The organism is Streptomyces sp. NPDC040410 (assembly GCF_055595715.1).
Genome location: NZ_JBVIVK010000029.1, coordinates 1 through 56378, shown reverse-complemented (window position 1 = coordinate 56378; position 56378 = coordinate 1). Strand labels below are relative to the sequence as shown.

The 56378-nt window shown below is 68.5% G+C and carries 54 protein-coding genes and 7 pseudogenes (1 of these 61 running past the window's edge); 37 read left to right on the top strand and 24 right to left on the bottom strand.

The window, feature by feature from the left end; translation table 11 throughout:
- Together ACZ562_RS34770 and ACZ562_RS34765 are read right to left on the bottom strand one after the other, a co-directional pair.
- A pseudogene (locus ACZ562_RS34770) lies at positions 1–391 on the bottom strand (IS110 family RNA-guided transposase); it reaches 876 nt to the left of the window's first position.
- A gap of 581 nt (positions 392–972) precedes the next feature.
- A pseudogene (locus ACZ562_RS34765) lies at positions 973–1347 on the bottom strand (transposase); the annotation flags it as partial.
- Positions 1348–1407: 60 nt separating this feature from the next.
- On the opposite strand from ACZ562_RS34765, the gene ACZ562_RS34760 reads away from it, so the two are divergent.
- Positions 1408–2255, top strand: a protein-coding gene (locus ACZ562_RS34760) for an IS5 family transposase (protein ID WP_471187804.1) whose coding sequence is annotated in 2 segments (ribosomal slippage) — positions 1408–1744 and positions 1744–2255 — 849 coding nt in all. Because the reading frame shifts where the segments join, the coding sequence is not laid out codon by codon here.
- Here the strand turns inward: ACZ562_RS34760 and ACZ562_RS34755 are convergent.
- Positions 2252–2563: a hypothetical protein gene (locus ACZ562_RS34755; protein WP_471187767.1), complete on the bottom strand. Its 312-nt coding sequence runs from the start codon at positions 2561–2563 to the stop codon at positions 2252–2254. The two genes, ACZ562_RS34760 and ACZ562_RS34755, sit on opposite strands and share 4 nt — an antisense overlap.
- A gap of 795 nt (positions 2564–3358) precedes the next feature.
- On the opposite strand from ACZ562_RS34755, the gene ACZ562_RS34750 reads away from it, so the two are divergent.
- From ACZ562_RS34750 to ACZ562_RS34740, 3 genes are read left to right on the top strand one after another with little or no spacing between them, the layout of a single operon-like run.
- Entirely contained in the window at positions 3359–3550 is a 192-nt protein-coding gene (locus ACZ562_RS34750; protein WP_471187765.1) for a hypothetical protein, read from the top strand.
- Entirely contained in the window at positions 3534–4184 is a 651-nt protein-coding gene (locus tag ACZ562_RS34745; RefSeq protein WP_471187763.1) for a hypothetical protein, read from the top strand. Before ACZ562_RS34750 ends, ACZ562_RS34745 begins: the two co-directional genes overlap by 17 nt.
- Positions 4072–4512, top strand: a complete 441-nt coding sequence (locus ACZ562_RS34740; protein ID WP_471187760.1) for a DUF4238 domain-containing protein — start codon at positions 4072–4074, stop codon at positions 4510–4512. The genes ACZ562_RS34745 and ACZ562_RS34740 overlap by 113 nt, the downstream gene beginning before the upstream one ends.
- Positions 4513–4746: 234 nt before the next feature.
- On the opposite strand, the gene ACZ562_RS34735 is transcribed toward ACZ562_RS34740, so the two are convergent.
- Together ACZ562_RS34735 and ACZ562_RS34730 are read right to left on the bottom strand one after the other, a co-directional pair.
- Complete coding sequence (locus tag ACZ562_RS34735) at positions 4747–5865, bottom strand: fatty acid desaturase family protein (RefSeq protein WP_471187757.1); 1119 nt, start codon at positions 5863–5865, stop codon at positions 4747–4749.
- 7 nt (positions 5866–5872) lie between these two features.
- Positions 5873–6928, bottom strand: coding sequence for a ferredoxin reductase (locus ACZ562_RS34730; RefSeq protein WP_471187754.1), 1056 nt, complete (start codon positions 6926–6928; stop codon positions 5873–5875).
- Between the two features lie 86 nt (positions 6929–7014).
- On the opposite strand from ACZ562_RS34730, the gene ACZ562_RS34725 reads away from it, so the two are divergent.
- A complete protein-coding gene (locus tag ACZ562_RS34725) occupies positions 7015–8154 on the top strand; it encodes a PucR family transcriptional regulator (protein ID WP_471187751.1) in 1140 nt (379 codons plus the stop codon).
- Positions 8155–8704: 550 nt separating this feature from the next.
- Here the strand turns inward: ACZ562_RS34725 and ACZ562_RS34720 are convergent.
- Both ACZ562_RS34720 and ACZ562_RS34715 read right to left on the bottom strand, forming a co-directional pair.
- A complete protein-coding gene (locus ACZ562_RS34720; RefSeq protein WP_471187748.1) occupies positions 8705–8911 on the bottom strand; it encodes a DUF397 domain-containing protein in 207 nt (68 codons plus the stop codon).
- A 139-nt stretch (positions 8912–9050) separates the two neighbouring features.
- Entirely contained in the window at positions 9051–9572 is a 522-nt protein-coding gene (locus ACZ562_RS34715) for an Lrp/AsnC family transcriptional regulator (RefSeq protein WP_471187745.1), read from the bottom strand.
- Positions 9573–9766: 194 nt separating this feature from the next.
- Here ACZ562_RS34715 and hppD point away from each other — a divergent pair, with 194 nt between their 5' ends.
- From hppD to ACZ562_RS34675, 8 genes and pseudogenes are all read left to right on the top strand, one after another.
- Positions 9767–10972: a 4-hydroxyphenylpyruvate dioxygenase gene (hppD, locus tag ACZ562_RS34710; protein ID WP_471187742.1), complete on the top strand. Its 1206-nt coding sequence runs from the start codon at positions 9767–9769 to the stop codon at positions 10970–10972.
- Positions 10973–11014: 42 nt separating this feature from the next.
- Complete coding sequence (locus ACZ562_RS34705; protein ID WP_471187739.1) at positions 11015–12220, top strand: cupin domain-containing protein; 1206 nt, start codon at positions 11015–11017, stop codon at positions 12218–12220.
- A 108-nt stretch (positions 12221–12328) separates the two neighbouring features.
- Entirely contained in the window at positions 12329–13096 is a 768-nt protein-coding gene (locus tag ACZ562_RS34700; protein WP_471187736.1) for a hypothetical protein, read from the top strand.
- A gap of 1 nt (position 13097) precedes the next feature.
- On the top strand, positions 13098–14381 hold the full coding sequence (gene fahA, locus ACZ562_RS34695) for a fumarylacetoacetase (protein WP_471187733.1): 1284 nt from the start codon (positions 13098–13100) through the stop codon (positions 14379–14381).
- Positions 14381–15217, top strand: coding sequence for a CoA transferase subunit A (locus ACZ562_RS34690; protein ID WP_471187731.1), 837 nt, complete (start codon positions 14381–14383; stop codon positions 15215–15217). The genes fahA and ACZ562_RS34690 overlap by 1 nt, the downstream gene beginning before the upstream one ends.
- Positions 15208–15846 (top strand): CoA transferase subunit B, encoded by a 639-nt coding sequence (locus ACZ562_RS34685; protein WP_471187728.1) that lies wholly within the window; start codon positions 15208–15210, stop codon positions 15844–15846. The genes ACZ562_RS34690 and ACZ562_RS34685 overlap by 10 nt, the downstream gene beginning before the upstream one ends.
- 160 nt (positions 15847–16006) lie before the next feature.
- Positions 16007–17417: pseudogene (locus ACZ562_RS34680) on the top strand (IS701 family transposase).
- Positions 17418–17812: 395 nt separating this feature from the next.
- Positions 17813–19069 carry an IS110 family RNA-guided transposase gene (locus tag ACZ562_RS34675; RefSeq protein WP_471187801.1) on the top strand — a complete coding sequence of 419 codons (1257 nt, stop codon included), beginning with the start codon at positions 17813–17815 and terminating at the stop codon, positions 19067–19069.
- A 558-nt stretch (positions 19070–19627) separates the two neighbouring features.
- Here ACZ562_RS34675 and ACZ562_RS34670 read toward each other — a convergent pair.
- A complete protein-coding gene (locus ACZ562_RS34670; RefSeq protein WP_471187725.1) occupies positions 19628–20326 on the bottom strand; it encodes a helix-turn-helix transcriptional regulator in 699 nt (232 codons plus the stop codon).
- A 64-nt stretch (positions 20327–20390) separates the two neighbouring features.
- Between ACZ562_RS34670 and ACZ562_RS34665 the strand changes: the two genes are divergently transcribed.
- The 9 genes and pseudogenes from ACZ562_RS34665 (at position 20391) to ACZ562_RS34625 (ending at position 27931) form a co-directional block, all read left to right on the top strand.
- Positions 20391–20825 carry a DoxX family membrane protein gene (locus ACZ562_RS34665; protein ID WP_471187722.1) on the top strand — a complete coding sequence of 145 codons (435 nt, stop codon included), beginning with the start codon at positions 20391–20393 and terminating at the stop codon, positions 20823–20825.
- Positions 20826–21112: 287 nt separating this feature from the next.
- Positions 21113–22228, top strand: coding sequence for a transaldolase (gene tal, locus ACZ562_RS34660; RefSeq protein WP_471187719.1), 1116 nt, complete (start codon positions 21113–21115; stop codon positions 22226–22228).
- Between the two features lie 186 nt (positions 22229–22414).
- Positions 22415–23666, top strand: a pseudogene (locus ACZ562_RS34655) (NAD(P)/FAD-dependent oxidoreductase).
- 25 nt (positions 23667–23691) lie between these two features.
- Positions 23692–24465, top strand: coding sequence for a trehalase-like domain-containing protein (locus ACZ562_RS34650; RefSeq protein ID WP_471187716.1), 774 nt, complete (start codon positions 23692–23694; stop codon positions 24463–24465).
- Positions 24466–24473: 8 nt separating this feature from the next.
- On the top strand, positions 24474–24650 hold the full coding sequence (locus ACZ562_RS34645) for a glycoside hydrolase family 15 protein (RefSeq protein ID WP_471187713.1): 177 nt from the start codon (positions 24474–24476) through the stop codon (positions 24648–24650).
- A gap of 402 nt (positions 24651–25052) precedes the next feature.
- Positions 25053–25262 (top strand): phosphatase PAP2 family protein, encoded by a 210-nt coding sequence (locus ACZ562_RS34640; RefSeq protein ID WP_471187710.1) that lies wholly within the window; start codon positions 25053–25055, stop codon positions 25260–25262.
- A gap of 171 nt (positions 25263–25433) precedes the next feature.
- Positions 25434–25574: a hypothetical protein gene (locus ACZ562_RS34635; RefSeq protein WP_471187813.1), complete on the top strand. Its 141-nt coding sequence runs from the start codon at positions 25434–25436 to the stop codon at positions 25572–25574.
- Positions 25575–25771: 197 nt separating this feature from the next.
- A complete protein-coding gene (locus ACZ562_RS34630) occupies positions 25772–26944 on the top strand; it encodes a N(5)-(carboxyethyl)ornithine synthase (RefSeq protein WP_471187707.1) in 1173 nt (390 codons plus the stop codon).
- A gap of 55 nt (positions 26945–26999) precedes the next feature.
- A protein-coding gene (locus ACZ562_RS34625; RefSeq protein WP_471187704.1) for an IS5 family transposase occupies positions 27000–27931 on the top strand; the annotation gives its coding sequence in 2 pieces (ribosomal slippage) (positions 27000–27398 and positions 27401–27931; 930 coding nt in all).
- Positions 27932–28655: 724 nt separating this feature from the next.
- On the opposite strand, the gene ACZ562_RS34620 is transcribed toward ACZ562_RS34625, so the two are convergent.
- The 4 genes from ACZ562_RS34620 to ACZ562_RS34605 are packed head-to-tail and all read right to left on the bottom strand — an operon-like array spanning position 28656 to position 32235.
- A complete protein-coding gene (locus tag ACZ562_RS34620; RefSeq protein ID WP_471187798.1) occupies positions 28656–29159 on the bottom strand; it encodes a DinB/UmuC family translesion DNA polymerase in 504 nt (167 codons plus the stop codon).
- Entirely contained in the window at positions 29093–29683 is a 591-nt protein-coding gene (locus ACZ562_RS34615; protein ID WP_471187701.1) for a DNA polymerase thumb domain-containing protein, read from the bottom strand. Before ACZ562_RS34615 ends, ACZ562_RS34620 begins: the two co-directional genes overlap by 67 nt.
- A 25-nt stretch (positions 29684–29708) precedes the next feature.
- A complete protein-coding gene (locus ACZ562_RS34610; protein WP_471187698.1) occupies positions 29709–30950 on the bottom strand; it encodes an MFS transporter in 1242 nt (413 codons plus the stop codon).
- Position 30951: 1 nt separating this feature from the next.
- Positions 30952–32235, bottom strand: coding sequence for an FAD-dependent oxidoreductase (locus ACZ562_RS34605; protein WP_471187695.1), 1284 nt, complete (start codon positions 32233–32235; stop codon positions 30952–30954).
- 418 nt (positions 32236–32653) lie between these two features.
- Here ACZ562_RS34605 and ACZ562_RS34600 point away from each other — a divergent pair.
- The 6 genes and pseudogenes from ACZ562_RS34600 to ACZ562_RS34575 all read left to right on the top strand — a co-directional run.
- Positions 32654–32698, top strand: a pseudogene (locus ACZ562_RS34600) (hypothetical protein); the annotation flags it as partial.
- A 32-nt stretch (positions 32699–32730) separates the two neighbouring features.
- Complete coding sequence (locus ACZ562_RS34595; RefSeq protein WP_471187692.1) at positions 32731–33222, top strand: NAD(P)-binding domain-containing protein; 492 nt, start codon at positions 32731–32733, stop codon at positions 33220–33222.
- Positions 33223–33343: 121 nt separating this feature from the next.
- Entirely contained in the window at positions 33344–33643 is a 300-nt protein-coding gene (locus ACZ562_RS34590; RefSeq protein ID WP_471187690.1) for a hypothetical protein, read from the top strand.
- A 44-nt stretch (positions 33644–33687) separates the two neighbouring features.
- On the top strand, positions 33688–34053 hold the full coding sequence (locus ACZ562_RS34585) for an ArsR/SmtB family transcription factor (protein WP_471187687.1): 366 nt from the start codon (positions 33688–33690) through the stop codon (positions 34051–34053).
- An 85-nt stretch (positions 34054–34138) separates the two neighbouring features.
- A complete protein-coding gene (locus ACZ562_RS34580; protein WP_471187684.1) occupies positions 34139–34450 on the top strand; it encodes an ArsR/SmtB family transcription factor in 312 nt (103 codons plus the stop codon).
- Positions 34440–34940, top strand: a complete 501-nt coding sequence (locus ACZ562_RS34575; RefSeq protein WP_471187681.1) for a GNAT family N-acetyltransferase — start codon at positions 34440–34442, stop codon at positions 34938–34940. Before ACZ562_RS34580 ends, ACZ562_RS34575 begins: the two co-directional genes overlap by 11 nt.
- Here the strand turns inward: ACZ562_RS34575 and ACZ562_RS34570 are convergent.
- The 4 genes from ACZ562_RS34570 to ACZ562_RS34555 form a co-directional block, all read right to left on the bottom strand.
- Entirely contained in the window at positions 34933–35457 is a 525-nt protein-coding gene (locus ACZ562_RS34570) for a DinB family protein (protein WP_471187678.1), read from the bottom strand. The genes ACZ562_RS34575 and ACZ562_RS34570 overlap by 8 nt on opposite strands.
- Positions 35458–35518: 61 nt before the next feature.
- Positions 35519–36559: an ArsO family NAD(P)H-dependent flavin-containing monooxygenase gene (locus ACZ562_RS34565; RefSeq protein ID WP_471187675.1), complete on the bottom strand. Its 1041-nt coding sequence runs from the start codon at positions 36557–36559 to the stop codon at positions 35519–35521.
- Positions 36556–37335, bottom strand: coding sequence for an aquaporin (locus tag ACZ562_RS34560; RefSeq protein WP_471187672.1), 780 nt, complete (start codon positions 37333–37335; stop codon positions 36556–36558). Before ACZ562_RS34560 ends, ACZ562_RS34565 begins: the two co-directional genes overlap by 4 nt.
- 44 nt (positions 37336–37379) lie before the next feature.
- The gene (locus ACZ562_RS34555; protein WP_471187669.1) at positions 37380–37694 is read right to left on the bottom strand and encodes an ArsR/SmtB family transcription factor; all 315 of its coding nucleotides are present in this window, start codon (positions 37692–37694) and stop codon (positions 37380–37382) included.
- A gap of 71 nt (positions 37695–37765) precedes the next feature.
- Here ACZ562_RS34555 and ACZ562_RS34550 point away from each other — a divergent pair, with 71 nt between their 5' ends.
- Positions 37766–38185 carry an arsenate reductase ArsC gene (locus ACZ562_RS34550; protein WP_471187666.1) on the top strand — a complete coding sequence of 140 codons (420 nt, stop codon included), beginning with the start codon at positions 37766–37768 and terminating at the stop codon, positions 38183–38185.
- 13 nt (positions 38186–38198) lie between these two features.
- Positions 38199–39176 carry a thioredoxin-disulfide reductase gene (gene trxB / locus ACZ562_RS34545; protein WP_471187795.1) on the top strand — a complete coding sequence of 326 codons (978 nt, stop codon included), beginning with the start codon at positions 38199–38201 and terminating at the stop codon, positions 39174–39176.
- Between the two features lie 279 nt (positions 39177–39455).
- Here the strand turns inward: trxB and ACZ562_RS34540 are convergent, their stop codons facing one another.
- The 3 genes from ACZ562_RS34540 to ACZ562_RS34530 all read right to left on the bottom strand — a co-directional run bounded on the left by ACZ562_RS34540 (position 39456) and on the right by ACZ562_RS34530 (position 42867).
- Positions 39456–39965 carry a hypothetical protein gene (locus ACZ562_RS34540; protein WP_471187663.1) on the bottom strand — a complete coding sequence of 170 codons (510 nt, stop codon included), beginning with the start codon at positions 39963–39965 and terminating at the stop codon, positions 39456–39458.
- Positions 39966–40228: 263 nt separating this feature from the next.
- On the bottom strand, positions 40229–42364 hold the full coding sequence (locus ACZ562_RS34535) for a hypothetical protein (RefSeq protein WP_471187660.1): 2136 nt from the start codon (positions 42362–42364) through the stop codon (positions 40229–40231).
- 158 nt (positions 42365–42522) lie between these two features.
- Positions 42523–42867 carry a trypco2 family protein gene (locus tag ACZ562_RS34530; protein ID WP_471187658.1) on the bottom strand — a complete coding sequence of 115 codons (345 nt, stop codon included), beginning with the start codon at positions 42865–42867 and terminating at the stop codon, positions 42523–42525.
- Positions 42868–43032: 165 nt separating this feature from the next.
- On the opposite strand from ACZ562_RS34530, the pseudogene ACZ562_RS34525 reads away from it, so the two are divergent.
- A pseudogene (locus ACZ562_RS34525) lies at positions 43033–43140 on the top strand (IS5/IS1182 family transposase); the annotation flags it as partial.
- Between the two features lie 214 nt (positions 43141–43354).
- Here ACZ562_RS34525 and ACZ562_RS34520 read toward each other — a convergent pair.
- The 4 genes and pseudogenes from ACZ562_RS34520 to ACZ562_RS34505 form a co-directional block, all read right to left on the bottom strand.
- The gene (locus ACZ562_RS34520; RefSeq protein WP_471187656.1) at positions 43355–44275 is read right to left on the bottom strand and encodes a hypothetical protein; all 921 of its coding nucleotides are present in this window, start codon (positions 44273–44275) and stop codon (positions 43355–43357) included.
- A 921-nt stretch (positions 44276–45196) separates the two neighbouring features.
- Positions 45197–45424 (bottom strand): annotated as a pseudogene (locus ACZ562_RS34515) (ATP-binding protein); the annotation flags it as partial.
- Positions 45421–46497, bottom strand: a complete 1077-nt coding sequence (istA, locus tag ACZ562_RS34510; RefSeq protein ID WP_471187792.1) for an IS21 family transposase — start codon at positions 46495–46497, stop codon at positions 45421–45423. The pseudogene ACZ562_RS34515 and the gene istA, both read right to left, overlap by 4 nt.
- 450 nt (positions 46498–46947) lie before the next feature.
- Positions 46948–47469 carry a 4-hydroxythreonine-4-phosphate dehydrogenase PdxA gene (locus tag ACZ562_RS34505; RefSeq protein ID WP_471187654.1) on the bottom strand — a complete coding sequence of 174 codons (522 nt, stop codon included), beginning with the start codon at positions 47467–47469 and terminating at the stop codon, positions 46948–46950.
- A gap of 425 nt (positions 47470–47894) precedes the next feature.
- Between ACZ562_RS34505 and ACZ562_RS34500 the strand changes: the two genes are divergently transcribed.
- From ACZ562_RS34500 to ACZ562_RS34480, 5 genes are read left to right on the top strand one after another with little or no spacing between them, the layout of a single operon-like run.
- Positions 47895–48665, top strand: coding sequence for a hypothetical protein (locus tag ACZ562_RS34500; protein WP_471187652.1), 771 nt, complete (start codon positions 47895–47897; stop codon positions 48663–48665).
- A 56-nt stretch (positions 48666–48721) separates the two neighbouring features.
- Positions 48722–50479: a fatty acyl-AMP ligase gene (locus tag ACZ562_RS34495; RefSeq protein ID WP_471187649.1), complete on the top strand. Its 1758-nt coding sequence runs from the start codon at positions 48722–48724 to the stop codon at positions 50477–50479.
- 3 nt (positions 50480–50482) lie between these two features.
- Positions 50483–50785, top strand: coding sequence for an acyl carrier protein (locus ACZ562_RS34490; RefSeq protein ID WP_471187646.1), 303 nt, complete (start codon positions 50483–50485; stop codon positions 50783–50785).
- On the top strand, positions 50785–52551 hold the full coding sequence (locus ACZ562_RS34485; RefSeq protein ID WP_471187643.1) for an acyl-CoA dehydrogenase family protein: 1767 nt from the start codon (positions 50785–50787) through the stop codon (positions 52549–52551). The genes ACZ562_RS34490 and ACZ562_RS34485 overlap by 1 nt, the downstream gene beginning before the upstream one ends.
- Before the next feature lie 57 nt (positions 52552–52608).
- Entirely contained in the window at positions 52609–52908 is a 300-nt protein-coding gene (locus ACZ562_RS34480; RefSeq protein WP_471187640.1) for a transposase, read from the top strand.
- Between the two features lie 29 nt (positions 52909–52937).
- Here the strand turns inward: ACZ562_RS34480 and ACZ562_RS34475 are convergent, their stop codons facing one another.
- The gene (locus ACZ562_RS34475; protein WP_471187637.1) at positions 52938–53150 is read right to left on the bottom strand and encodes a helix-turn-helix domain-containing protein; all 213 of its coding nucleotides are present in this window, start codon (positions 53148–53150) and stop codon (positions 52938–52940) included.
- A gap of 645 nt (positions 53151–53795) precedes the next feature.
- Between ACZ562_RS34475 and ACZ562_RS34470 the strand changes: the two genes are divergently transcribed.
- On the top strand, positions 53796–56225 hold the full coding sequence (locus ACZ562_RS34470; RefSeq protein WP_471187634.1) for a SpoIIE family protein phosphatase: 2430 nt from the start codon (positions 53796–53798) through the stop codon (positions 56223–56225).
- Positions 56226–56378 lie beyond the last annotated feature (153 nt).

Genomic DNA, 56378 nt, shown 5'->3' with positions numbered 1-56378 from the left:
TCGGCAGAGGTCGGTGGGCGGCCATGTCGGTCCGCAAGATGTTCGCCAGGGCAGCAGCGTCGATGGCGTCCGACTTCTTCCTCGCGACGGAGTGCCGATCTCGATAGCGGGCCACCGCCAGCGGATTGATCGCGAACACTGAACGTCCCGTCGCGCGCAGGCAGGCGACCAGTAGCCCCCGGGACGTCTCGATTGCGACCGGAATCGGGTGATCTTTGCTGTCGCCGTGTTCGCTCAGCAGGGCTGTGAGCTGGGTAAATCCGGCAGTATCGTCGCTGATTCGTAGCTTGGCCAGCCGTGTTCCACCGGCGTCGACCAACGCGACATCGTGGTGGTCTTCCGCCCAGTCCACCCCGCAAAACACTGGCACCGGTAGTCCTGCGAGCTCCATCGTGTTCTCCCTCGTTCCGGTGTTTCCGCAGGCCAGAGCCTGTGCAGGGTGCGCGTGCTCCCTAATGGAAGTGCTCAAGGCACAACATCCCACCAGCCGTTCGCAACCCCAGCGAGCTGCACGGTCCTTCGTCTACGTGAGAGCTCTCGGGCTCGCGACGCGATGAAAGGTGTTCCCTGCAGTTGGCTCAGGCCACGACCATCGAAGCCCTTGGTTCGTACCGCCGGGTGGCGCGATCTGAACTGGGTCTGTTGAGACCACCGCGAGGCGTTTGTGTCTTCGTGAGGTGGAGTTGTGCTCACCAGTCGGACGCAGAACGGTTCCCCCCTGACCAGATCGCTCTCAGTAGAGGACTTCCCGCCCTGGTGGCGGATGAGATCTCCGTTCTGGCCGAAACCGCTGCCGGACACCGGACACCGGACACCGGACACCGGACGCAGGGCAGGCCCGTCTGCATCCAGAGCTCGAAGGCTCGGACGCGCACAAGGACTCAGCCCTGCGTCCGGTGTTGAAGCGAGCCCCGCGGTCTGTCGAAAGAGCTCCCACTCGGGATTCGGATAGCGATGACCTGCTTCGCTGCCCATTAGGATTCGGGCCTGTCAGGTCCCCCTTTTCAGGGCACGCATGTTCACCGAGTCGATCGCGCAACGGGACCAGTCCAGCTCACCGCGGGCGCCGAGGTCGTCGAGGACCAGGCGGTGCAGCTTGGCCCAGACCCTGGCCTTCGTCCACTCGGCGAAGCGCCTGTGAGCCGTCGCTCCCGACGGCCCGAACGACGCGGACGGCAGCTGCTGCCACGTGCAGCCCGACGTGGCCACGAACACGATCGCAGCCAGCACCTCCCGGTCACCGTGCCGGCGCCGGCCGCCTCCCTGAGGCCGGGTAGGCGCTTCCGGCACCACTCGCTGGAACAGCTCCCACAATTCGTCCGGCACCAGCCGCTCAACGATTCCCACGGCAGCAGGCTATCGAACACGGCCAAATGAGATGGTGTCTTAGTGGATCATGGTCTGGTGATTCGTCGCCATGAACTGTCCGATGCAGAGTGGGAGTTCGTCCGACCGCTGCTGCCCGCGTCCCTACGGGGCCGGAAGCGGTTGGACGACCGAAGGGTCCTCAACGGAATGGTGTGGAAGTTCCGCACCGGTACGGCCTGGCGGGATGTGCCCGAGCGGTACGGGCCGTGGCAGACACTGCACACCCGCTTCCGTCGGTGGGCCCTGGATGGAACTTTCGAGCGGATGCTGAGGGCCGCGCAGGCCAGGGCGGATGCGGCCGGGGACGTCGACTGGCTGGTGTCGGTCGACTCCACCGTCGTGCGAGCCCACCAGCATGCGGCGGGGGCCCGAAAAGGGGGCCGCGCAGCCCGGCTCTCGGACGCTCGCGGGGCGGTCCGCCCAGCAAGATCCACCTGGCCTGCGATGCCTTCGGGCGCCCGCTGGCCTTCGTGGTCACGGGCGGGAACACCAACGACTGCACGCAGTTCACCGCCGTGATGGAGGCGATCCGGGTGCCCCGCATGGGAGTGGGGCGGCCCCGGGTGCGGCCCGCGCACGTTCTGGGCGACAAGGGCTACAGCTCCCGCGCCATACGGGCCTGGCTGCGGCACCGGGGCATCCCACATACCATTCCCGAGCGGGCCGACCAGGTCCGCAACCGGCTCCGCCGCGGCAGCCGCGGCGGGCGTCCGCCGGCCTTCGACAAGCAGCTCTACAAGCGGCGCAACGTCGTGGAACGGTGTTTCAACCGCCTCAAGCAGTGGCGCGGCATCGCGACCCGCTACGAGAAGACCGCCGAGTCCTACCAGGGAGCCGTCCCCCTTGCCTCGCTCCTGATGTGGGCGTCATTTGAAGACAACTCCTAGGCCGCCCTTGAGGGCCTGGACGAGGAGCGCCGGTCGAGGAGGTCGCCCGGCGCCTGGGCGGCGAGGTCTCCCCGGCCGTTCTTGCCCTGATGAAGGCCCTGCTGGTGCAGGCCGGCGGGCTCGGCGCGGTCACGAAGATTGTGGAGGGCTTCGGCGGGTTCGCCCAGCAGTACGAGCAGATCGAGAAGGTCTCCGCCCACCACGGCAACTTCTGGGAGGTTCCTGTACGGGCAGATCGGCCGGGACAGGGCGCTGATGTTCGACCTGCCCGAGAGACTGGAGTTCACCGCCACCTCGGAGGCCTCCACCTCGCGCTCCAGGCGCGCGGCGAGATCCGGGCGGGCTACGTTGGTCCTGGATCAGAGCCGACTGCGGGACCTGCGTGAGACCGCGGCTGCCCAGCGTTTCTTCGGGGCTCTGAAACCCACCTGCTGCCCGCGCTGCTCCACCGCACTGGACCAGCTGCCCCACGCGGACCTCGACGAGGCACATTGCCGCATCTGCGGCTCCGCCCCCACGGAAGTCCCCGTCGATCCGTCGGCAGCCGATGAACTCGCCGCCTCCATCCAGCCCCTCAAAGAGGCCCACACCGCAGCGAAGAAATCAGCCCGACAGGCCGCCCAAACCGTCACCGCATCCGAGGCCGGCCTGGCCCAGGCCCGCACCGATCTCGCCGCAGCCCAGGCAGCCATGCCCAGCGAGTCTTCTCTGCGCGCCCATCTTGAGGTCGCCCGTGTCGAGGGTGCCCTCGCAGAGCGCCAAGCCGCCGAACGCCGCGCCGAGCAGCCTGATCGGAAGTCACCGGAAGAAAGCGTCCTGGAGGCAGCTGCCAAGGAAGCCGACAAACGCGCGAAGAAGGCCTCAGACCAGCTCTTGGGCACCCTGAGTGCGGAGATCTGTCAACTGGCGATCCGGCTGGGCATGAAAGAGCTCCAAGCCGTCAAACTACTGGGCAACGGCACGCTTCAGATCGCCAAGGGCGACAGCAAGACCACCTTCACCGCCGTCACCCCGGTGAGCATGTACGGCTACGCATCGCCACTCTCCTCGCCCTCCTGCGCGTCGGCAAGGAAACCGGCGTCGGCCGCCACCCGGGACTGCTCTTGCTCGACTCCGCCGGCGCACAGGAAACCATCGACGTCGACCTGGCCGAAGTCCTCAGCCAGCTCAAGGACATCTGCGAGGAGACCTCCGGCCTCCAAGTCATCACCGCCATCGCCAAACGCGACCTGGCCACCACGGGCATCCCCGCCGACCGCCTGAAAGCCGCAGGCCCGGGTGAGCCCGTATGGTGACCGGCCCGTTACCCGCGCTCTCACCACAACCACCAGCCCTGCGGCTGCTGACGACCTCCTCGACCAGCTCCTCGAACACCCCGGCTACCTCCAGCGCGCGAGCTCCCAGCTCAACACCCTCGCCCTCGAACGCAGCCGCCACCACACCACCCCCATGGAAGCCGAACTGGCCGGCCTCTTCCTCGAAGCTGCTCTCCGCCTTGCCCTGCCGGGAACCACCCGCCGCTACGGACTCCTCGACCGCCTCGTCGACCCCGGCGCCACCAGGGCCCCTGCCGCCTACGCCCGCCGCGTCGTCCGCGCCCTGGGCACCGCCTACGAACACTGGCGGGACAGCGACCTGATCGCCGCGCTGCAGCACTTCACCCAGACCGCGGTCCACGGCGACGCCGCCTACGAGCTCGCCATGTGCCACCTTGCCGACGCCGCCAACGCCCCCGACCGCCCTACCCTCCTTGCAGCCTTCACCACCGCCCGCAGCTTCCTGCAACAGGCCATCGACGCCGACGAAGACCGTCCGGGTGTGCATCCCGCAGTACCGTGCTCGGAACTGGCGACGCGAGACCAGCCGCAAGCCGATCTTCCTCACCTCCGATGCGCCCCTCGTACTCTGGCGCCCGGAAACTTCGGATGACGCCTACCGGGGGTTCGGCCTGGAAGGTGCTCACGAGATCAGGTTCCCGGTCAGCCCCACGGCCCAGCTCGTGCTCATCCCCGGCCAAGGAACATCCGCCGAAGAGGTCAAGCTCAGCCGAGTGATCAGCTGCAACCAGGACCTCGCGGACAGCTGCGAACAGGTCGTCGTCGGCCACCCGGACCGGCCCACAGCACTCGACAGGGTTCAGCTCACCAAGCGCGGGCCCACGCTGCGCTTCAACACGGCCCCCGGCATCCGGAAGAACCCGGACGGCACGGAAGAGCCCATGGGCGACATCCTGCACATGTACACGACCCGCCGCTGAGCCTGCCCGCTACGACCAGCGCATCCCGATGCGGACAGCTGCTCGATCCGCTCCGGCGTCAGCGTCGCGGCCCTGCTCCGCTGATGCCCGATTCATTCGCATGTGGGCCTTGCTGGTATGCCCCGGATCCCGTGTCGTACGGTCTGATGTCGCGGCCGCCCACCGTCCGCAACGGATCTCACCGAACCCGGCGGTGCCGCCGGTACGGCCGAAAGATCTGAACCAATACCGGGATCAGGCCGCGACGAGCTCCTGCTCGCGGTCCGGTGTCTTGACCTTGGGCTTCTTGTTCGGCAGCGAGAGCCGGAAGACCTTGTGCCACGCGGAGAACACCTGCTTGGGCAGCGGCCCGGTGACGTACTCCAGCTCGTACTTCTCGAACAGCGCGCGCACCTTCACCGCGACCTCGGCGTACCGGTTGCTCGGCAGGTCCGGGAACAGGTGGTGCTCGATCTGGTGCGACAGGTTGCCGGTCATGAAGTGCATGGCCCTGCTGCCGCTGATGTTCGCCGAGCCCATCATCTGGCGCAGGTACCACTGGCCGCGCGTCTCGCCCTTGATCGACCGGCGCTCGAAGACCTGCACGCCCTCGGGGAAGTGCCCGCACATGATCACCGAGTGGGACCAGATGTTGCGGACCAGGTTCGCGGTGAACGTGGCGGCGAGCGTGGTGAGGAACGACGGGCCCGACAGCAGCGGGTGGATCACGTAGTCCTTGAGCACCTGCTTGCGGATCTTGCGGCCCACGGCCTTGGCCCGCGCGCGGAACTCCGGGTTCTTGCGGCGGCGCTTGCGCAGGTTCTTGCCGAGTTCCAGGTCGTACGCTGCGATGCCGTACTCGAAGAAGCAGGCGTTGAGGAAGTTCCACAGCGGCTGGCCGAGGTGGAACGGGTGCCACCTCTGGTCCTCGTCGACGCGCATGATGCCGTAGCCGAGGTCGTTGTCCTTGCCGATCACGTTGGTGTACGTGTGGTGCAGCTCGTTGTGCGAGTGCTTCCACTGCTCGGACGGCGAGACGTGATCCCACTCCCAGGTGGTGGAGTGAATCTTCGGGTCCCGCATCCAGTCCCACTGGCCGTGCAGGACGTTGTGGCCGATCTCCATGTTGTCCATGATCTTCGCCACGGACAGACCGGCGGTGCCGAGCAGCCACGCGGGCGGGAAGATCGAGAACAGCAGCACGCCCCTGCTGACCAGCTCGAGCTTGCGCTGCGCCGAGATGACCTTACGGATGTAGGCGGCGTCTTTCTCGCCGCGGTCGGCGATCACCTCGTCGCGGATCGCGTCCAGCTCGCGGCCGAGCTCCTCGATCTGCTCCGCGGTCAGGTGCGCGGTGGGGTCGGTGGCGGTCAAGGTGCTCCTACCGTTCGATGTCGCAGGGGCCCGCCGCGGCGGACACGCAGGTCTGGATGAGGACGCCCGGCTCGGCCTCGGTGATCTCGCCGGTGCGCAGGTCGCGGACGGCGCCCGCCTTGAGCGGCGTGACGCAGCCGAAGCAGATGCCCATGCGGCACCCGGAGGGCATGAGCACGCCGGCCTCCTCGCCGATGTCCAGCAACGGCGTGGCGCCGTCCGCGTCGACGGTCTTGCCGGTGACGCTGAACGTGACCTCGCCGCCGTCGCCGGCGACGACGATGCTGGGGCGGAAGCGTTCGGTGTGCAGGCGCTCTTGGACGCCGTGCTCGGTCCAGTGCTCTTCGGCGGCGTCGAGCAGGCCCGCGGGCCCGCAAGCCCAGGTCTCGCGCTCGGCCCAGTCGGGCACGAGTTCGTCGAGACGGGCGATGTCGAGCATGCCGTCTGTGTCGGTGTGCACCTCGGTGAGCCGCAGCTTCTTGTCCGCGACCAGGTCGTGGAGTTCGTTGCGGAAGATCACGCCTTGCGGCTGTGGCGCGCAGTGGACCATGACGACGTCGTCGAACTCGATGTCGCGCAGCATGCCCATCACGGGCGTGATGCCGCTGCCGGCCGTCAGGTAGAACACCTTGGCGGGCTTGGCCTGCGGCAGCACGAAGTCACCGGTCGGCTGGTCGAGCTGTATCAGCGTGCCCGGTTTCGCCCTGCGGACCAGGTGGTTGCTGACCTTGCCGTCCGGGATCGCCTTCACGGTGATCGTGACGCGGCCGTCCTGGCGGTTTGTCGGCGAGGTGATGGAGTAGGCACGCCACAGGCGTACCCCGTCGACGTCGACCCCGATCCGCACGTACTGACCGGCTGTGTGGCCGCGCCAGCCCCGTCCCGGCCTGATCACGATAGTCGCGGCGTCACTCGTCTCGGGGTGCACGGCCTCGATGCGCCCACGCAGGTCAGCGCCCGCACGCAGCGGGCTGACCAGGTCGAGGTAGTCCGACGGCAGCAGCGGCGTCGTGACCATCTCCAGCAGTTTCCACGCCCTGCTGCGGAGGGCTGCACTCGTCATGACTCCAGCTTGCTGCGCGTCAAGGCGTAAAGTCCTGACCGCAGGACGTAAATCTGGTCGGCTGAATTGTTCGCAGGGAACAAAACGTGAGCCATGCAATCCGGAGGGCCAGCGAACTGGCCCTGGATGAGACGACGGTCACCGCACTTCGGGCCGCGCTGAAGACCACCGCCGACGAGGTCGTCCAGGCGATCATCGACGAGGTCCCTCCCTACGCCAACGCCCTTTCGGGCCACATGGGCGCCACCATCCGCCGAGCCGTCCGCACCGCCCTGGGGCACTACCTGGACCTCGCGAGCGGGAACGCCACAGGCGGCGACGCCGGTGACGCAGCCTACGAGCTGGGCCGCGGCGAGGTGCGCGACGGCCGTTCGATGGACGCCCTACTCAGCGCCTACCGCGTCGGCGCCCGCGTGGCCTGGCGATGCCTGGCAGCGGGTGCCGTACCCGCAGGTCTGCCCGCCGCCGAGGTCGCCAAGTTCGCCGAGCTGACCTTCGCCTACATCGACGAGCTCTCCGCCGCGAGCGCCGCGGGCCACGCCGACGAACTGGCCGCCCGGGGCAGGGCCCACGAGCGCCACCTGGAACACCTGGCCCGCGACCTCCTCGCCGGCGCGAGCCCGGACGTGCTGCTGGCCTCTGTTCAACGGGCCGGATGGCAGCCTCCGGTTTCGCTGACCGCGGTCCTGCTGCCCGCCGCCCAGGCCCGGCCTGCCTACCGCGCGCTCGACCCGAGCACCCTCGTCCTCGACGATCTGCCGGACGCCACCGGTGTGCTGCTCGTCCCCGACGCCGACCGATCACACCTCTTGCGGCAGCTAACCGACCGCACCGCCGTGGTCGGCCCGGCCCGGCCATGGACTCGAGCGTCCGCCTCGTACGCACGAGCCGTACGCGCCCGCTCCCTCTCCTCTGATATTCGCGACACCGAGGACCACCTGCCCGAGCTGGTGCTGAGCGCCGACGTGGACGCGTTCGCAGACCTGCGTGCCCGAGCCCTCGCACCGTTGCGGACCTTGCCTGTCGCGACCGCACGGCGGCTGGAGGAGACGTTGCGGGCGTGGCTGCTGCACCAGGGCAGACGGGACGAGGTGGCGGCGGCGTTGTTCGTCCATCCCCAGACAGTCCGGTACCGGATGTCGCAGCTGCGGGAGCTGTTTCCGGATCTCGCATCGCCACACCGGGTCCTTGAACTGACGCTGGCGGTCGGTCTTCGGGTCAGCTGACGCGTACTTCGACCGTCCACGACGGCGTCCGCGAGCTGTCCAGGAATCGTGCCTCGTTCTCGGTGCCATCAGCTGGCTCATGCGGCCCAGGGAAGAGCGGTATTAGCCAGCTGAGACCGGGGGGTGATGCGAAGACCAGACAAGGCCTCGGGAAGCCCGTCGGGGGCGCTGTCTCTGAGAAGCGCGGTGGCGGATACAGCTCGACTGGATCCGGTGGACGATGCGCACCGCCCCGCTCGTCGACGCGCTCATCGAGCATCTGGTCGGTGATCTGGGCCGCTATGCCCACGCCAAGTGGAGGCAGAGCGTGCCTCCGGCCTCGCCCGGAGAGGTGAAGGGCGTGCCGAAGCAGGAGCGGCCAGCCTCGTGTAGCTGAGAGGTCCACAGCCCGGCCAGGAGCGATGCGGAGCCGCCACCGCACTTCACGTGCAGTGGCCAGCGGAAATTGGTTCAGACACAGTTCCTGACGTGCGAACGGGCCTGCCGCTCCCAAAACGGAGTGGCAGGCCCGTGGCGGATGTGCTCGCTATGCCTGGCGCGATCAGCTGCCTTACCCGGGGGTCCTCACATGGCCGACGAACGCTGCCCAGGCCGAGGGCGTAATCGCCAGGGCAGGCCCTTGGGGGTTCTTGCTGTCCCGTACGGGCACCACACCCGGGACCTTCGCCACTTCTACGCAGCTCTGGTCACCGCTGGAGTACGACGACTTGATCCAGTCGAAACCGGTGGCGGCGGCGTTGGGGTAGTGCTTGGTCACGGGTGTCAGTCCATTTCCTGTATGGCAGCTGGAAATGGAGGTTCTCGTTGCACAACCGTTCTGGCATGGCCGGCCTGTCCGCACAGCTGCCCAGTGCTCTGGCTCGTCGGCGCGGCCCGTGCCGGGCAGACGCGGGCTGTCAGCCTTGCCGCCCGGTGGGCTTCTTGTCGCGGTACGCCGGGGCCCTGCCACCGCCCCGCGCGTGTGTCGCCAGCAGCGGCAGCGTGCGGGGCTCCACCACCGTGGAAAGGACCACGACGCTGGTTGAGCGTGCGATGTGCGGGGAGCGGTTGACTGCCAGGAGAGCCTGCTGCAGTTCGTCCTGGTTCCGGGCGGCCATGCGGCAGAGCACATCACCGGTTCCGGTGGTCGCGAAGGCGTCCATCACGGCTGGATGGCGCTCGAGTGCTTCGCTGACCTCGTGCAGCGCGCCCTGTGCGATCTCGAGCGTCACGAAGGCCTGGACGGCGTAGCCCGCGGCACGCAGATCGATGTCGGGCCCGTATCCAGTGATCACGCCGGCGGATTCCATCTTCTCGATTCGGGACTGCACCGTCGCTCGCGCTACGCCGGTCAGTCTGGACAGTTCCAGGTGTCCCGCGCGGGGGTGTTCGTGGAGGGCGTTCAGCAAGGCGACGTCCAGTTCGTCGAGGCCGCTCATGGCAGTACCTTTCGCCAGTGCCGGGATCATGCGCCGTAAGTAGGCGCAGCGTATAGCAAGCACGGCATACTTCCCGGCTGGCTTAGCAGATCGACTAGCGAATGCTGGGTCTGTTGCGCAGTTGCATGGCCGCCAGCTCATACTCCCGCTGCCCATCCGTGTCGCCCGGCGACATCGAGCCAGCGGAGATAGCCATGAGCCTCGAGCAGACCCTCACCGACCAGGAGCGACTGGCCGACCTCGGCCTCGACCAGCTGAAGCAACTGGTCGGTCTGGTCTCCTACGACGACACCGCAGACCCCTTTCCGGTGACCGGATGGGATGCTGTCGAGTGGGTGGTCGGCAATGCCAAGCAGACGGCGCACTTCTTCCAGTCCGCCCTGGGAATGGAGCTTGTGGCCTACTCCGGCCCCGAGCACGGCAATCGCGATCACCACGCCTACGTCCTCACGAGCGGCGCCGTCCGGTTCGTCGTCAAGGGCGGCGTGGACCCCGACAGCGCTCTGCACGACCACCATCGCAGGCATGGTGACGGCGTCATCGACATCGCTCTGGCGGTGCCGGATGTGGACCGCTGCGTCGAGCACGCCCGCAGCCAGGGTGCGACGGTCCTGGAGGAGCCCCACGACATCGCAGACGAGCACGGGGTGCTTCGCGTCGCGGCCATCGCCACCTATGGCGAGACCCGTCACAGCCTGGTGGACCGCTCGCGCTACGAAGGCGTTTACCGGCCCGGCTATGTCGACCTGACCTCGTCGTATGTCAAGCGCCCGGGCGCACCGAAGCGCCTGTTCCAGGCCCTGGACCACATCGTGGGCAACGTGGAACTCGGCCGCATGGACGAATGGGTGGACTTCTACAACCGCGTCATGGGCTTCACGAACATGGCGGAGTTCATCGGCGACGACATCGCGACCGATTACTCGGCCCTCATGTCGAAGGTGGTGGCCAACGGCAACCACCGAGTGAAGTTCCCGCTCAACGAGCCGGCCATCGCCAAGAAGAAGTCGCAGATCGACGAGTACCTCGAGTTCTATCAGGGCCCGGGGGCACAGCACCTGGCCCTGGCGACGAACGACATCCTCCGCACCGTGGACTGCCTCCGGCAGGAGGGCATCGAGTTTCTCGCCACCCCGGACTCCTACTACGAGGATCCGGAGCTGCGCGCCCGCATCGGTGAGGTCCGTGTCCCCATCGAGGAGCTGCACAAGCGCGGCATCCTGGTCGACCGTGACGAGGACGGCTACCTCCTGCAGATCTTCACCAAGCCGATCGGGGACCGCCCCACCGTCTTCTTCGAGTTCATCGAGCGTCATGGCTCCCTCGGCTTCGGCAAGGGCAACTTCCAGGCCCTCTTCGAGGCACTGGAGCGCGAGCAGGAGCGGCGGGGGAACTTCTAGCGGCCGACTGCGCCCGGGCCACCATCATCGAAGGAGCGACAGATGGCTCACTACCTCAGTGTCGGGCAGGTCCCGCCCAAGCGTCATACTCAGCACCGTGCTCCCACGGGCGGGCTGTACTACGAGGAGTTGATGGGCGAAGAGGGGTTCTCCTCGGATTCCTCCCTGCTGTACCACGCCGGTATCCCGTCGGCCGTCCTGGACGCGCGGAGCTGGGAGCTTCCGGACCAGAGCACCGTGGCGAACCACCCCCTCAAGCCCCGTCACCTCCGACTCCACGACCTGTTCCCCGGCCAGGACTGGACGACCACCGATGCGGTGACCGGGCGGCGTCTGGTGCTGGGAAACGCGGATGTGCGGCTCGGCTACGCCGCGGTCGGCCGGCCCTCACCGCTCTACCGGAACGCCACCGGCGACGAGTGCGTCTATGTCGAGTCCGGCTCAGGGGTGGTGGAGACGGTTTTCGGTGACCTGGCGGTGGGGCAGGGCGACTACGTCATCCTCCCCCGGGCCACCACCCACCGATGGGTGCCCCTCGGCAAAACGCCGCTGCGGCTGTACTTCATCGAGGCGAACAGCCACATCACCCCGCCCCGGCGCTTCCTGTCACGCTACGGGCAGTTCCTGGAACACGCCCCCTACTGTGAGCGTGACCTGCGCGTGCCGACAGCACCTCGGGTGGTCGACGAGGAGGAAGTCGAGGTCTACATCAAGCACCGTGGCCACGGTGCCGGTGGGCTCGCGGGTACGGTCCATGTCCTGCCGCATCACCCCTTCGACGTGGTGGCATGGGACGGGTGCCTGTATCCGTACGTCTTCAACATCTCCGACTACGAACCGATCACCGGGCGTATCCACCAGCCGCCCCCGGCGCACCAGGTGTTCGAGGCCAACAACTTCGTCATCTGCAACTTCGTGCCTCGCAAAGTGGATTACCACCCATTGGCCGTACCGGTCCCGTACTACCACGCCAATGTGGACTCCGACGAGGTCATGTTCTACGTAGGCGGTGACTACGAGGCGCGCAAGGGCTCCGGGATCGGTCAGGGCTCGGTCTCTCTCCACCCTGGCGGTCATGCGCACGGCCCGCAGCCAGGCGCTGTCGAAAGCAGTCTGGGGGCGGAGTTCTTCGATGAGCTGGCGGTGATGGTGGACACCTTCCGGCCGCTGGAACTGGGCGAGGGCGGCCAGGCCGTCGACGACGGCAAGTACGCCTGGTCGTGGGCCGGGCGGGAGGCCGCGTCATGACCGTGTTGCCGTCCGGCACAGACGCCGGCGGGCTGAGGACGCCGTGGGCGGAGGAGTTCGGCGGATTCTTCGACGACGCCGCGCTCTTCCCCCCCGGGCAACGCCCCCATGACCACGGCGGTGGCCCGTCACTGGCAGCATCGCGCCGCCCGGTACGGGCCAGCAGTGGGGACCTTCGTCTGCTCCGACCGGCGCTGGGACGAGCTCATCGGCCAACTGGACGGTGAGGGGCCCGTGCTCGATCTGTCGCTCGCCGTCGGCGGTGGTCCGCAGTCCCTTGCCGCGAGCGTGGCCCGTGCACAGGCCCACCCACGTGTCCGCCTCCGGGCGGTGGAACTGCCTGGCGCAGTCGGCGCGCCCGGTGAACCGACGGCGCTGCTGCGGTCGGTCGCCGCGGCGGTTCCCCGGACGGTGACCGTCTACGCCGAGGTGGGACTCGGCCCCGGTGTGCAGATGGCCGTACGGGCAGTGGCCCGGGCCGGTTTCCGTGTCAAGTTCCGGACGGGAGGAACCAGGGCGGCCGCCTTCCCCGACGAGATGCGGCTCGCCGGGGGACTGGTCTGCGCCGTGCGGCTCCGTGCCCCGTTCAAGCTCACCGCCGGTCTGCACCACGCCGTCCGCCACACCGCGCCCGGCACGAGGTTCGAGCACCACGGTTTCCTGAACGTGATGGCCGCCGTGGCCGCGGCTCACGAGGGAGCGGGAGAGGAGACCCTCGCCTCCCTGCTGGCCGACAGGGATCCGCAGAGCGTCGCCCGCAGGTGCACGCCACACCAACGGGCCGCAGCCCGGGCCTGGTTCACCTCTTTCGGAACCTGCAGTATCGACGAACCCCTGGCCGACCTCAGCTCGCTGCGGTTGGTGGGAAGGAACTGACATGCCACCTCGCTCCACTCCGCGACCCACACGGTCCTGGGTGCCGATGCGCCAGGACCACCCCTTCGGCATCCAGACCCTGCCCTACGGGTCCTTCACGCGATCGGACGGCCGCGCCCGGGTCGGCGTTGCGATCGGAGACCACGTCCTCGACCTGTCGGCGGCCTGGCCGGTGCTGGCCCCGGCCGAGGAAGACCTCTTCTCCACCGGATCGCTGGACCGGTTCCTTGCCGCTGGGCCCGCGGTGTGGGACCGCGTCCGAACCGCCGTCACCAGGTGGCTCAGCGACGAGCGGGAACGTGAGCACGTCCACGCTTTCCTGCTGCCCGCGGCGCAAGCGGCGATGCTCCTGCCCTTCACGGTCGCCGACTACGTCGACTTCTACGCCTCCGAGCACCATGCCGCGAACCTGGGGAGGATGTTCCGGCCCGGCACCGATCCCCTGACGGCGAACTGGAAGCACATGCCGATCGGTTACCACGGCCGTGCGGGGACCGTCGTCGTATCCGGGACCCCCGTGCCGCGCCCCCGGGGCCAGCGGCGCACCGCCGAAGGCGCCGTCACGGTGGGTCCCAGCCTGCGGCTCGACATCGAGGCCGAGCTCGGCTTCGTCGTGGGAGTGCCCACGGACATGGGCGAGCAGGTCCCACTCAGCGCCTTCGACCAGCACGTTTTCGGTGTATGCCTGGTCAACGACTGGTCCGCGCGCGACATCCAGGCATGGGAGTACGTCCCGCTCGGGCCGTTCCTGGGCAAGTCCTTCGCAACCTCCATCTCGCCGTGGATCGTGCCTCTCGCTGCCCTGGAGGAGGCGCGCACCGCACCCCCGCCGCGCGCCCCGCGACCGGTCACCTATCTCGACGACAGCGATGAGGCCCCCTGGGGGCTGGATGTACGGCTCCAGGTCAGCGTCAACGGCACCAAGGTCAGCGAGCCGTGCTTCGCGGACATGTACTGGACCGCCGCCCAGCAACTGGCCCACATGACCTTCAACGGCGCGCGCCTGCGGGCAGGGGATCTCTTCGCCTCGGGAACGATCAGCGGCCCCACCGAGCGGAGCCGGGGATCGCTCATCGAACTCACGTGGAACGGCCAGGAACCGCTGGAGATCAAGGGCGGTCGGCGCACCTTCCTCGAAGACGGCGACGAAGTGGTCATCACGGCGACCGCGCCGGGCCCGGCCGGAACCGTCGTCGGTCTGGGCGAAGTAAGAGGCAGGGTGGCGCCGGGCGGTGGCCGGGCCGCCGCGCCGCGGGGACCACGACACAGTGAAAGGCACGGGTAGTGGACAAGGTTGTCTCCTCCGCGTCCGAAGCAATCGCCGGTATCGGCGACGGGGCCTGCCTGGCGGTCGGCGGATTCGGGCTCTGCGGCATCCCCAGTGCGCTGATCGCCGCGCTCCACCAGAAGGGGGTGAACGATCTGGAAATCATCTCCAACAACTGCGGCGTGGACGACTGGGGCCTTGGCATCCTGCTGTGCGACCGGCGGATCCGCCGGATCGTCTCCTCGTACGTGGGTGAGAACAGGGAGTTCGCGCGGCAGTACCTGGCGGGCGAACTGGAGGTCGAGCTCACCCCACAGGGAACCCTCGCCGAGCGGCTGCGGGCCGGCGGGGCCGGCATCCCGGGCTTCTACACCCTCACGGGCACCGGCACACAGGTCGCCGAAGGCGGCCTGCTGTGGCGCTACCAGCCGGACGGCAGCGTCGCCGTGGCCTCGCCTCCGAAAAAGACCGGAGACTTCCACCTCGACGGGGCTACTCGCACCTACATCCTCGAGGAAGCGATCACTGCTGACTTCGGCTTGGTCCGGGCCTGGAAAGGCGACCGGCACGGCAACCTGGTCTTCCGCCGGAGCTCGCGGAACTTCAACCCGCTGTGTGCCATGGCCGGGCGGGTCACGGTCGCCGAGGTCGAGCACCTGGTCGAGCCCGGCGACCTCGACCCGGACGCGGTCCACGTGCCCGGGATCTACGTCCATCGCGTGCTGCCCCTGATGCCCGATCAGGCATCCGCCAAGCGCATCGAGCGCCGCACCACCCGACCCGACGCGGTCACCTCCGATGGCCGGGGGATCCCCGCGACCACTGAGACCAGGAGGCCTGAACCATGTCCCTGACGCGCGATCAGATGGCCGCCCGCGCCGCGGCGGAACTGCGCGACGGCGACTACGTCAACCTCGGCATCGGACTGCCCACCCTGGTGCCGAACCACGTTCCCGACGACGTCGAGATCGTGCTGCAGTCCGAAAACGGCATCCTCGGCATCGGCGCATATCCCCGAGCGGGAGACGAGGACCCGGACCTGATCAACGCCGGCAAAGAGACCGTGACCGTGCGCACGGGTGCATCCTTCTTCGACTCCGCGACGTCCTTCGGGATGATCCGCGGCGGGAAGATCGACACGGCGATTCTCGGCGCAATGCAGGTGTCCGCCGATGGCGACCTCGCCAACTGGATGATCCCCGGCTCGATGGTCAAGGGAATGGGCGGGGCGATGGACCTCGTCCATGGAGCCAAGAAGGTCATCGTGCTCATGGAGCACAACGCCAAGGACGGCGCCTGCAAGATCGTGCGGAAGTGCTCTCTGCCCTACACCGGACGCCGGGTGGTCCAGCGGATCATCACCGACCTCGCGGTCCTCGACATCACCGAATCCGGCCTGGTCCTGCGCGAACTCGCAGCAGACGTGACGTTGGAGCAGGTGCGGGCGAGGACGGAACCGGATTTCGCGGTCGACCTCGCCTGACGGCCGCCCGGCCCTCCCTACCTCTTTCCGGCACCGAAACCCCTTTCAAGGATCGTCATGTAACGGTAGTTCGTTAAATCCGGTGGTGGCGTGGGTTGACGGCAGGTCGGGTTGGTCATAGGCCGGTGGTAGGAGTCAACTGCCTTGCTGGGGGCTGAAGATGACCGCTCGCCGTCCGTGTCCGCCCGCGCCGGGACCGCTGGAGGACTACGCGGCCCGGTTCGACGACCTCTTCTTCAGCCTGGCCCAGCGGCGGGGGTTTCGCGAGTATCTGACCGGGCTGCTGGCGCCGCGGGAGCGGAACAAGACGATCACCTGCCTGGCGGGGGCGGAGCCGGTGGCAGGTGCGGGGATGCCGGGGGTGCAGCGACTGCAGTTCTTCCTGTCCGAGTCGCCCTGGGAGGCCGAGCGGGTCAACGACCGGCGGCTTGAGCTGTTGCGCGAGGAGCCGGCGACGGCTTCACACGAGGGCGGGGTGATCGTGATAGATGATTCCGGGGACCGCAAGGACGGCACCGCGACCGCACATGTGGGCCGGCAGTGGCTGGGCCGGTTGGGCAAGACGGACAACGGCATCGTCACGGTGACCACGGTGTGGACCGACGGCCGCGTCTACTACCCGCTGCACGCAACTCCCTACACCCCCGCCCACCACTTCGCCCGCGGCCGGTCCGATCCGGCCTTCCGCACGAAACCGCAGCTGGCCGCTGCCCTCGCGGCCCGGGGCAAGGAGGCGGGCTTCGGCTGCCGGGCGGTGGTCGCCGACTGCGCCTACTCCGCCAGCGACGACTGGTATCTCGCACTGCGCGAGGCCGGCCTGGCCTACGTGGTCGCGCTCAAGCCGCACCGCGGCACTTGGGCCCCGGCCGACCAGCCACACACCCCCATCGAAGCGGCCCACGCCCTGACCTGGCACGACGCCAAGCGTCCCGGCGACTGGACACCCGTGGAGCGTCACTTCCGCGACGGGCACACCGAGACCTGGTGGGCCGCCGACGCCCGCCTGGGCGGCTACGGCCCCGACTCACCCTGCCGGCTGGTCGTGGCCACCACCGACCCAGCCAGCCTGCCGGAGAAGGCCACCTGGTACCTGGCCACCAGCCTGCCCCACCCCGACGCACCCCACGCCGCCACCAGCCCGCACCCGCCCGCCGACCTCGCCGAGATCGTCCGCCTCTACGGACTGCGGCCGTGGATCGAGCAGAGCTACAAGCAGATCAAGGACGAACTGGGCTGGGCCGACTTCCAGGTCCGCTCCGACCGCGCGATCCGCCGCCACCAGACCCTCGTCAACTGCGCTTTCTCCTTCTGCTGGAACCAATGGTTCACCCCACCCGGACCCCTGGATGCCACCGCGCCGGACCCCTGCCCCGACGAAGGGCCAGAGAGGGGGACCAGCCCTGTGCCCACCAGCCCCAACAGCCCTGCTGGCCCAGGGCCTTACGCGCCATCCGCTCCTGGCTCACTCCCGCCGTCACCCTCCACCGGTGGTGGCAAGCCTGGACGGACAAGGACCCACCCCCCGACCTCCAGGCCCTGATCGACGCGGTCACCACCGGACACGGCATTGACCTCTACCGCCGGATTTAACGAACTACCGGTAAAGCGGCGTCCGGCGTCTCCGCACCGCCACGAACCCCACGCCCGCCGTCACGCTGATGACGCGGGCGCCGGGCTGATGCCTCCGTTTCCCCGGGCCCTTGAGGCCTCTGTCAAGAGCGGCGCAGCCCGGCGTCTCCGTGATCACCGTGAAACTCGCGGCGACCGGTCGGACGTTGATCGTCACGGCGCGAGCCCGCTCCAGGGTCGACCTCTTGTTCATCCGCGAGCCCGTGAGCTCTGCAGACAGATCGAGCCCCTGGAGTGCGCTGGTGTCGCGAACGGCTACTGAGATGGCGGACCAACGAGTCCTTGGATTAGGGCGCCGCGTGACCCGCATGTGCTCGTGACCTGCTCAAATGAACGGATCTGGGAGGACAGCTTGACCGTGTTCTGTGGTATCGACTGGGCGGAGCGCCACCACGACGTCGCCCTCGTCGAGGAAGGCGGCGCCCTGCTCGCCAAAGCCCGCATCACCGACGACGCGGCCGGCTACCACAAGCTCCTAGCCCTTCTCGCCGAACACGGCGACAGCCCCGAAGATCCGATACCGGTGGCCATCGAGACCAGCCACGGCCTCCTGGTCGCGACCCTGCGCACCGGCAGCCGCCGTGTCTTCGCAATCAACCCGCTCGCCGCCGCCCGCTACCGCGACCGGCACGGCGTCAGCCGCAAGAAGTCCGACCCGGGCGACGCCCTGGTTCTGGCGAACATCCTGCGCACCGACCTGCACGCTCATCGTCCCCTGCCAGCCGACTCCGAGCTTGCCCAGGCCATCACGGTCCTGGCCCGAGCCCAGCAGGATGCCGTCTGGACTCGGCAGCAGGTCGCCAACCAGGTCCGCTCGCTCCTGCGCGAGTACTACCCTGCTGCTCTGCTGGCCTTCCAGGGCAAACAAGGCGGTCTGACCAGGGCTGACGCCCGCGTCATCCTCACCCTGGCCCCGACCCCGGCGAAGGCTGCGAAGCTCACCCTCGCCCAGTTGCGGGCCGCCCTCAAACGCAGCGGCCGCCTCCGCGGCGGCGACACCGAAGCCGAGCGGCTGCGGGACGTCTTCCGCGCCGAGTACGCCCACCAGCTCCCCGGCGTCGAGGACGCCTTCGGCTACCAGCTCCTGGCCCTGCTCACGCAGCTGGACGCCGTCTGCCAGGCCGCGGACGACCTTGCGGAGGCGGCGACAGCTGCCTTTCACCAGCATGCCGACAGCGAGATCCTGCTCAGCTTCCCCGGCCTGGGGCCCATGCTCGGTGCCCGCGTGCTCGCCGAGCTGGGCGATGACCGGGCACGATTCGCCGACGCCAGGGCGCTGAAGTCGTACGCCGGATCCGCGCCCATCACGCGGGCCTCCGGCAAGAAGCGATTCGTCGGCCGCCGCTTCGTCAAGAACAACCGCCTCATCAATGCCGGCTTCCTCTGGTCCTTCGCCGCCCTCACCGCCTCACCGGGAGCCAACGCGCACTACCGGCGCCGACGCGAACAGGGGGACTGGCACGCAGCCGCACAACGGCACTTGCTGAACCGCTTCCTCGGCCAGCTCCATCACTGTCTCAAGACCCGGCAGCTCTTCGACGAACAGCACGCCTTCGCACCGCTCCTGTCACCCCCGACCGAGCAGGCGGCTTGACTTCCTAACCCCCTGAGATGTCTTGAGCGTGGACACCCTGATCATTGGATCGTGAGGATCCATAGGACAGGAGTTCCCGTTGGGGACGTCGAAGTACTCGCCTGAGTTCCGGGCCGATGCCGTCGCGCTGTACCACTCCAGCCTTGGCTGCGCTCCTTCGCCATTCGGATGCGCAACATCTACCGACTGGACCGACTGGGCAATGCGCCGGGGCCCGGCGCGTCCCCCCATGAGCCCGGTCAACACCTCGGGAGTTGCCCATCCAGTCGCCGGCCCGGGCACCGAGTCGTACCTCCAGCAGTACGGCACGGGAGCGTGGGCGTGCCTCTTGGTCGCCCACGCCCGCGCCCACGCACGCAGACAGTCCCCATACCCGAGAACGCCCGCAAGCTCGTTGTCCCGTCCCGCAAGAACAAGGGCGAGCACCCTTCGGTGCCACCCTGGGCACATCCTCGCCCAGGACGACAGTTTCCCGAACCCACTGTCTGTGCGTCACGGCTACATGTCGGTTGGTCTCGTTCGTTAACGGCGCTCCCGTTCCGGCGGGCTCCGAACTGGTCAGGCGGCAGGCTGCAGTCGGACGCAGCATCGTCCGGGGCTGGGTGCCAGGCATGCCTCGAGTCCCGCCGCGTCCAGGCCACTGAGGACACCGCGCAGCAGGTGGAGGTTCATTCCGCACACCGTCTGGGTGTGCTCCCGGGCCAGCGCGTGGAAGGGGCAGTTGGCCAGCACGATGGCATCGTCCTCGTGGCGTGGCTCGAAGCCGTACCGCTCCAGCAGTTCGAAGACCTTCGCCCCGTTCTGCTCGCCCAGTTGCGTGCCGAGTTCTTCGGCCTTCCGGTGCAACACCTTGCGCACCGGCTCACCGGTCGCGTCGGATTCCTCCACGGCTTGGGCGAGCAGCCGTCCGGCCAACTCGTAGCGGCGGTCCGGCAGGTTGACGGCGACCTGCTTCGCCGAGCGGCGGTAGAGCTTGGCCGGCCTGCCCGCGCCTGGTCCGGAGCGTCCACTGCGGCGCTCGTAGATGACGTCGAGCAGTGATTCGTCGGCGAGCCGGTCCAGGTGGAACGCGGCGGTCTTCCGGGCCAGCCCTAGGGCGGCGGCCGCCTCGTCCCGGCTGACGGGGCCCGGCTGGCGCACCACGTGGTCGTAGAGCCTCCTGCGGGTCGGCTCGTCGAGGGCGGCGATGGCGGAGACGTCGGGGTCGCGTACTTCCTTCGGGGTGTCCACGAAGGCCAGTGTAAAACCCACAGCCATTGACTAAAGAGCGAAGCGGGGCTTCTATTGTTAATGAACCTTGCCGATAGAAGGAGAGAGGGCCATGTCCTCCGCAACCACAAGCACCACCTCCGCCACCCCACGGCGGGCGGTGCTCACCGACCCCGGCTACCAGGCGTTCGTGATCCTGCGTATCGGCTTCACGGTGGCGCCGATCCTGTTCGGGCTGGACAAGTTCACCAACCTGCTCGTGGACTGGCCCACCTACCTCGCGCCGTGGATCGACGACATCGTTCCCGGCAGCGCCCAGGCAGCCATGTACGCGGTGGGTGTGATCGAGATCGTGGCCGGCCTCGCCGTGGCGCTGGCTCCGCGCTTCGGGGGCTGGCTCGTGGCCGGATGGCTGGCGGGCATCATCGTCAACCTGCTGACCATCCCGGGCCACTACGACGTTGCCCTGCGCGACTTCGGACTGCTCCTCGGCGCCGTCGCGCTCGCACGGCTTGCCCAGCGCTACCACGCCAAGCAGCAACGGTGAACAGGCGCGGAGCGCACCGAATCCACCCGGCGGGTGGAGCCTCACGGATCCACCCGCGCGTGCCGCCCTCCTCGGATCGCCCAGACGGCATCCTCACCGGCCTGCAGGCATCTGGGATCGACGAGGTCCCCGCCCCTGGCCCGGGACAGTGTTGTGTGGAACTACGCGCCGCAGCCGGCGGTGGCATGCCGGCCCTGCCGGGGTGTGCGAAGGAGGTCTGCGCCCGGCCCGCAGAGGATTCAGACGACACCTAGACGGCATCCCGCGACGACGCAAGGGAAAAGATCATGAGTGAGAACCTGGGCCGGCTGGCCGCCGAAGGCGTAGCGGTCTGGCTCGATGATCTGAGCCGGGAGCGGCTCGCCGGTGGCGGGCTGGCCGACTTGGTGCGTGACCAGCACGTGGTGGGTATCACCAGCAATCCGACGATCTTCGCCAAGGCGATTCGCTCGGGTGCCCGCTACGATGCGCAGGTCGGTGATCTGGCTCGGCGCGGAGTGCGGGTGGAGGAGGCCGTCAGGCTGCTGACGGCGTTCGACGTGCGGTGGGCCTGCGACGTACTGCGACCGGTCTACGAGGCCAGCGGCCGGGTGGACGGGCGGGTGTCGCTCGAGGTGGACCCGCGCGTCGCTCACGACACGGCGGCAACGATCGCCGAGGCACGGGCCCTGTGGTGGCTGGTGGACCGACCAAACCTGTTCGTGAAGATCCCCGCCACCCAGCCCAGCCTGCCAGCGATCAGCGCCGCGCTCGCCGAAGGCATCAGCATCAACGTGACGCTGATCTTCTCCCGTGACCGCTACGACCAGGTGCTTCGCGCCTTCCTCGACGGTATGGGTAAGGCCCATGCGGCAGGGCGTGACCTGGCGTCCATCGCGTCGGTGGCCTCCTTCTTCGTCAGCCGGGTGGACACCGAGATCGACAGCCGGCTGGACAAGATCGGCACACCGGAGGGACTGGCCTTGCGCGGCCGGGCCGCGATCGCCAACGCACGCCTGGCCTACCAGCACTTCGAGCAGGCCACCGCATCCGAGGAGTGGCAGGCTCTGGCCGCGGCCGGGATGCGCCCCCAGCGGCCGCTGTGGGCCTCCACCGGGGTGAAGGATCCCGCCTACACCGACACCCGCTACGTCGACGAACTGGTGGCGCCCGGGGTGGTCAACACCATGCCGGAGCCGACCCTGCGCGCCGTCGCCGACCACGGCCGCATCCAGGGCGACACCATCCATGGCACCTACGCGGCATCCCAGCAGGTACTGGATGACCTGGAGACGGTCGGGGTGTCCTACGACGACGTGGTGCGTGTGCTGGAGGACGAGGGCATCGCCAAGTTCACCGCCTCCGGCAACGAGCTATTCGAGCAACTGGACGCCGAACTGCACGCCAGGCGCACCGCCGCCTGATGCGGCCGGCCGCCGACGAACGGTCCCAGCGGCACGGTCTCCGGCAACGACCGGTCGACAGACACACCGGGGAACAAATCAACCGCTGACAGGGCAGAGCTGTCGATGACGATGGCCTGGCCACGGGCGACGCCTGGCGGGGAGTGGATCGCCTGCGGGCCGAGCCTGGGCAGCAGAGGAGAGAACATGGCCGCGAACACAGCCTTCGTGATCGTCGGAGCGAGCCTGGCCGGTGCGAAGGCAGCACAGACCCTCCGCGAAGAGGGCTTCGACGGCCCGATCGTGCTGCTCGGAGAGGAAAACGAGCGCCCCTACGAACGCCCCCCCGCTGTCGAAAGGCTATCTGCTGGGCAAGGACGAGCGTGACACCGTCTACGTCCATCCCCCTGAGTGGTACGCCGAGCACGACGTCGACCTGCGCCTGGGCACCACCGCAACCGCGATCGACCCGCCCGGACACGAGGTGACGCTCGCTGACGGCAGCCGCATCGGCTACGGGAAGCTGCTCCTGACCACCGGCTCCTCACCGCGTCGCCTGACCGTGCCCGGAGCCGACCTCGACGGAGTGCTCTACCTGCGCCGGCTCGCCGACAGCGACCGCATCAAGGGATCGTTCGAGTCCGCATCCCGCATCGTGGTGATCGGCGCCGGCTGGATCGGTCTGGAGACCGCGGCAGCCGCCCGCGCGGCCGGTGTCGAGGTCACCGTGCTGGAGAGGGCGGAGCTGCCGCTGCTGCGCGTACTGGGCCGCGAGGTCTCCCAGATCTTCGCCGACCTGCATACCGATCACGGGGTCGACCTGCGCTTCGGCGCCCAGGTCGCCGAGATCACCGGCGCCGGCGGCCGAGCGAGCGGCGTGCTGCTGAACGACGGCAGCCGCATCACTGCCGACGCCGTCATCGTCGGGGTCGGCATCACCCCCAACAGCGGTCTTGCCGAGACAGCCGGCCTCGAGGTCGACAACGGCATCCGCGTCGACGCCCACTTGTGCACCTCGCACCCGGACATCTACGCCGCCGGGGATGTCGCCAACGCCTTCCACCCGCTGCTCGGCAAGCACATCCGTGTCGAGCACTGGGCCAACGCCGTCAACCAGCCGCAAGTCGCGGCCAAGGCAATGCTTGGCCATGATGTGGCCTACGACCGTGTGCCGTACTTCTTCACCGACCAGTACGACCTGGGCATGGAGTACACCGGCTACGTCGAACCCGGAAGCTACGACCAGGTGGTCTTCCGCGGCCGGAGGGACACCCGCGAGTTCATCGCCTTCTGGCTCGCCCAGGGCAGGGTACTGGCCGGGATGAACGTCAACGTCTGGGACGTCACCGACCCGATCCGCGACCTCGTGACCTCCGGGCGCCCGGTCGACGCGACGAGGCTCGCTGACCCCGACGTCCCGCTGAGCGACCTTCTCGACCGCCCCGACACGGCTGGGTGACAGCCCGCCAGAAGATGGTGTGAAGGTGACTGCCACGCCTCCCGCCTCCGGTCGCACACCCCAGGCCCCGGATGGGACGCAGCCGGTACGGGCCGACGGGTATGCGCAGTTGCGGGACTACGCGGTGATCGGGGACGGGCGCTGCGCCGCGCTCATTGCCCGCGACGGCTCGGTGGACTGGCTGGCCTGGCCGGACCTGGACTCGCCGAGCCTGTTCGCCGCCGTGCTCGACCCCGTCCGCGGCGGCCGGTTCCTTCTCCAGCCCGACGTGCAGTACACCGCAAGCCGCCGCTACCTGCCCGGCACGAACGTGCTGGAGACAACGTTCACCACCGTGCACGGCACGGTCCGGCTGACCGATGCGCTGACTCTCCCCGACAACACTTCCCTGGCGCCCGGACGGGAACTGGTCCGGCGGATCGAGGGCCTCGCCGGCAGCGTCCCCATGCGCTGGAGCGTCCAGCCGCGCTTCGGCTACGGCACCCAGGCACCGCACCTGACCCACCGTGCCGGCGTCCCGGTGGCCACCTTTGGACCTGATGCCGTCGCGGTCTGCGCCTGGAACGCGGGAAATCCGCAGCTCACCGGCGATGCCGTCGCATCCAGCTTCCGGACGAGGCCGGTACCCCGGCCGTCATCGCGCTGGCATGCGCACACCAAGAACCGCTGGTCCTACCCACCCGGACAGAGTGCGAGGCGCGCCTGGACCACACCACCGCCACCTGGCGCCGATGGAGCGCGGACCGCACCCACACCGGACCATGGCGCGAGGCGGTCCTGCGCAGCGCCCTCGCTCTGAAGCTGCTGGTGTTCGCCCCCTCGGGCGCGGTCGCCGCTGCCGCGACCACCTCCCTGCCCGAGGAACTGGGTGGGGAGAGGAACTGGGACTACCGCTTCAGCTGGATTAGGGACTCCGCCTTCACCCTGGACGCCTTCCTGCAGCTGGGATGCGCTGCTTTCGGTGGGGAGCTAGATGCCCTCTGACCTGCGGGAACGTAGGCGATTCAGAGCGCCGTCCCAGGGCTCAACCGCTCTGAGTCGTGCGTCAGTTGATCGCGCGGGCGGAGGCGGGCGTTGCTGCCTGGAGCGGGCTGGTGGCTGGACAGGCGGGGCGCGCTCAGGTGGTGTGCGCGTGCCGGCTGCGGGCGTGGGCGGCCCGGATTCTCGGCGTCGAAGTCGGGGTGCTGCCGCGACGCTGAAGGCAGCTCTCATTTGGGATGGTGTCTGAGGAACTTCAGAACCGGCCGGACAGCTCGTCCTTTCCCTGGGGGCACACCGCGGCCGTGGCCGCGGTGTGCCCCCAGGGACACCGCGGCCGTGGCCGCGGTCGTCGGCGCCGTCACCCCGGTGTGACCGGCCGCCGGCGCCGCCTGCGCGGGGCCTGCGGTGCTGGTGTCCGCAGAGCGGCTGCACAGCGGCGCGCACTATCCCACCGACGTGGTCGCCGGCGGCGTGATCGGGCTGGCCGCGGCCGCCCTGGTCCGCGTAGCGCCCCGTCTGCTGCGGCGGCGACGCGTCGGCTACGTGACCGAGCACTGGGTCTGCCCGAATGTGCTCCTCCCACGCCGGCAACACAGCGCAGGAACCGGTGGGTGAACTGGTCCAGCGTGCCTCGCAGCAGCTGTCGCAGCTGGTCCTCGACCATGTGACGATGGTGCCCCCTTCACAGCAGTCGTGGAGGGGGCACCATCGTGTCGGTCACGGGATTCCGCTCGACTTGGGCGAGGGCAGGGACACCGCCTCCGGCAGTGCCCACGCTTCGCGGTGATGGAGCGGACATTTGCCTGGCTGGGACGGTGTCGGCGCCTGGCGAAGGACTACGAGTACCTGCGCGTCTGCTCGGAGAACGCCATCTACCTCTCCATGGCCATGCGCCTCGTGCGCCGCCTCGCAAGACCAGCCCGCTGACAAGTCTTTCAGACGTCCTCCGGACCTGGACCTGTGGATCCTTCGAGCGCAAACGAGCAGCGGGCGCTGAGCGGCTGGCACCGGAGTACCGTGGCGGTACCGAGAGCACCTCGCACGCCGCCATCCAATTCGGCGTCACCCTCGGGAATCGGCAAGGCCGGAGCACATCGCGTCCGGTCGGAAATGAGCCGCCCCACATGAGCCTGATGAGCCTCGGAGTACTCGCCTCCTCCCATAAGGAGAACGAGTTCCGACTGCCGCTGCACCCCCGCCACCTCGACCGGATCGCCCCGGACATACGCGAGAGGATCTTCCTCGAACAGGGCTACGGCCGACGGTTCGGCGTCGCCGACGACGCGCTGCGACCACTCGTGGCCGGACTGCGCTCCCGCGAGCGACTCCTCGCCGAGTGCGATGTCGTGCTGCTGCCCAAACCGATGCACGACGACATCGCCGCGCTGCACGAGGGCCAGGTGCTGTGGGGATGGCCGCACTGCGTGCAGGACGAGAAGATGACCCAGATCGGCATCGACCGACGGCTGACCCTGATCGCCTGGGAAGCCATGAACCACTGGACCTCCACGGGCGCCTTCAGCGTCCATGTGTTCCACAAGAACAACGAGCTCGCTGGCTACTGCTCGGTGCTGCACGCCCTGCAGCTCGGCGGGCTGACCGGTAGCTACGGGCGCCGCCTGCGGGCGGTGGTCATCAGCTTCGGCGCCACGGCGCGCGGAGCGGTCACGGGCCTGGGCGCCATGGGGGTCACCGACGTCACCGTGCTCACCCAACGCGCCGCGGCAGCGGTGGCGTCACCGATGCCCTCGGTCGTGATGGGCCACTTCGAGGAGCAGGAGGACGATCCGTCGCACCTGCGGGCAATTACCGCGGCCGGTTCCGAGCCGCTGGCGGAGTACCTGGCCGGGTTCGACATCATCGTCAACTGCGTCCTGCAGGACACCGACGCGCCACTCATGTTCGTCACCGACGAGGAACTCGCCCTCTTCCGGCCGGGAACCTTCTTCATCGACGTCGCCTGCGACGAGGGCATGGGCTTCGCATGGGCCCACCCGACCACCTTCGGCGAGCCCATGCCCTCGGTGGGGTCGGGCTGCCACTACTACGCGGTGGATCACAGCCCGTCCCACCTGTGGAACTCCGCCACCTGGGAAATCAGCGAGGCGCTCCTTCCCTACCTGCGCAAGGTCATGAACGGCCCCGCGGCATGGGACACCGACGTCACGATCAGAAAGGCCATCGAGATCCGCGACGGCGTCGTCCAGAACCCAAAGATCCTCTCCTTCCAGCACCGGTCAGCCGCCTACCCCCACGCTCCCGAAGTCCCGACGACTCCGCTGAGCTCAGAGGTCTAGGCACTGTTTCTCGGATCTCCGTACATGCGTGGGGTGTTGGGGCCAGGCTGGCTGCATGGGACGTGGAGACCTGACGAACGCGGAGTGGGAGCGGCTGGAGTCGTTCTTACCTCGTGGTGGTGCCCGTGGGGGGCGCTGGAGTGATCACCGGCGGGTGATCAACGGAGTGCTGTACCGGGTGCGGACGGGGGTGCAGTGGCGGGATCTGCCGGAGCGGTTCGGGCCGTGGGAGACGGTCTACAAGCGCCATCGTCGCTGGTCAGCCGACGGGACGTGGGAGATGCTGCTGTCGAAGGTCCAGGCCGCCGAGGACGCTGCGGGCCGGATCGACTGGGACGTGTCGGTGGACTCGACTGCGGTGCGGGCCCACCAACATGCCGCCGGTGCGAGGAAAGCACCCCCGGCCCCGGTTTCCCAAAAGGGGATCGACCGAGGGACGAACCAGGTCGATCCGGTGCTTCGGAAACTGGTCGTCAGACTGGAGGAGGTGGTCAGATCGGCGAGTGTCTGGGGCGCTCCCGCGGCGGCTACACCACCAAGATCCACCTCGCCGCCGACGGACGATGCCGGCCCCTCGCCCTCCTGCTGACACCAGGACACTTCGGCGACGGCCCCCAGCTCGAACGCGTCCTGAACCAGGTTTCCGTGCCCCGCACCGGTGTCGGACGACCCCGCACCCGGCCCGACCACGTCTTGGCCGACAAGGCATACATCGCCCGCAGAAACCGCCGCTACCTGCGACGACGCGGAATCTCACACACCATCCCCGAACGCCTCGCCCAGCAAAAGCACCGGCGCAACCGCGGTTCCCAGGGCGGCCGACCCACCGGGTTCGACAGCGAGCGCTACAAGAAGCGCAACACCGTTGAACGCGCCATCAACCGGCTGAAGGGCTTCCGGGCCGTCGCCACACGCTACGAGAAACGCGCCTACACCTACCTCGGCACCGTCACCCTCGCAGCCCTCATCATCTGGCTCCGCACATGATCCGAGAAACAGCGCCTAATACGCCACGCGTTGAAGTTCTCCCGCCAGGTGTGTTTCGCCGGTCGTCCACCGCTCTTGACCGCGCCGGAACCAACGGACGGATGATCTCCCACTCCGGACCAGAAAGATCCGTCGAGTAACGGGTACGCAGCCCGCACACCCCAGCCCCCGAAAGTGCGTCACCACCCCGATAACAGGCAACTTGCCCGCTGACAGGCTTTTCTGACGCCCTCTACAGTAACTTGACCGACAGGGCGGCCCGGCGCACCGCTATCTCCACCAAGCCCGTGAGGAAGCGTCGCTCTACATGAGGGGACGCGTCAGGCGGAGGCAGCGCCGGAGGCGTCGACCGGGGCTGGCAGGGTGCGGAGGCGTTCGCGCAGATCGGCCACGTTCTCGGCGGGCCGGGCCGCGAGGAGTCCGTCCAGGCGCCCCAGCCGGGTGCGGGCGGTGGCGCGCAAGCGGCTCGGCGGTACCCGGTCGAGGACGTCCAGGGCGCGCTGCGCGGCATCGGAGGGTTGCTCGGAGGCCTCGGCTTGGGCGAGGACGAGGGTGGCGGCGGCCCATCCGAGGGTGCCGGGGGTCCAGGCGGCCTCGGCGCGGGTGCGGGCCTGCTCGGTGCGGCCCAGCGTGAGGTGCGCCTCCGCCTGGTGCAGGGCGAGTTCGGGCTCGTCGAAGCCGAAACGGCCCGGGGCCTGGCCGACCGCGTCGTCTTCGAGTTCAGTCAAGGCGACGTCGAGGGCGGCGGCCGCCTCCCGGTCGCGGCCCTGCTGGGCGAGGGTGGGCAGCAGCGCCCAGGCGTGGATCTGGGCACGGACCAGGCCGGCGGGGGCCGCGGCCGCGCCGCGCTCGGCGTACGTGTACGCGGCGGCCAGGTTGCCGGTGTGGCGGGCCACCATGCTCTGCGCCCCGTACGCCCAGGCCGCCAGCGCCGTATCGCCGCACCGGTTGGCGTAGGAGACTGCGGTGCCCAGGTGGATGCGTGCGCCGGCCGGGTCGTCGAGGTGGAAGGCCAGGTTGCCCAGCAGCCGGCGCGTGGGAGCCCGAGGGAGTCGTACACCGTATACGCCGCGCGGGCCAGGAGCACGGTGTGCTGAGTCGCCTCGGGCAGGACACGGCTGCGGCGGGTGGAGCTCTGGTCGGCATAGTGGATGGTGCAGGTCAGGCCGCTCGCGATCTGGCCGGAGGCGCGGAGGCGGGCACCGAGGTCGTCGGCGAGGGCGAGCAGGGCGCGCCGGTGCTGGCCGGGTCGAGCTCGTCGCGGACAAAGCGGTGCTCGGTGCTGATGCTCGCCGGGGTCGGGATGGGGTCGACGACCTGGGTGTCGCGGCCCTGGGCGTGCTCGTGGAGGGCACGTCCGGCCCGGGCGCCGAGCAGACGTCGCAGCGTGAGCTGGGGGACTTGGACGACGTCGCCGACGGTGTGCAGACCGTACTCGCGAAGCGTCGCGGCGGTCCGCGCTCCCACACCGGGCAACTCGTGGACCGGTCGCGGGCGCAGGAAGGCGGCGATCGCCTCGGGGGAGTCGTCGACGACGGTGCGCTGCCCGGGCGGGGTGAGGGAGCAGGCCATCGCGGCGAGCATCCGGTTGGGGCCGCACCCCGCCGCGCTGCGCAGGCCGAAGTGGGCGTGAGCGCGCAACTGGACCAGCCCGGTCAGGCCGCGGGCGTCCCGGTCCCTTCTCTGGGGCTGCGGCTGCGGCGCGAGGCAGTGGACAGACCGTCTGTGCAGCTCGACGCGCGGATTTCTCACCGTAGTTGGTGCAACAGGTGTGGTGCTATCGCCGGTTCGGGTGAGTCGCTCCCTCGGCCGGTTGAGGGCGTGCCCCGCGGGCGGTGACGGCGGCTGTGGCCGAGAGGACGGCGAGCAGGGCGAACAGTGCGGGGTGTCCGCCGAGGGGTCCGGCCAGGACCGCGCCGGCGAAGGGGGCGAGTGCTGCGGCTGCGTGGGCCGGTGCGCCGAGGAGTCCGGAGAGTCTGCCGTAGTGGGTGGTACCCCACCGGTCGGTGACGGCGGTGGCCTGGAGGAGGGTGAGGTTGCCTCGGATCACCCCGGCGAGGATGCATACGGTGACGAGCAGGGCGTACGGGCCAGCCACGGTGGCGAGGGCGGCGGTGGTGAGGGCGCCGAGTGCGATCAGGGTGACGGTGCGGGCGGTGACGCCGAGGTGGCGGGCGAGGGTCGCGTACAGGGTGCGGCCGAGAGTCTGGCCGGCCCCGCCGAGGCCGAGGGCCCATGCGGCTTGGGTGGTGGTGTAGCCGCGCTCCATGAGGAGGGGGACGAGGCCGATGACGACGGCGTACATCGCGAACGCGGAGAGGGTGAAGGTGACGGCCAGCATCCGGAACGCCCGGCTGCGCACCACGCCCTCGTGGCCGCCAGTGACGTGCGGCGGGCTCGGCGGGGCTGGCGGCCACGGGGCTTTCAGCGCGATCGCGTGCGCCGGGATGGTCAGGACGGCGAGGATGCTGGCGAGCACTACGTAGGTGGCGCGCCAGGACATGTGGTCGGCGAGTATCGCGGTCAGTGGTGCGAAGACGGTGGAGGCGAGTCCGCCGGCGAGGGTGACGATGGTGAGTGCGCGGATGTGGTCGGGGGCCCACCAGCGGGTGAGGGCGGCGAAGGCGGGCTGGTAGAAGACGGCGGCCATCGCCGCTCCGGCGAGCAGCCACCCGGCGAAGAAGAGGGCCAGGTCGGGGGCTGCGGCGATCACCAGCAGGCTGAGCGCGCCCAGGACGGAGCCGGCGGTCATGACGGTGCGAGGTCCGCGGTGGTCCAGGACGCGGCCGACATAGATCCCGGCCATGGCGGAGACGACGAGGGCGGTGGAGAACGCTGCGGTGGTCGCGCCCGGGCTCCAGCCGGTGTCGGCGGTGATGGCCGGGTTGAGGACGGGGAAGGCGTAGTAGACGATGCCCCAGCTGGTGATCTGGGTGAGGCAGAGGGCGGGCAGTACGGCGCGTGGCCGCGACCGGACCCCCGTCCCGGTCGCGGTCACGCCGCTTTGAAGGTCGCTCACCTCAGCAGCCGCCGGAGGCGGCAGGCGCGGCGCCGATGGTGAGGGTGGCCGGGGCTGCGCAGCAGCCGTCGCCGCTGGTTGCCTCGGCGGCCTCCGGCTCGTCGAAGAGGCCTGCTCCGCCGCACACGCCCGTCTCGGGGAGGGTGAGTTCGACGCGCTCGGCCGCCTCCTGGTCGCCTGCGAGGTGAGCGGCGATGGAGCGGACCTGCTCGTAGCCGGTCATGGCGAGGAAGGTCGGGGCGCGGCCGTAGGACTTCATGCCGACGAGGTAGACGTCCTTCTCCGGGTGGGCGAGCTCGTTCACGCCGTGCGGGTAGACCGTGCCGCACGAGTGCTGGTTCGGGTCGATCAGCGGCGCCAGCTCCACCGGGGCTTGCAGGCGCTCGTCCAGGCCGAGGCGGAGCTCGTCGAGGAAGGAGAGGTCGGGGCGGAAGCCGGTGAGGACGACGACCTCGTCCACCGGGTCGAGACGGCGGCCGTCCTCACCGATGAGGACTACCCGGCCGTCTTGGGTGCGCTCGATGGTGTCGGTGCGGAAGCCGGTGACCGCGTCCGCGTAGCCGGCGTCGACAGCGGCCTTGGCGGCCAGGCCGAGGGCGCCGCGGGCGGGCAGCTCGTCGGCCTCGCCGCCGCCGAAGGTGGAGCCGGAGATGCCGCGGCGCAGGATCCAGGTGGCGTGGGTGTCCGCGCCGTCGTCGGCCTTGGCGAGGTCGGCGAGGTAGGCGAGGGCGGTGAAGGCGGAGGCGCCGGAGCCGATGACCGCGGTGCGCTTGCCCGCGTACTGGGCCCGGACGGCGGGGTCCTTCAGGTCCGGGACGCGGTAGGTGATGCGGTCGGCGGCGGCCTTCTCTCCGAGGGCGGCGAGTCCGCTGCCGCCGGCGGGGCTGGGGGTGGACCAGGTGCCGGAGGCGTCGATGACCGCGCGGGCGAAGATGCGCTGCTCGCGGCCGTCGGCGCGGGCGTCGTAGCGGATCTGCTCGCCCAGGACGTCGGCCAGAGGCTGGAGGTAGAGGGCGGCCCAGTCCCCGCCCGAGGGGTAGGTGTCCTCTTCGGGCTTGACCCAGCCGGTCGGAGCGAGGAGCTTCTCGGCGGCCGGGTCGACGACCTCGCCCCAGCGGGAGAACAGCCGCACGTGCGCCCACTCACGCACCGCGGTCCCGGCGACCGGGCCGGCTTCCAGGACGAGGGGTTCGATGCCGCGGTCGAGGAGGTGGGCGGCGGCCGCGAGGCCGGCGGGGCCGGCCCCGATGACGACGACGGGCAGCTCGGTGGTGGTCTCGCTCATGACAGGTCTCCGGGGTCTTCGTACAGGCAGGCTGGCGGGCGGTGGCGGGGCTCGGGTGGTCAGCAGCAGCCGGCGCCGGTGGTGACGCTTCGCGCTTGGCCTGCGGGTCGCAGCAGGCTCCGGCTGCTTCCGCGTCCTCGCTGGTGCCGCAGCACGGGGAGGACTGGGCGGGGGCCGCCTCGGCGGCGGGCTGTACGGGGGCGGGGCCGCAACAGGAGCCCTGCGTCTCGGCGTGGTTGGGGATGGTGGGGGTGAGCTGCTCGCTCATGACGACTCCCTCGGTGTTTCGACGTTTGTCTATGGCTTGCACGATCAGCATGCCAGCTGTATCGATAGACGTCAACATAGACATTCATCAATTTAGTGGGATTGTGATGGAGCACGTGGAAGCGGCGTCATCGGCGGCGGGTAGTCCGGGCTGGCGGCCGCGCATGCACTGGTTCGGGCAGGGCTGAAGCCGGTGGTGCTGGAGGCGTCGGACCGGGCGGCCGGCTCGTGTTCTCCCTGGCCCGGTTCAGTGCGCTGCCGGGTCTGGCCTTCGGCGGGGACCTGGACCGCTACCCGCACCGCGATGAGGTCGCCGGCTACCTCGACCACTACGCCGCCCTCCTGGACGCCGAGATCCGCACCGGCCGGCGCGCGGCCCGGGTGACAGTGGAGGCGGGCGGCCACTTCCGGGTCGAGGTGGAGGGCGGGGCCGCCCTGACGGCCGGGGCCGTGGTTGCGGCGTGGGGGAGTTTCGCCAATCCCTACCGGCCGGCGCTTGCGGGCCGCCTGGAGTCCTTCACCGGCCGCCTTCTGCACGTGGCCGACTACCGCAGCCCCGAGGTGTTCGCCGGGCAGCGGGTCGTGGTGGTGGGCGCGGGCAACTCCGCGGTCCAGGTCGCATCCGAGCTCGCCCGCACCTGCCAGGCCACGCTCGCGACCCGGACGCCAGGAAGTTCGCCCGCCAGCACCTGCTGGGCCGGGACCTGCACTTCTGGCTGACGCGCCCGGGCCTGGACGCAGCCCCGCTCGGCCGACTGCTGCGCACCCCGCCGGCCCAGCCCGTCCTGGACGACGGCCGCTACCGCGCCGCGCTCGCCGCGGCTTGCCCGAGCGCCGGCCGATGTTCACCACACTGGACGGCGACACCCTCACGTGGGCGGACGGGACGGTGGAGCAGGTGGATGCGGTGATCCTGGCGACCGGCCACCGGCCCGACCTTCCCTACCTCACCGGCCTGGACGGCGCGCTGGATGCGGCCGGGCGCCCCCGGCACCGCGACGGCGCCTCCGCCGCTCACCCGGGGTTAACGTTGGTCGGTCTGGAGTGGCAGCGCAGCCTGTCCTCGAACAGCCTGCGCGGTGTGGGCCGGGACGCAGGCCTGGCGGCCCGCCGCCTCGCCGCACATCTGTCCTGCCGTTGAGGCCCGCACTACCCGACTGATTCGACATGTGTCAACATAGACCTATGTCGAATGCGAAGGTTCTGCCGCTCCTGGAGCCCGATGTCGTGCCGTGCTGCCCGCCGCTGACCGAGCGCCCCATGTCCGCCGACGAGGCCGAGACCGCCGCGAAGATGTTCAAGGCGCTCGGCGACCCCGTCCGGCTGCGGCTGTTCTCCGCCGTCGCCTCCCACGAGGGCGGGGAGGCGTGCGTGTGTGACATCTCCGACGTCGGCGTCTCCCAGCCCACCGTCTCCCACCACCTGAAGAAGCTCAAGGAGGCGGGCCTGCTGTCCTCCGAGCGGCGGGGCACGTGGGTGTACTACCGGGTCGAGCCCGCCGTCCTCGCCGCCATGGGCGCACTGCTGGCGGGCGCTGCGCGGGAGGCGTAGGGAGCTGTCCTTTCCGGCTGGACCCGGAGGGTGGCCCCCTTCATCGTTCATCGACTATCGTCGATGAACGATGAAGGGGGCTGTGATGCTCAGTGACAATGACGCCCGCATGTACGCGGGCTGGTTCAAGGCCCTGGCCGACCCCACGCGCGTGCGCCTGCTGCACCTGCTGGCCGGCGAGGGTCGGGCGATGAGCGTGGGCGAGATCGTGGAACGCGCCGAGGTCGGGCAGTCGACGGTTTCCCACCACCTCAAGATCCTGGCCGAGGTGCGGTTCGTCCTGGCCGAGAGGCGGGGCACCTCGACCTCCTACACGGTCAACCACACCTGCCAGAGCGTCTTTCCCCGCGCCGTCCGCGCGATCCTCGGCCAGGAGGCGCCCGCCGATGGGTGCTGAGATCCGCATCGCTGCGATGACGGCCGCGCACGCCGAGCGGGTGCTGGCGATCTACCAGGCCGGGATCGAGGAGGGCAACGCGACCTTCGAGACGCAGGCCCCGGACTGGGCCGCGTTCGACAAGGCCAAGCTGCCCGGCCACCGCTTCGTCGCCCTCGAGGGCGACGGCCGGGTGCTGGGCTGGGTGGCGGCGAGCGCGGTCTCGGACCGGTGCGCGTACACGGGCGTGGTCGAGCACTCCGTGTATGTCCACCCCGACGCTCGCGGCTGCGGCGTCGCCGGCCGGCTCCTTGCGGCCTTGGTCGAGTCGACGGAGGCCGCGGGGATCTGGACGATCCAGTCCGGGATCTTCCCCGAGAACGCCGCCAGCCTCGCCGTCCACCAGCGGGCGGGCTTTCGTGTCATCGGCACCCGTGAGCGCATCGGCCGGCACCACGGTGTGTGGCGCGACGTGGTCCTGCTGGAGCGTCGGAGCCCGCGGATCAGCTGAGCTCGCCGTCCAGGGTGAGCTGGCGGCGGTGGAAGTCGAAGTGCCGGGTCGGGTAGCGGTAGATGTCGGCGAGCGTCATGAAGTCCTGGAAGAACGGATCCCAGCGGACGGGGAAGTGCATGCCGCGGGCCAGGTCGGCATCGGCTTCCGCTGCGAGCCGGCGGTGCAGTGAGTCGATGACGCGGTCGAACGCGGCGCCCGTGCGGCGCGGCCCGAAGACCTTCACTGCCCCGCACGGGCCGGCGTAGTTGACCCAGTCGAACGGCCGGGTCGCGGCGTTCAGCGCCTGGGCGAAGGCCCTGCCGGCGCTGCGGGGCAGGTGCGCGAAGGCGCGGACGAGGACCAGCAGAACCCGCACGACCAAGTAGCCGAAGAACATGTGCCACAGCAGCTGCTCGTTCGTCCACCGGGTACCGCGGGTGGGGCGGGCGAGATCGGCTTCCGTGGCATTTCCGAGCAGGTCGTGGAAGGTCTGCCGTGCGCGCTCGTAGTCCGCGTACACGGCCTGCCGGTCCATCGCCATCTCATTCATCGCCCCGGGCCCGTCCACCGTGATTAATTCCCGTCCCGGGGCTGTTTCAGGCGCCGAGGAATTCCGCGATCTCGCGGACGGCTCCGCGTGCCGTACGGCCGACGCCGATCAGGGTGGCGGAGGCGGGGCCGGTCCAGTCGCCGTAGCCGAGGAGGTGGATGCGCGGGTCGGCGACGGCGCGGGCGCCCTCGGTGGGGATGCGGCCGCCCTCGCTACGAAGGCCCAGCGGGGCCAGGTGCGAGAGGGCGGGGCGGAAGCCCGTGCACCAGATGACCGCGTCGCAGGGCCAGACGCTGCCGTCCGCCCAGCGGGCTCCGTCGGCCGGCAGGCTCTCGAACATCCGGTGGTCCGGGATGAGGCCGGCGTCGCGGGCGGCGCGTACGGGCGGGACGGCGACGATGTCGCCGAGGTCGGAGATGCGGGGGCCGCCGGACTGGACGCGCCGGGTGGCGAGTTCGAAGAGGGCGCTGCCGTCGATCTCGTCCGGGAGGTAGCGAGCCGGGCGCTGGGTGACCCAGCGGACGGTGGCGTGCGGCGCGAGGTCGGCTGCGACCTGGGCACCGGAGTTGCCGCCACCCACCACGATGACGCGCTGTCCCGCGTAGTCCCAGGGGCTGCGGTAGTCCACCGTGTGGTGCTGGCGGCCCTGGAAGTGCTCGCGGCCGGGGACGGCGGGCAGGAAGGGGCGCCACCAGGTGCCGGTCGCGCTGATCACGACGCGAGCCGTGAAGGCGCCGGAGTCCGTTTCGACGCGCAGGAGAGGCGCCTGGTCGCGGACGGCCTCGACGCGGACGCCCCGCTGGATGGCGAGTTCGTACCGCTTCTCGTAGTCGGCGAGGTACTCCAGTACGTGGGAGACGTCCGGGAACGTCTTGCCCGCCTGCGCCGGCATGAGCCGGCCGGGCAGGGAGGAGTAGGCGGCCGGGGAGAACAGGTGCAGTGAGTCCCAGGCATGCTGCCAGGCTCCGCCCGGGGTGGTCTGGGCGTCGAGGATGGTGAAGTCGATGCCCGCCCTGCGCAGGTAGTAGCCGGCGGCGAGCCCTGCCTGGCCGCCGCCGACCACCACCACATCCGCGTGCTGCGTCATGCGACGGGCTGCCCGCTGTCGGTCTTGCCGCGCATGAAGATGACCGCCACCAGGGCCAGGCCCACCGCGGCACCGATCAGCTGCATGCCGATAAAGCCGGTGACCGACGACGGGGCGATGCCCGCGAAGGTGTCGGTGAACGCGCGGCCGATGGTGACCGCCGGGTTCGCGAAGCTGGTGGAGGAGGTGAACCAGTAGGCGGCGCCGATGTATGAGGCGACCGCGACGGGCGCGAAGCGCAGGCGGTCGGTGCGGGCCAGTCCGAAGATCAGAAGGATCAGGCCCGCGGTCGCCACGACCTCGCTGAGGAGCAGGTTCCCGGCGGAGCGGTCGTGAGTGGACCACTTCACCAGCGGCTCGCCGAACATCGCATCCGCAAGGATCGCGCCCGCGATGGCGCCGACGATCTGGGAGGGCACGTAGACAGCGAGCTCGCGGGCATTGACTCCGGCGCCGCCCCTGCGGGCGGTCCACCACTCGGCCAGAGTGACGGCCGGGTTGAAGTGGGCGCCGGAGATCGGACCGAGGAGGGCGATCAGCACAAAGAGCCCGAAGACCGTGGCGGTGGAGTTGGCCAGGAGCTGGAGGGCTACGTCCTGGGTGAGTTCGGTGGCCTGGATGCCGGAGCCGACGACGACCGCCACGAGCGCGGCCGTGCCGACCAGCTCGGCGGCGGCCCGGGCGATGAGCGGGGTCGCGCCGGGCGCGGGCTGGGGCGCGTCGGCGGCTATGACGGATTCCGCTGCGGGGGCGGCGACGGGCTCGGTGGCGGTCAAGACAGGTTCTCCTCGGGCAGGTGAGGCAAAAGAGCGACTACGGGCTACGGGCAGGACCGCTTGAGGTTCGCTTCGGCGGTGGCGCGCGCGGTCTGAGCGAGGTCGGCGAACTGACCGGCGATGGCTTCGATGACTTCGGGGCGCAGGCGGTAGTAGATGTACCGCCCGCACGGCTCCGTCTCCACGACACCCGCCTCGCGCAGCACCTTCAGGTGGTTCGAGAGGTTCGTCTGCTTGGCGCCCGTCTCTTCCACAAGGTGGGTGGTGCAGAGCGTCTCCTTGGCCAGGAGGGTCACGATCTGGAGCCTGAGCGGGTCGGCCAGAACCCGGATCAGATCAGTGTCGACTGACGTCATCATGTGCTGATACTGTCACATCACTCAGGGCTGATACCAGTCCGGGCTGAGTCAATGGATTGAAGGCAGAGACGATGTCCTCCACCCCGCTCGCATCCGTGCTGTTCGTCTGCATCCACAACGCAGGCCGATCCCAGATGGCCGCCGGATTCCTGCGCCACCTCGCCGGGGAGCGCGTCGAGGTCCGCTCCGCCGGCTCCATGCCCGGTGAGCAGATCAACCCCTCCGCCGTTGCTGCGATGGCCGAGCTGGGCATCGACATCTCCGACCAGAAGCCCAAGGTCCTCACCCCCGAGGCCGCTCAGGCGTCCGACTACATCATCACCATGGGCTGTGGCGACGCCTGCCCGTACTTCCCCGGCAAGACCTACCTCGACTGGCAGCTCGAAGACCCCGCTGGCCAGGGCGTCGAGGCCGTCCGCCCCATCCGCGACGAGATCAAGGGCCTCATCGAGGGCCTGATCGCCGAGATCGACGCCAAGAAGCAGGGCTGATTCCGTGACCGACGTGACCACCGATGACGGCATACGCGCCGTCATCATCATCGGCTCCGGCCCTGCCGGATACACCGCCGCCCTCTACACGGCCCGCGCGCAGCTGAAGCCGCTGCTGTTCGGCAGCTCCATCTTCGTCGGCGGCTCGCTCACCACGACCACCGAGGTGGAGAACTTTCCCGGCTTTCCCGACGGGATCGACGGCCCGGACCTCATGGTCAACATGCGGGCCCAGGCTGAGAAGTTCGGCGCCGAGATGATCGACGACGACATCGTCTCCGTGAACCTCACTGGTGAGATCAAGGAAGTCACCGACTCCGTGGGCACCGTGCACCGCGCCAAGACGGTGATCATCGCCACCGGTTCCGGCTACCGCAAGCTCGGCCTCCCCAAGGAAGACGAGCTCTCCGGCCGCGGAGTGTCCTGGTGCGCCACCTGCGACGGATTCTTCTTCCGCGACCGTGACATCGTCGTGGTCGGCGGCGGCGACACCGCCATGGAAGAGGCCACCTTCCTCACCCGCTTCGCCCGCTCGGTCACCATCGTCCACCGCCGCTCCACCCTGCGCGCCTCCAAGGTCATGCAGAACCGAGCCTTCACCGACGACAAGATCTCCTTCGCCTTCGACAGCGAGATCGCCGAGATCAAGGAAACGAACGGCATGCTCTCGGGCGTCGCCCTGCGCGACACCTTCACCGGCGAGCTCCGCGACCTTGACGTCACCGGCCTTTTCATCGCGATCGGACACGACCCGCGCACCGAACTGTTCACCGGACAGGTCGACCTCGACGACGAGGGCTACATCCAGGTCGCCTCGCCCGCGACCCGCACGAACATCCCCGGCGTCTTCGCGGCCGGCGACGTCGTCGACCACACCTACCGCCAGGCCATCACCGCAGCCGGCTCCGGCTGCGCCGCGGCCCTCGACGCCGAGCGCTACCTCGCCGCCCTCAGCGACCAAGTGCAGGACGCAGCCGAAGTCCTGGCCTGAGCCGACAGACCAGCCAGACCGGATCCTGTGCGCGGTGGCATTTCGCGCAGGGTCCGATCTGGGGCGGTGTACAGGTGAGCGCGGGTGCTCTTGGGGCCTGAGAGGTGCTCATCGGCGGTTCCTTCCGGGTGGCGGCTCCCCTGGATGGAGCTGCTGGCTGGCGGTCGCGCTCGTTAGGGCCGGTTCACGGACCGGGTGAGTTCCCGGTTCGCGGCCCGGGCCGCGTCCAGCTCCTCCGTCCGTTCGTCGAGCTCGCTCTTTGTGTCGGCGAGGTTCTGTTCAAGCAGGGCGATCTGCCGTTCGGACGAGAGCGACCGCGTCCTGGATGTGGAGCTTGTCCTCGTCGGTGAGTTCTTCGAGGTCGTGACGGACGCGGTGGACCAGGCGGCGGACCCGGGTGATCTCCTCGTCCGACGGCATGGCCTCGGCCTTCGCCCAGGAGTGGGCCGCGAACGCAGCGAGCCGCTCCCGGCCACGCAGGAGATCAGCGAGGTACGCCTCCAGGTCGGGGAGGTAGGAGACGTCGGTGCGGAAGTGGGAGCACCCTACGCACCTGAAGCGGACGGGGCAGTCCTGCCCGCCGGCTGCCACGTTGGTCGGTTCGGTGCAGAGCCCGTAGGGGACTTGGACCTCCCCGATGCCCCGCCGGGCGTGCTCGGAGTCAAGGACGAGCTGGGCCTGGCGCCAGATGCGGCTGCCGTGCCGGTCGAACTGCATGCTGGTGACCCTGTCGACGGCTTCGCGGCGGCGCTGGTCGCCGACCCGGTAGTAGCGCTGTGTTGTCGACAAGTCCCGGCGGTCCATGAGCTGGCAGAGCACGCCACGGCTACACAAGATCCTTCAGCGTCCGTCCGGACCGCAATGACTCAGGCTGCCGCACCCTCGCGGACTGTGGTGCGGTAGCCGCCCATGCACGGCTCCAGCGCGTGATGTGGGCTGTTCCTGCGATCGTCAACTGGCCTGCTGCAATCCCGCCGGCAGACCGCGCCGCTGTTGAGGCCTGCGTCAGCTCGAGCCGGATCAAAGTCCCTGGATTCATCCCGTCTTGCCCGCTACGGGAGGGACGGTCCGCTGGGGGTTTGCGGACTGTGCGTTGAGGGGGGCTGGGGCGGTGAGGGGAGGTTGTGCGGATGCTGCGGTGACGGGGAGTCCGCCTCGGAGGGCGTAGGAGGCGTCGTGACTGACGGGGAGTTGGGCACTCTGCGCAATCTCACACGCTGTGGCCGGGGGCGTTTGGTCACTGAAGTTCTCGAGGGTGCTGCGGAGGGGGAAGGCGGTGAGGTGGATGGCCGCTGTGGTGTTGTGGGGACCGACGGGGGGCGCTGGGTGGCCGGCGTCGCCGGGTGGGTCGGCGGTGTCGTGTTCCCGGGCCTGGGCACGCCGCGTGTCTGGGCGGGGTAGAGCTGGTGGGCAGAGGCGAGGATGGGCTGCGCCTGCTTTCGCTGGGCGATGGTGGCGTTGTGCAGCGCGCGCCGGGCGAAGCCACGCCCGCGGTGGTTGCTCTCGGCGTCGGCCAGTTGCCCGGCTGCGACGGCCTCGGGCAGGGTGCCGCGGTGGGCGTGTTCGCGGGAGGGGTAGAGCTCGGCCAGGGTGTCGGTGATGTCAGAGGCGAGGCGGATGGCTTCCCAGCTGTGGAGGGCCTGGGCGCTGCCGGTGACGTGTTGATAGCGGTAGCCCATCGCCGCCTGCACCTCGGCGACGGCCGTCTGCTCGTCCGGGGCGGCGAACAGGGCCGTCGCGGTGAGGATCAGGGTGACCAGGTCGTGGTCGACCGGGAGGTGGCGGGCCCGTAGGGCACGCAGGACGTAGTCGCGTTCTTGGGCCAGTAACACCAGGCGAGGGTCAAGTCCGGCTCCTCGTCCTCCGGCCCTGAGCAGGTCGCCCAGCGCCTGCAGCTGTACCTCGGCCATGAAGGTGCGCCGTCGCGGTGCGCGCCGCCCCAGGAGGGGCAGCTGCCGCTCGGCGAGCCGTGTCCAGTCCGGCTGTCCCGGACCGGGTGGGCCGTAGCCGTCCAGGTGCCGCAGGCGTGCGGCGAAGGCGAGCAGTGCCTCCCGGTACAACTCTGAGACGGTGTCGCTCGGGGCGCACGACTCCGAGAGGCTGTCGGGCTGTGGCCTGTCCAGTCTGTCCTGCCAGGTCGCCGGGAGCTCCCCGAGCCAGTGCCCTTCGGAACGAGCCAACAACAGGACGCGGATTTGACGGCTTCCCTGGTAGGCGTCCAGCGCGTTGAGCAGCGGGGACAGTTGGTCACCGCGTGTTTCGGCGTGGTCGACCACCAGCAGCAACGACTGCGTCAGATGGCGCAGCAGCTGATGCCAGTTGGGCGCCTGCTCGGGGTCCGCGGCCAGAAAACCGGCCGTCCAGTCTGACCGCCCTGTGTCGTCGAGCGCCGTGAGTCGGCGGGCCGCCTCTACGGCGGCACGGGTTTTACCCCAGCCGCTCGGCGCCGTCAGCAACCGCACCCCGACGTCGGCTCGCTGCCCGGGCCAGGGTGCGGCGAGCCGTGGTCCGTGACACCAGTCCAGCAGCTTGTCCGGTGCACCTCCCCGCATCGGCACGATGGCCGCCTCGGGCTCCAGGAGCTGGGCCGGGGTGCGAAGTGTCGTCAAAGGAGCCGTCAGATACGGCCGCAAAGCGACCGGTTCGAGAACCGGAGCGACGTCCGAGTCTTCCTGCACCAAACGGCGCAAGCACCGATGGAGCAGGAACCGGGCGGCCGGCATCACATACAAGGCGCCATCGTCGTTGAGCGTCGCCTGGATGCAGCCGATGAGCAGCCCGTCACAAAACGCCGCGGCGCCCGAGGCACCACGCCACGGATCACGGTGCTCGCCCACCGGTTCAGCCACGACGCTCAGCTCGTGATGAAAGGCGCCTCGGGCAGTGGCGGGATTGATCGTGCCCCGGATTCCGTACGAGTCGGATGCTCCCTGGTGGCGTTGCACGTCGGGGAAGCACACCGTGGTGACGTCATGTTCGTCGCTCGCGACGATGGCACCCCAGCGGACGGCCTCCGCAGAGGCTGCCACTGGACCCTGCTGCGCTGGGGTGAGCCGCAGCAGCGCCACGTCAAGCTCACGCGTGAGGAGTTGGCGCGAGTCCGCACACCCGTCCCTGCACAACGGGCAGGTACCCGCACTGTGCCAGACCAGTTCGGCGTCCACCGGAGCACGCGCCGGCCCGTCCATGAAGCGCACCTGATATCGGCAATCGCTGCCCTCCAAAGGGGCGACGTGCCCGGCGGTCAAGACCAACGACCGCGTGATCCGGTATCCGGAGCCCAACCGGACCGGCGCCGCCGGCGCGCAGGACCGGATTTCCGCGACCCTCGTCCAGTCCTCCATGCCTAATTCACACCTGCACTGTGCGAGGGACCGGCCTGACGCCACTGGTCCGACTGCCCCACAGCGTTAACCGGGTGGGAGTGACGATCCACCAGACCGAGCTCCACCGTCACCCGATGCGATCGGCCCGCCGAGCTCTCCGCCCTTCCGCCAGCGGTGAGCACCCATGCCTTGACCCCCGCATCGCCGCCAACAGACCGCTTCAACTCGACAGCGAATTCCAGCTCCACCCTCTCCACGACAAAGCGAAGTTCGGCGCCGCGCCCGGCGTCCGTAGCACGCTGCAGTCCTTCCCGCACCGCTTCGATCGCCTGCCACAACTCCGTCGCGTCGCTGGACTCCTCCACACCAACCCCCCAGGCCTTAACCGCGCTCGGCCAGAAACCATCGGAGAAGGCTTGCCCATCCAGCCTGCAAGCCACGCCGGCAGAAGGTACGTAATTCCGGCCTTTCTGCCTCAAGTCACCGCGGCTGCTCCCTACTCCTTGACGCCCGCCGGCTTCGAAGGGGGCCTGCTCGACGGCGCCCTCGCTGAGTGCGACCGGGTCGGCGACAGCCGGGCCGACTACTCGGCCAAGCACCGCCGCCACGGGGTGAACGTGCAGGTGGTCACCGATCCCCAGTCGCCCGTCTGAAGTCCTGGCGGATCTTCCGCAGAGCGCGATGCAGCCCGAATCGAAGGACGTCAATCGCCGCGGCCGTTCTCACCCTGGAGTGGCAACGCTGAAAGAGCTCCCTACGTTGTTCTGCGGGAGGCGGTGAGCCCTTCGTATGGTTCACCCACCCAGGGGCGTTGGGTGTGGCCGCTTCGGGAGGGATGATGGAACGTTTGTATCAGAGCAGGTTGGCGAAGTGTAGGCAGGCCTCGATCGCTTGCTGGATGCCGGCGATGCCGGCGCCTGCAGTGCCGAGAACTGTCAGTGTCTCAAAGCCGCGCCGGTAGATCGTCTGGAAGCTGCTTTGCTCCACTGTTTCGCCTCGAGCGAGGTGGCCCAGGCAGGCAAGCATCTCGGCCAACGCTGGCCGTGACTCGGCGTCGTGGGGAAGCTGTGCCAGAACATCGTTGAGGTGATCGCCGAAGATTCTCAGTGCTTGCGATTGCTGTTGGTCGAGCGTGATGTACTGGACCGCTTCACTGTTGATGGTGGTGTGGCCATGGCTGACTCCCACGGTGCCGACGGAGTGCACCGTTCCGTGGAAATGGGTCACCGGCCCTGCGTGGCTGGCGGGTTCCGGTTGTTCGCTCACACTGCCTCCATTTTCTAAGCACTGCTTTCCGCGTGTGGCCAGCGCATATCGTGGAACGCCGTAGTCGTCGTGTGCGACCGTGATGAAATCCAGTTTCTGCAGTTCACGTAGTTCCCGGCCCAGGTCACCGTTGGAGGCCTGGATGAGACGAGCTCTTCCATAGTGCTCACGCGTCAGTACGGGGTCGGTCTCGTCCCGGTCGTACTGCCAAAGCCACCAGAGGATATCCAAACGTAGGGCGGCGCAGTGCACCTCATAGGGGAGGTTTCGCCAAAAGTCCTGCATCCGCATCTGCTCCCCGAGAGGGGTCAGGATGAGGCGTGTGGATCTGAACAGCCCCCGCTTGATCAAGCCTTCCTCGATCAGCTTTTCGACGAGGGGGGCGTCGTGCTCGTGGAGGACCACCTGCTGCTGCGGTGCACCTCCCCAGTCGTCGCGATACCAAGCGATGCGGTGCAGCAGACGGAGATTCGCAAGGATTAAGTGAGCCTGCGCCTGCGCGTCCATGGTCAACACCCTGGCGTGCTCCTCTTCGTGCGCGAGAGGACGCCCAGCGTATCCACCTGCGTGGTAGATCACAATGCTCGCCGCGGTCAAGGCGCTGCGCTGCAGGACGGGCCTCCTTTCGCCCCCCGACGCCGTGGGCATCGCCCTGCTGTGTTCCTGTGGCAAAGCCTCAAAGGGCAGCGTGCACGAGCTAGTTCGCGTCCTCGGGTCCGTTCACCGCAGGCGCGAGTGCCGCGACGGTAGTCGTGACTCCCATGTGCACCTCCGGCGTCTAACTTGCCCCTCGGTTCCAGCGCTCTTGCGGTGGTGGCTTCAAAGGCTCACCTGATCCACGTGGGCGCCCTTTCGGGCCGGCCACCAGGGCCCGTATCCGACGAGTTATGCGCGAAACGAGTGAAGTGCCTCGTCTCCCGGTTTCTTCTGGCTTCGGCCTGCCGGCCTTCGCTTCTTGGATCATCCTTCTCCCGCCGGGGGGTTCAGCTCTCCTTGCGGTCGGCCTACCAAGCCTTGGCTTGGACCTCGACGGGGTTTCCACGTTCCACTCCGTTGAGAGACGGCTGGGGTGGGCGCCCCCTTTACCCCGGGACCAGAGGTATTCCCACCCTGGGTCTCATTGCCCTGGGGGCGCTTGGTGCATCTCAGCACCAGGTCCTTGACCATGGATTGCGTGCCATCCAGTGGTTTTACGATGACGAGGCATCATCAGGGGTTCACTTGCGTTCGCCCGTCCAGCCTTCTCCTTGCCTGTGGCTCCCCGATGGCCAGGGTGCCCTTGGGCTTGAACGCTCAGCTTCACCCCCGCCGTTACCAGCGACGCATGTGAGCGCGGAGACGGGCCCGAATACTGGCCCGAAGGGCGGCCGTCCTATCCATCCTTCATGTGACCGTCCTTACTCAATCGGAGCGACTTCGTGTCGCACACGAGAAGTCGTAATCGTCCAGCGTCTTGTGGTGCGGCAGCTTCGACAGTCGCAGGCCCTGCCGGAAACGTCGGTCATCGCGGACCGCAAGCTCTTCGGAGAGGACCAGGTCGAGGAAGTCGAGGTAGCCCATCTTCGCCTCGTCGGCGCGGCGGGTGTACTCGTTGATGGTTTCCGCCAGGTGGGGCAGGCCCGTGGTGCGGATGCGGTTGCCGGTCAGCTCGCTCAAGACGACTCCTTCGTGGGGGAGTTGGTGGTGAAGGGCCGGGTGCCGGTCAGTTCGTCATAGACCCACAGCGGCCGCCGCCCGACCTCAACGCGGGTGGCTGCGGCCCGGTTCAACAAGGCCTGCAGTGGCCCGACTTGGCCGCCCGCGGACGGTTCATGACGCGGTGGTGATGTCACGTCGCCCGTCGTGGTGCGGCGGTTCTTGCCGGCCGACAGGCCGTCCCAGTGCTCGTCCTGCTTGATGACGGCTCCACGGCCGACCGCCCGAGGATGGGTGGACAGCAGGGTCTCGCCGCCGGCATCGGGGACGGTTGAGTGCAGCATGACCTGGGACTTCGTCGCCCTGATCTCGACCAGCTGACGCGGGCGGACCTTGCGGGCGGGAACCGAGTAAAGGTTCCCGCCGAACGCGACCAGGCAGTCCTTGCCGACCGGCCGCAGATGCCGCTCGGCCACCAAGTACGGAGTCGGGGGCAGCGGTTTGAGGGCCGCGTGGTCGGGGGCGGCCCGGATGCCGATGACTTCCCGGTGCGTCTTGTGGATCTGGTCCCGCCGCCTGGGCACCCAGGCGGCGAACGCGGCGTCCATCTCCTCCAGCGAGGAGAACGCCCGCCCGGAGAGCACGTGGTCACGAACGATGAGGACCTGACGCTCGACCCGGCCTTTGCCTGTGGGCCGGTAGGCGGCCAGGACGTCGATGTCGAAGTCGTAGTGGCCGGCGAAGCCAACCGCTTCCGGGTGCAGCGGGACCGCCTCGCCCGGGGCGACGTGCCGGCGCACGACGGTCTTGGTGCGGTCGTAGACGATCGTCATCGGCACCCCGCTGAAGTGCGCAAACGCCCGGCGGTGGCAGTCGAAGAAGGTCTGCAGATCCTGGCTGATGGTGAAACAGCAGAACGGATCGCGCGAATACGACAGCACCATGTGAAACGAGTAGACCTTGGGGATGCCGACGTGAGCGAGGATCTTGCCCTCGTCACCCCAGTCGACCTGGGCCTGAGCACCTGGGATGACCTCGAAACGGCGGTGCAAGCCCGCCAACTCGTTGGGCGTAATGCCGAGTTCGTCGGCTATCCTCGGGCGGGCCTGCTGAACGTAGAGCTTGACGCGCTGATAGTTGCCGGAACCCGTACTCCGCGGCCAGCCGTTCTTGGATCACCGACGCCTTCATCAGGATCTCGGCCCGCAGCATCGCGTCGACCAGCGGCGCGAACTCGTCGATCTTCCTGGGAACCACCTGGCCACTGGCCGAGCGGCGCGGTGGTGTCGCCGGGCCCGCGAGGTACTTGCGGACCGTCTTGCGGTCCAGCCCCGTCTCCCGGGCGATCTCTGACAGGCTCATCGTCCCGGACTCCAACAGCCCACGAAACCGCCGCAGTTCCGACCATCGACACGGATCCAAGACCATCGCCGACCACCCCCTGCCGCCCACACCGACTACGCAGCAGAGTGCCGACCAATGCGGGCCGCTGCGCTGGAGTGTGCGGTGGGTGAGGCGGATGATGTCGAGTACGCGGGTTGTGGTTATCGCGTCGATTGCAGTGCGGAGTGACTGGTGCACGTGGCCAGGACGATCCTCAGTTCGTCGGTGGCCATCATCATCGCGTATTCCGTGGTGCTGGACAGGTCGGCGAGGATCTCGGTGTGCCCGGGGTAGGGGACGCCGGACATGCGCAGTGCTTCCTTGTTGATCGGCGCGGTCACCAGGGCTCGTATCTCGTGGGCCATCGCGAGCTGGGTACCGCGGCGGACGTACTGGATGGACGCCGCTCCGGCTCGGGCGTCGAGTGTGCCCCAGGGCAGGTCTGCCGGAAGGCCGTTCTCGGCAAGGACGTCCACCGTGCCAGGTGCGAACTTCGCCTGGTCGACTGATGAGATGGGGCGGATTGCGAGGTGGGTGTCGGCGATCTTGTTGGCGCGGGCGAGGACGTCCGTGTCGCCAATGACGACGACGGGGACGGTGCGCCGGGAATCGGCACACGCTTTGAGGGTGATCTCGAGGCCGATTCCGCAGGGGTCGCCCATGGTAATGGCGATCGGGGTCATGCGTGCTGGCTTGGCGTCTCGTCTGGTTGCTGCCGCAGGAAGCCCTGGCCCGACTCGGCACCCTCCCAGCCCCGGCGAGGAGGCCTGGTGACTGTGTGCCCCTCCCACCGCCCGTCGAGCCAGTCGAACACACAGGCACGGAAGGGAGGCACCGGTTCCCGGCTCCGGGACCGGGAGCTATGGGGAGTGGTGACTGTGCAGCAGGACTGTTCCGGCGCTTGCATTCTCCGAAAAAGCAGGTGAACGCTGAATGAACAATCATGATCAATTGCTTTTCTCGATGAATATTGCTCGCAAAGGTTCACTGGAAGGCCGGTGCGCCCGCTGCCACAGTAGGTGCGGCTGCAGATCCGACCAAAGCGGTGAGCGGCCGACCTACGTTCGTTCTGACAGACTCTCACGATCATTTTCGGAGGAATTCGGGCGTGACCGCATACCGTGAAAAGAGCATGGCCGCCCCTGTCACCTCACCAAAAGGAAATGTGAAGCACCAACCAGCGCCCACCGCGATCGAAGTTCGCCTGTTGCGACCGGACGATATAGAGCCTCTCCTGATTTTGGAGCACAAAAAGTGGACCGATAACCAGGCGGCCCGACGCGAGGACATAGCGCGTCGGATCGAGGCGTACCCAGGGTTGTGCTTCGGAGCTTTCTCGAAAGACACAGGTGAGGCGCTGGCTTCAATGTTCGCGAAGCCGATCACGATCGGGCAGCTACGTGCTGCGGACACGTGGGCGGACTGCGCGAACGTAGATCTTTCCACTCCGGGACACACCCGGAGTTTGTTTGGTATCAGTTTGACCAGTACCGAGCAGGAAGCAGTGGATGCCATTCTCGGATTCTTCTGGCCGATAGCCCTGAAGGGCGGCTGCCGTGAGATCTATCTGGGGTCCCCTCTTCCGGGTCTGCGTGCCTGGAAAATTCGCAATCCTGATGAGCCGGTGGAGACCTACGTCCACGCAAAACGCAAGAACCACCTGCCGCTCGATCCGCAGCTCTTCTACTACTACGAGAAGGGTTTCAAGTGGATTGAGGCCTGCAAGCCTGACTACTTTCCGCATGATCGGTCGCTCGACTACGGCGCTGTGATCCGCGCGAGGATCCCGCTGTCGGCCGGTGCTCCACTGTGGCGGATAGTGCCGCTCTCCTGGTTGCGGCTGATGACGCGGTTCCTGCGGTTCTCGAGACAGTCTTGACACCATGGGTTCATCGATCACATCAGGCGGCACATCCCCGAACTCGGCAGGGAGAAATGGTTGTTCACCGAATACCACCGTCGGATATCGTCGAGGTCGTCCAGCGACAGTCGGCCGGTCCCGACGGCGATGCGTACTCCTACATGGGAAACACGAGGAGCGGCATCATCGACGATTCTCTGGGCTATCACGAACTCGACCTGGACGCTCGCCGGATCGCCGTCTGGCTGACCGACCACAAGGTGGTGGCGGGCGATCGAGTTCTGGTGCTCTTCCCTGCGGGGCTGGGTTTCCTCAAGGCATTCATGGGATGCCTGTATGCAGGTGCGGTAGCCGTACCCGCGCCGCTGCCGGACCGCTTCACGACGGCGATCGACCGGACAGTCGGCATCCTGCATGACGCCGAGGTGTCCGCGGTCCTCAGCGATGGCGGAAACGTTCCCTTCGTGACCGACTGGTTGTCGAAGCAGGGCCGTCAGGTCCCCTGCGGCGCAGTGGACGACATGCCCGGCGATCCCGGGAACTGGCGCTGGCCACACCTGTCCAGAAACGGCCTGGCGTTCCTTCAGTACACCTCCGGATCGACCAGCGATCCCAAGGGCGTGAAGGTCACCCACGGGAATCTGCTGGACAATCTGGCATCGATAAGCCGCTGTGCGGGCATCAAGGACGGTTTCCGGCAGGTCGGGTGGCTTCCGCCAGTCCATGACATGGGTCTTATCTCGCAGTTGCTCATGACCGCGTATCTGGGAGGCCGGCTTCTGCTGCTGCCGCCCAGCGAATTCCTGCGGCGTCCACACCGATGGCTCGAGCTCATCGACGAGTTCGGCGCGAATTACGCGGGCGGGCCGAACTTCGCCTATGATCTATGTGTCCAGAAGATCAAGGACGAGCAGATCGCCAACTTGGACCTCTCCCGTTGGGAGGTCGCGTTCAACGGCGCCGAACCCATCCGTGAACAAACGCTTGCGGCTTTCGCGGAACGCTTCGCACCCGCGGGATTCCGGGCATCAGCGTTCGCGCCCTGCTACGGTCTGGCAGAGGCGACTGTTCTGGTCACGGGAACCGGACGCCGCACTCCGGTGACGCTCAAGGCTGACACCGATGCCCTCGCGCACGGGCAGCTCCGCAAAGCCGAAAAGAGCGCTCCGTCTCGCCCCCTGGTCAGCAGTGGCCAGGCGGAAGGCTGCCAGATCGTCATCGCCGACCCGGCCACAGCGCGTCCACTGGGTGAAGGCCGGATCGGGGAGATCTGGGTACGGGGCAGTTCGGTCTCGCAAGGCTACTGGCGGCGCGACGACCTCACCTCGGAAACGTTCCGTGCCACGACGAGCACGGGCGACACCGGTTTCCTGCGCACGGGTGACCTGGGCGTACTGCGCGACGGGGAGCTGTACGTGACCGGACGCCTCAAGGACATGATCGTGGTACGCGGCCGTAATCTGTACCCACAGGACCTGGAAATGGCGACACGGAACGTAGCCGCGAACAATTTCACCGGGGCGTCAGCCGTCTTCCGACTGTCCGACACCTGCGAGGACATCGTCGTCGTCCAGGAGATAAGGCCAGCGGCACTGCATTCCGCCGATGCCGTCCAGGAATTCATTGGGAAGATCCGAAGCGCGCTCGTGGAAGAGTTCGGAATCCAGCTGCCGAGCGTCGTGCTGGCGAAACCCGGCGCCGTACGGAAGACCACCAGCGGAAAGGTCCGCCGTTCGCTCGTGCGTCAACTTTTTCTCGATGCCGAGCTCGATACGTTCCACGAGGACCTGGCCGCTACCACACAGGCGCTGCGGCGCCCGGCATGGAGATAACAAATGACCGACAACATGAATGCACTGCAGGACTTCGATCTGACTGACTGGCTGGTCGAACGGGTGGCTTTCTATCTGGAGCGACCGGCCGAGGCAATCCACCCGGACGTCCGACTCGCGGAGTACGGCATGGACTCGCTGTACTCCTTGAACGTCATCAGCGACATCGAGGACCAGCTGAACGTCGACATCGACGCGACGGCCATTCGCGCGTACGCCACGATCAACGCTCTGGTCGGCCACCTCGAAGAACTGCTCGGCCAGGCCCCCGCCGGGACGGCACCGCAGGCCCGGGGCAGCTCGTGATGGCCCCCGGCAATCCCCTCGACGCGCCGGCCGCGACGCCGCTCACGGCAGCACAGACCACAGCTGCCGACCTGGACCGGTTCCTGGGAGATCCGCTCCGACCCGGCACACCGTTCTCCTATCGCGACATCGTCGAGAGCGAGGAGCGCGGCGAACTGCCGCCCGGAGCGGTCGAAGCCCTGCGGCAGTGGGGCCTGCCCAGACATCTCGTCCCCACCGAAATCGGTGGCAGTCTGAACACCTTCGAAGAACTCTTCCTCGCCACTCGCGCCCTCTCCCGGCGCAACCTGACCCTCGCCGTGATGTACGGCTCCACCCTCCTCGGCGCACTGCCGGTGTGGCTGTGGGGCAGCAGGCACCAGAAGGAAATACTCGCCAAGGAGATCCTCGGCGGCGGCCTCGCCTCGTTCGCCACGTCGGAGGCCGATCACGGCAGCGACATCGGCGCCAATGAGATGGCCGCCCGGCCCGAGGGCGACCACCTGGTGCTCACCGGAGCCAAGTGGCCGGCCGGCAACGCCACCCGGGCCCGCTTTGTCACGACCTTCGCCCGCACGGGACGCGCGAGCAACTTTTCCCTTCTTCTCGTCGACAAGGAGCAGTTGGACCCCGACAACTGGTCCAACCTGCCGTTTGTCAAGACCGTGGGGCTGCGCGGCCACGACCTGAGCGGCATCACCTTCGACCACTGCCGCCTGCCCGCCTCCGCCGTCATCGGAAGTCACGGGGCGGGACTGGTACAAACCCTGAAACTGCTGCAGATCACCCGCACCGCTGTCGCTGCCCTCTCCCTGGGCACCATGGATGCCTCCGTACGCATCGCCCTGCGCTACGCCCACCAGCGACACCTGTACGGCCGGCCCATCTACTCCTTGCCGACCATCAGGGACCAGTTGCTCAAGGCCCATATAGACGTGCTCATCAGCGAATGCCTCGCCGTGCCAGTCGCACGCGCCCTTGCCGTCGCCCCAGGACGTCTGAGCCTGTGGTCCTCGATCGCGAAGTACTTCACCCCGGTCATCGCCGAGGAGGTGCTCTCCAGAATGGCCGGTGTGCTCGGCGCCCAGAGCTATCTGGCGGAAGGAGTCGCTGACGGCATCTTCCAGAAACTCCGGCGCGACCACGCCATCGCCAGCATCTTCGAGGGCACCACACACGTCAATCTCCACGCCGTGGCTCACCAACTCCCGTTCGTCCTGGCAGACCACGGCGACCGCACCGGCAACCCGGACGGGAACGATTTGCTGGCCGCCCTGTTCTCCCGCACCGAAGATGCACCTGAATGGCAGCCCGACGGGCCCAGCCTGCAGCTGACCAACGAGGGCCGGGACGAGGTCACTCACAGTTGGGAACAGATCAAGCGGCACATGGCGGACCTGGCCGCCGATCCGGAGTGCCCACCGGCCCATCGCGATGTGAGCCAACTCGTGGCGGAGATCGACTCAATGCGGGAGCGCTGCTATGCCGGCATCGCCAAGGACGGCACCTGGGACAGCAACTCCACACACGCCCTGGCCGCAGCCAACGAGCACTGCGTGTTCCATGCCGCGGCATCGTGCCTTCTCACCTGGCTGTTCAACCGCAACGAACTCGGCGGGGAATTCACCGATGCGCACTGGCTCGCCCTCTGCCTCCAACGCCTCATTCAACGACTCCGTCCGGACCAGCAGTTCCCCGACACCTGCGTTGCGGCCCTCGAAGACCGCGTGCTGCGCAGCCTCCGCGAGGACACGCCGTTTTCCCTGGCGGAACTCGCCAGGCCCTGACGTGCTCCCCGGCCTGCCCTCCGGGGTCAGCGGTTCGGTTGGAGGGCTCTTTCCGTTTTGGGTTCCGGCCGCGGGCGTGATCTCGGTGGTGAAGACTGCTACGCGGTCCGCTCCGGAGCGGAGGGCACCATCAACGAGTTCGCCCACGGACACGGCATGCGCCACTGCCGCTACCGAGGACAGCCGAAAGCCAACCTGCAACACGTACTTGCGGCCATCGCCGTGAACATCGAACGACTCAGCGGTCGAACAGCAGCCGAGGAAACTCCCTGCCCTCGCCCGCCGACCGCCTTCCAGACCTTCCTGGACCAGCATCAGATCCCCCGCTCGAAGTCCTGGCGAACCCTCGGGAGCTGACCTCGACCACCCCAAGATCCCCGACAGAGTCAAGGTGAGGGAAGGAATCCCTGCCATTGCAGGGCTATGATCACGGCAGCGGCGTCGTGGGGTCGCTGCACATCGAGGCTCGTGTATCTCTTGAACGCGTGCAGCCGGTTCAGCACAGTGTTGCGGTGGATGCGCAGCACCCGAGCAGTGGCTCCTGCGCTGCCGGTGTCCAGATAAGTGCTGATGGTCTCGAGGATCTTCCGCCGTTCCAAGTCCGCAGTTCTCCTGAACCCGACCGCACGGGAGGAGCTGCCTGCACAGTTCGACGCGTTGCTCGGCGAAGTAGCCCGAGAAGCAGGAGTGGCGCAGCGTGCCTCTGCTTGCCACACTCGAGGCACATCTCGAGGAGGGCCGGCGCGCTGCGCCAACCGCGAAGGTGGTCGGCGTTCGTCAACCCGCTGTACCAGCGTCTCGGCACTCGCGAGCCCTCCTCGCCCGGGACTGGCGGGAGCCGCCTCGCGTCGTTGATCTGTGGATTCTGCTGCGGGTCGTCCCATGGGACAGGGACAAGCGCTGAATGAGGTGTGGTCTGTCGCCGGGGCCCGTCGAGATTGTCTCCAGCGGTCCGGGGTCCCACGAGCATCGATGAAGGCCGCGTCTGAGCAGGTCGACGCCGGGTTCGCCTTTTGTTGATCAAACACCGAGGACAAGCCTGTGCGCGTGGGTAAGGGGCTGGACCGCGTGAGGGACTTCCTCGTCCACGGCACCTCTGGTCGATTATGGAAAACTAGATCTCGTGCCCAGTCGGCGGCAGCACCTTTCTGGTGGGACGGTACAGAGCCGTGAAGAACAGTCAAGATCGTCATGGCGAAGCACACAGTGAGGACCTGGCAGCACCAGCGGCCCTTGAGACGGCCGTGCCCGGTGATCCGACGGCCCCCTTCGACCTGGCGGGCGTGGCCGCAGCGATGCTGGACCCGGCAGGTGTGGTCATCGGCTGGACGAAGGCGGCCGAGCGGCTTCTCGGCCAGTCGGCACAGGGCGTCCTAGGACGACCGGCCACCGTGCTTCTGGCACGGGGTGTGGATGAGGCAATGGCAGCCGACGTGCGCGCGCAGTATGTGGCACATGGCAGTTGGCGGGGCACCGCGCCGCTGCGGCACCGAGACGGTCGGCGTCTGGAGCCGATCGTGCAGGTCTCCGCGATGCTCGACGCCTCCGGGCGCAACTGCTGGATCGTCGTCGCGCAGGAGCAGGCGCCGGACGCGGAGATGTACCGGCTGATGTTCGAGCCGTTCGTCACCCGTTCGCCGGTCGGCGTGGCCGTACTGGACAGCGACCTGCGGTACGTCTGGGTGAACGAAGCGCTGGAGGACCAGGGGGCCGTGCCGCGCGAGCGGCGCCTGGGCAAGCGGGTCGCCGATGCTCTGCCTGGTGTGCCGACCGAAGACCTTGAGGCGCTGTTGCAACAGGTGCTGGAGTCCGGCGTCCCTGTGGTCGACCACGAGTTCCGCGTGCGCATCCCGGCGAAGAAGTATCGAGAGAGCATCTATCGCCTTTCCTTCTTCCGGTTGGAGAACCCGGCCGGCCAGGTCCGTGGGGTGTGGTACACGGCGACTGATGTGACCGACCGCTGGCGGGCGCGGGAACGACTCCTCCTTCTGAACGAGGCTGGCGCCCGCATCGGCAGCACGCTGGACGTGGAGCAGACGCTGCAGGTACTGGTCGAGGTCGTAGTACCGCGCTTCGCCGACTTCGCCGCTGTCGACCTCCTCGGCTCCGCTGAGGCCGTAGTCGAGCCGGTTCCCCATCCGGTCGGTGGCAACCCGGTCCTGCACCGGGCAGTGATGCGTTCGGTCCAGGAGCACTGCCCGGAGTCGGGCGTGCAGGTCGGGGAGGAAGTCCGCGCCCTGCCCGCTACCCCTACGGCCGATTGCCTGGCCGAAGGCAGGGTGATCGCGGAAGCGGTCACGGAGCCGTGGCTCAAGGCACAGGAGTGCGGGATCCACTCGGTCATGGTCGCGCCTTTGCGCGCGCGGGGCGTGACGCTGGGCGTGGTGCACTTCGCGCGGTGGGAATGCCCGGATCCCTTCGAGGAAGACGATGTGCTCCTCGTCGAGGAACTCGTCGCCCGTGCCGGTGTCTGCGTGGACAACGCCCAGCGCTTCACCAGCGAGCAGACGGCGGCACGGGTCCTGCAGCACAGCCTCCTCCCGCGCCTCCGGTTCGACGGCTCCGCCGTCGAAGTGGCATCGCGCTACGTCGCGGCGAGCACTGTCGCAGGGCCGGGCAGCGACTGGTTCGAGGCGATCCCACTCTCCGGGGCGCGCGTGGCCCTGGTGGTCGGGGACGTCGTAGGACACGGGCTCACCGCTGCCGCCATCATGGGGCGGGCCCGAACTGTTGTGCGAACCCTGGCCTTCCAGGATCTGCCTCCCGAAGACATCCTGGCCCGCCTGGACGATCTCATCCTCAGGGCCCAGCACGTTGATGCCTCGGTCGGCCGGGAGGGTGAGAGCGGGAACGAGGTACGTCCGGTCGCCGCCGCCACCACCGGCGCCACCTGCCTTTACGCCGTCTACGATCCGATCACCCGGCGTTGCACACTGTCACGGGCCGGCCACCTGCCACTCGCCGTCGTCAGTCCGGATGGCACCGTGTCCTACCCCGACCTGGGCAGTGGGCCGCCGATCGGCCTCGGAGCGCTGCCTTTTGAGTCCGCCGAGTTCGAAGTGCCCGAGGGAAGCCTGCTGGCCCTCTACACCGACGGACTCATACAGCCCTACGAGCAGGACGTTGACACCGGACTGGGCCGGTTGGCCGACGCTCTCGCCCAGCCCGGCGCCACTTTGGAGGACACCTGCGACAACGTGATCAGGGCCCTGGTGCCCGACCACCCGACCGACGACGTCGCCCTGCTGGTGGCACGCACCCGCGCGCTGGACGCCGACCGGGTCGCGTCCTGGCCCCTGCCCGCCGACCCGGCCGTCGTTGCAGATGCCCGGGAGCACGTGTGTGCCCAGCTCGTGGCATGGGGGCTCGACGAGCTGCTGTTCACCACGGAATTGGTCGTCAGCGAGCTGGTCACCAATGCCGTCCGCTACGGCGGGGGCGGCAATATCCTCCTGCGCATGATCCGAGACGAGGCCTTGATCTGCGAGGTCTCCGACACCAGCAGTACCACGCCGCGCCTGCGACACGCCCGCACCACCGATGAGGGCGGCCGCGGTCTGTTCCTCGTTGCGCAGCTCACCCAGAGGTGGGGCACGCGCTATACGCGGTCCGGAAAGATCATCTGGGCGGAACAGGACCTTCCCTCAGTCTCAGATGCCGTCAGGCCATTCTGACCTCTCAAGACAACGTGCCCCGTCTGACACGTGGTGGCATCCCTCATCTGGTGGACAGTGAGAAGCTGTTGTCTTTCCGGGCTTGAGGACAGCGTTTTCGCTGGTCGGGCGTAGTCTCGATGATCCTGTGGGAGTGGTGGTCTGTTGTGTCGC

Coding starts and splice junctions, on each gene's coding strand:
- ACZ562_RS34730 (WP_471187754.1), bottom strand. CDS start 6,928: ATGACGAGTGCAGCCCTCCGCAGCAGGGCGTGGAAACTGCTGGAGATG.
- ACZ562_RS34715 (WP_471187745.1), bottom strand. CDS start 9,572: ATGAGCGGCCTCGACGAACTGGACGTCGCCTTGCTGAACGCCCTCCAC.
- hppD (WP_471187742.1), top strand. CDS start 9,767: ATGAGCCTCGAGCAGACCCTCACCGACCAGGAGCGACTGGCCGACCTC.
- ACZ562_RS34705 (WP_471187739.1), top strand. CDS start 11,015: ATGGCTCACTACCTCAGTGTCGGGCAGGTCCCGCCCAAGCGTCATACT.
- ACZ562_RS34700 (WP_471187736.1), top strand. CDS start 12,329: ATGACCACGGCGGTGGCCCGTCACTGGCAGCATCGCGCCGCCCGGTAC.
- fahA (WP_471187733.1), top strand. CDS start 13,098: ATGCCACCTCGCTCCACTCCGCGACCCACACGGTCCTGGGTGCCGATG.
- ACZ562_RS34685 (WP_471187728.1), top strand. CDS start 15,208: ATGTCCCTGACGCGCGATCAGATGGCCGCCCGCGCCGCGGCGGAACTG.
- ACZ562_RS34670 (WP_471187725.1), bottom strand. CDS start 20,326: ATGGCTGTGGGTTTTACACTGGCCTTCGTGGACACCCCGAAGGAAGTA.
- ACZ562_RS34665 (WP_471187722.1), top strand. CDS start 20,391: ATGTCCTCCGCAACCACAAGCACCACCTCCGCCACCCCACGGCGGGCG.
- tal (WP_471187719.1), top strand. CDS start 21,113: ATGAGTGAGAACCTGGGCCGGCTGGCCGCCGAAGGCGTAGCGGTCTGG.
- ACZ562_RS34635 (WP_471187813.1), top strand. CDS start 25,434: ATGGAGCGGACATTTGCCTGGCTGGGACGGTGTCGGCGCCTGGCGAAG.
- ACZ562_RS34630 (WP_471187707.1), top strand. CDS start 25,772: ATGAGCCTGATGAGCCTCGGAGTACTCGCCTCCTCCCATAAGGAGAAC.
- ACZ562_RS34605 (WP_471187695.1), bottom strand. CDS start 32,235: ATGAGCGAGACCACCACCGAGCTGCCCGTCGTCGTCATCGGGGCCGGC.
- ACZ562_RS34590 (WP_471187690.1), top strand. CDS start 33,344: ATGTTCACCACACTGGACGGCGACACCCTCACGTGGGCGGACGGGACG.
- ACZ562_RS34585 (WP_471187687.1), top strand. CDS start 33,688: ATGTCGAATGCGAAGGTTCTGCCGCTCCTGGAGCCCGATGTCGTGCCG.
- ACZ562_RS34580 (WP_471187684.1), top strand. CDS start 34,139: ATGCTCAGTGACAATGACGCCCGCATGTACGCGGGCTGGTTCAAGGCC.
- ACZ562_RS34575 (WP_471187681.1), top strand. CDS start 34,440: ATGGGTGCTGAGATCCGCATCGCTGCGATGACGGCCGCGCACGCCGAG.
- ACZ562_RS34570 (WP_471187678.1), bottom strand. CDS start 35,457: ATGGACCGGCAGGCCGTGTACGCGGACTACGAGCGCGCACGGCAGACC.
- ACZ562_RS34565 (WP_471187675.1), bottom strand. CDS start 36,559: ATGACGCAGCACGCGGATGTGGTGGTGGTCGGCGGCGGCCAGGCAGGG.
- ACZ562_RS34555 (WP_471187669.1), bottom strand. CDS start 37,694: ATGATGACGTCAGTCGACACTGATCTGATCCGGGTTCTGGCCGACCCG.
- ACZ562_RS34550 (WP_471187666.1), top strand. CDS start 37,766: ATGTCCTCCACCCCGCTCGCATCCGTGCTGTTCGTCTGCATCCACAAC.
- ACZ562_RS34535 (WP_471187660.1), bottom strand. CDS start 42,364: ATGGACGGGCCGGCGCGTGCTCCGGTGGACGCCGAACTGGTCTGGCAC.
- ACZ562_RS34520 (WP_471187656.1), bottom strand. CDS start 44,275: ATGGACGCGCAGGCGCAGGCTCACTTAATCCTTGCGAATCTCCGTCTG.
- ACZ562_RS34505 (WP_471187654.1), bottom strand. CDS start 47,469: ATGACCCCGATCGCCATTACCATGGGCGACCCCTGCGGAATCGGCCTC.
- ACZ562_RS34495 (WP_471187649.1), top strand. CDS start 48,722: ATGGTTGTTCACCGAATACCACCGTCGGATATCGTCGAGGTCGTCCAG.
- ACZ562_RS34490 (WP_471187646.1), top strand. CDS start 50,483: ATGACCGACAACATGAATGCACTGCAGGACTTCGATCTGACTGACTGG.
- ACZ562_RS34485 (WP_471187643.1), top strand. CDS start 50,785: ATGGCCCCCGGCAATCCCCTCGACGCGCCGGCCGCGACGCCGCTCACG.